This is a genomic window from Streptomyces sp. NBC_00385 (assembly GCF_035917155.1).
Lineage (GTDB): Bacteria > Actinomycetota > Actinomycetes > Streptomycetales > Streptomycetaceae > Streptomyces > Streptomyces poriferorum.
This window is the reverse complement of record NZ_CP107951.1, coordinates 3464939-3520928: the sequence shown is the minus strand read 5'-3', so window position 1 is coordinate 3520928 and position 55990 is coordinate 3464939. Positions and strand designations below refer to the sequence as shown.

Annotated in this window: 55 protein-coding genes (2 of these 55 cut by a window edge); 34 read left to right on the top strand and 21 right to left on the bottom strand. The window is 72.0% G+C overall.

The genetic code is table 11. The features are described from left to right. Together OG959_RS15505 and OG959_RS15500 are read right to left on the bottom strand one after the other, a co-directional pair. Positions 1-1765, bottom strand: partial view of an acetate--CoA ligase family protein gene (locus OG959_RS15505; RefSeq protein WP_326658822.1) — the 5' portion only. It extends 464 nt beyond the left edge of the window; 1765 of the gene's 2229 nt are visible here — the first part of the coding sequence; it begins with the start codon at positions 1763-1765; its stop codon lies beyond the left edge, outside the window. A gap of 335 nt (positions 1766-2100) precedes the next feature. Then, entirely contained in the window at positions 2101-3291 is a 1191-nt protein-coding gene (locus OG959_RS15500; protein WP_326658819.1) for a flavin-containing monooxygenase, read from the bottom strand. Between the two features lie 147 nt (positions 3292-3438). On the opposite strand from OG959_RS15500, the gene OG959_RS15495 reads away from it, so the two are divergent. From OG959_RS15495 to OG959_RS15480, 4 genes are all read left to right on the top strand, one after another. Continuing rightward, the gene (locus OG959_RS15495) at positions 3439-3891 is read left to right on the top strand and encodes a DoxX family protein (protein WP_326658817.1); all 453 of its coding nucleotides are present in this window, start codon (positions 3439-3441) and stop codon (positions 3889-3891) included. Beyond that, positions 3888-4304, top strand: a complete 417-nt coding sequence (locus OG959_RS15490; RefSeq protein ID WP_326658815.1) for a Zn-ribbon domain-containing OB-fold protein — start codon at positions 3888-3890, stop codon at positions 4302-4304. The genes OG959_RS15495 and OG959_RS15490 overlap by 4 nt, the downstream gene beginning before the upstream one ends. Positions 4305-4419: 115 nt before the next feature. Then, complete coding sequence (locus OG959_RS15485) at positions 4420-5187, top strand: SDR family NAD(P)-dependent oxidoreductase (RefSeq protein ID WP_326658813.1); 768 nt, start codon at positions 4420-4422, stop codon at positions 5185-5187. Positions 5188-5281: 94 nt separating this feature from the next. Further along, the gene (locus OG959_RS15480) at positions 5282-6064 is read left to right on the top strand and encodes a thioesterase family protein (protein ID WP_326658811.1); all 783 of its coding nucleotides are present in this window, start codon (positions 5282-5284) and stop codon (positions 6062-6064) included. 18 nt (positions 6065-6082) lie between these two features. Here OG959_RS15480 and OG959_RS15475 read toward each other — a convergent pair whose 3' ends face one another. The 6 genes from OG959_RS15475 to OG959_RS15450 all read right to left on the bottom strand — a co-directional run bounded on the left by OG959_RS15475 (position 6083) and on the right by OG959_RS15450 (position 15966). Then, positions 6083-6640: a DUF1707 SHOCT-like domain-containing protein gene (locus OG959_RS15475; protein WP_326658809.1), complete on the bottom strand. Its 558-nt coding sequence runs from the start codon at positions 6638-6640 to the stop codon at positions 6083-6085. A 94-nt stretch (positions 6641-6734) separates the two neighbouring features. Next, positions 6735-8867: an ATP-binding protein gene (locus OG959_RS15470; RefSeq protein WP_326658807.1), complete on the bottom strand. Its 2133-nt coding sequence runs from the start codon at positions 8865-8867 to the stop codon at positions 6735-6737. Next, positions 8864-9571 (bottom strand): DUF4255 domain-containing protein, encoded by a 708-nt coding sequence (locus OG959_RS15465; RefSeq protein WP_326658805.1) that lies wholly within the window; start codon positions 9569-9571, stop codon positions 8864-8866. The genes OG959_RS15470 and OG959_RS15465 overlap by 4 nt, the downstream gene beginning before the upstream one ends. Beyond that, positions 9568-12789 carry a hypothetical protein gene (locus tag OG959_RS15460; protein WP_326658803.1) on the bottom strand — a complete coding sequence of 1074 codons (3222 nt, stop codon included), beginning with the start codon at positions 12787-12789 and terminating at the stop codon, positions 9568-9570. Before OG959_RS15460 ends, OG959_RS15465 begins: the two co-directional genes overlap by 4 nt. A gap of 156 nt (positions 12790-12945) precedes the next feature. Continuing rightward, positions 12946-14847 carry an eCIS core domain-containing protein gene (locus OG959_RS38690; RefSeq protein WP_442805573.1) on the bottom strand — a complete coding sequence of 634 codons (1902 nt, stop codon included), beginning with the start codon at positions 14845-14847 and terminating at the stop codon, positions 12946-12948. Positions 14848-15234: 387 nt separating this feature from the next. Continuing rightward, on the bottom strand, positions 15235-15966 hold the full coding sequence (locus OG959_RS15450) for a helix-turn-helix transcriptional regulator (RefSeq protein WP_326658801.1): 732 nt from the start codon (positions 15964-15966) through the stop codon (positions 15235-15237). 250 nt (positions 15967-16216) lie between these two features. On the opposite strand from OG959_RS15450, the gene OG959_RS15445 reads away from it, so the two are divergent. The 14 genes from OG959_RS15445 to OG959_RS15380 all read left to right on the top strand — a co-directional run bounded on the left by OG959_RS15445 (position 16217) and on the right by OG959_RS15380 (position 31261). Continuing rightward, positions 16217-17521, top strand: a complete 1305-nt coding sequence (locus OG959_RS15445) for a COG1470 family protein (RefSeq protein WP_326666395.1) — start codon at positions 16217-16219, stop codon at positions 17519-17521. A 582-nt stretch (positions 17522-18103) separates the two neighbouring features. Next, positions 18104-19630: a phage tail sheath family protein gene (locus OG959_RS15440; RefSeq protein ID WP_326658799.1), complete on the top strand. Its 1527-nt coding sequence runs from the start codon at positions 18104-18106 to the stop codon at positions 19628-19630. A gap of 77 nt (positions 19631-19707) precedes the next feature. Beyond that, on the top strand, positions 19708-20148 hold the full coding sequence (locus OG959_RS15435) for a phage tail protein (RefSeq protein WP_124720830.1): 441 nt from the start codon (positions 19708-19710) through the stop codon (positions 20146-20148). Continuing rightward, complete coding sequence (locus OG959_RS15430; RefSeq protein WP_219574296.1) at positions 20145-20639, top strand: hypothetical protein; 495 nt, start codon at positions 20145-20147, stop codon at positions 20637-20639. The genes OG959_RS15435 and OG959_RS15430 overlap by 4 nt, the downstream gene beginning before the upstream one ends. Next, positions 20636-20794, top strand: a complete 159-nt coding sequence (locus OG959_RS15425) for a DUF6760 family protein (RefSeq protein ID WP_167535327.1) — start codon at positions 20636-20638, stop codon at positions 20792-20794. The genes OG959_RS15430 and OG959_RS15425 overlap by 4 nt, the downstream gene beginning before the upstream one ends. 4 nt (positions 20795-20798) lie before the next feature. Continuing rightward, positions 20799-23711 (top strand): hypothetical protein, encoded by a 2913-nt coding sequence (locus OG959_RS15420; protein WP_326658790.1) that lies wholly within the window; start codon positions 20799-20801, stop codon positions 23709-23711. Between the two features lie 105 nt (positions 23712-23816). Next, entirely contained in the window at positions 23817-24242 is a 426-nt protein-coding gene (locus OG959_RS15415) for a phage tail protein (protein ID WP_148017400.1), read from the top strand. A 103-nt stretch (positions 24243-24345) separates the two neighbouring features. Beyond that, positions 24346-25020, top strand: a complete 675-nt coding sequence (locus OG959_RS15410) for a CIS tube protein (RefSeq protein ID WP_442805743.1) — start codon at positions 24346-24348, stop codon at positions 25018-25020. Further along, a complete protein-coding gene (locus tag OG959_RS15405) occupies positions 25017-26792 on the top strand; it encodes a VgrG-related protein (RefSeq protein ID WP_306082882.1) in 1776 nt (591 codons plus the stop codon). The genes OG959_RS15410 and OG959_RS15405 overlap by 4 nt, the downstream gene beginning before the upstream one ends. A 55-nt stretch (positions 26793-26847) precedes the next feature. After that, positions 26848-27165 carry a PAAR domain-containing protein gene (locus OG959_RS15400; protein WP_326658782.1) on the top strand — a complete coding sequence of 106 codons (318 nt, stop codon included), beginning with the start codon at positions 26848-26850 and terminating at the stop codon, positions 27163-27165. Next, positions 27162-27599 (top strand): GPW/gp25 family protein, encoded by a 438-nt coding sequence (locus OG959_RS15395; RefSeq protein WP_326658780.1) that lies wholly within the window; start codon positions 27162-27164, stop codon positions 27597-27599. Before OG959_RS15400 ends, OG959_RS15395 begins: the two co-directional genes overlap by 4 nt. After that, a complete protein-coding gene (locus tag OG959_RS15390; protein WP_326658779.1) occupies positions 27599-29560 on the top strand; it encodes a putative baseplate assembly protein in 1962 nt (653 codons plus the stop codon). The genes OG959_RS15395 and OG959_RS15390 overlap by 1 nt, the downstream gene beginning before the upstream one ends. After that, the gene (locus OG959_RS15385) at positions 29557-30120 is read left to right on the top strand and encodes a phage tail protein (protein ID WP_326658777.1); all 564 of its coding nucleotides are present in this window, start codon (positions 29557-29559) and stop codon (positions 30118-30120) included. Before OG959_RS15390 ends, OG959_RS15385 begins: the two co-directional genes overlap by 4 nt. Position 30121: 1 nt before the next feature. Beyond that, entirely contained in the window at positions 30122-31261 is a 1140-nt protein-coding gene (locus OG959_RS15380) for an NADase-type glycan-binding domain-containing protein (RefSeq protein WP_326658775.1), read from the top strand. Between the two features lie 77 nt (positions 31262-31338). Here OG959_RS15380 and OG959_RS15375 read toward each other — a convergent pair whose 3' ends face one another. Continuing rightward, positions 31339-31917 (bottom strand): TetR/AcrR family transcriptional regulator, encoded by a 579-nt coding sequence (locus OG959_RS15375; RefSeq protein WP_326658773.1) that lies wholly within the window; start codon positions 31915-31917, stop codon positions 31339-31341. Between the two features lie 91 nt (positions 31918-32008). On the opposite strand from OG959_RS15375, the gene OG959_RS15370 reads away from it, so the two are divergent. Then, positions 32009-32455: a DUF1772 domain-containing protein gene (locus OG959_RS15370; RefSeq protein ID WP_326658771.1), complete on the top strand. Its 447-nt coding sequence runs from the start codon at positions 32009-32011 to the stop codon at positions 32453-32455. A gap of 57 nt (positions 32456-32512) precedes the next feature. Continuing rightward, positions 32513-32938 (top strand): DUF4267 domain-containing protein, encoded by a 426-nt coding sequence (locus OG959_RS15365; RefSeq protein ID WP_326658769.1) that lies wholly within the window; start codon positions 32513-32515, stop codon positions 32936-32938. 79 nt (positions 32939-33017) lie between these two features. Here OG959_RS15365 and OG959_RS15360 read toward each other — a convergent pair whose 3' ends face one another. Then, on the bottom strand, positions 33018-34190 hold the full coding sequence (locus OG959_RS15360) for a HEAT repeat domain-containing protein (protein ID WP_326658767.1): 1173 nt from the start codon (positions 34188-34190) through the stop codon (positions 33018-33020). 57 nt (positions 34191-34247) lie between these two features. Further along, positions 34248-34667, bottom strand: a complete 420-nt coding sequence (locus OG959_RS15355) for a hypothetical protein (protein ID WP_326658765.1) — start codon at positions 34665-34667, stop codon at positions 34248-34250. 84 nt (positions 34668-34751) lie between these two features. Between OG959_RS15355 and OG959_RS15350 the strand changes: the two genes are divergently transcribed. From OG959_RS15350 to OG959_RS15340, 3 genes are read left to right on the top strand one after another with little or no spacing between them, the layout of a single operon-like run. Beyond that, positions 34752-35567 carry a helix-turn-helix domain-containing protein gene (locus OG959_RS15350; protein WP_326658762.1) on the top strand — a complete coding sequence of 272 codons (816 nt, stop codon included), beginning with the start codon at positions 34752-34754 and terminating at the stop codon, positions 35565-35567. Beyond that, a complete protein-coding gene (locus tag OG959_RS15345) occupies positions 35564-35812 on the top strand; it encodes a DUF397 domain-containing protein (protein ID WP_326658760.1) in 249 nt (82 codons plus the stop codon). Before OG959_RS15350 ends, OG959_RS15345 begins: the two co-directional genes overlap by 4 nt. 47 nt (positions 35813-35859) lie before the next feature. Beyond that, positions 35860-36402 (top strand): GNAT family N-acetyltransferase, encoded by a 543-nt coding sequence (locus OG959_RS15340; protein ID WP_326658759.1) that lies wholly within the window; start codon positions 35860-35862, stop codon positions 36400-36402. Positions 36403-36461: 59 nt separating this feature from the next. Here the strand turns inward: OG959_RS15340 and OG959_RS15335 are convergent, their stop codons facing one another. Beyond that, the gene (locus OG959_RS15335) at positions 36462-37094 is read right to left on the bottom strand and encodes a TetR/AcrR family transcriptional regulator (RefSeq protein ID WP_326658757.1); all 633 of its coding nucleotides are present in this window, start codon (positions 37092-37094) and stop codon (positions 36462-36464) included. A 103-nt stretch (positions 37095-37197) separates the two neighbouring features. On the opposite strand from OG959_RS15335, the gene OG959_RS15330 reads away from it, so the two are divergent. Beyond that, positions 37198-38160: a zinc-binding dehydrogenase gene (locus tag OG959_RS15330; RefSeq protein WP_326658755.1), complete on the top strand. Its 963-nt coding sequence runs from the start codon at positions 37198-37200 to the stop codon at positions 38158-38160. A 66-nt stretch (positions 38161-38226) separates the two neighbouring features. Here OG959_RS15330 and pspAB read toward each other — a convergent pair whose 3' ends face one another. Both pspAB and htpX read right to left on the bottom strand, forming a co-directional pair. Next, a complete protein-coding gene (gene pspAB, locus OG959_RS15325) occupies positions 38227-38811 on the bottom strand; it encodes a PspA-associated protein PspAB (RefSeq protein ID WP_326658753.1) in 585 nt (194 codons plus the stop codon). A 15-nt stretch (positions 38812-38826) separates the two neighbouring features. Then, the gene (gene htpX / locus OG959_RS15320) at positions 38827-39738 is read right to left on the bottom strand and encodes a zinc metalloprotease HtpX (RefSeq protein ID WP_326658751.1); all 912 of its coding nucleotides are present in this window, start codon (positions 39736-39738) and stop codon (positions 38827-38829) included. Positions 39739-39905: 167 nt separating this feature from the next. On the opposite strand from htpX, the gene OG959_RS15315 reads away from it, so the two are divergent. After that, the gene (locus OG959_RS15315) at positions 39906-41108 is read left to right on the top strand and encodes a cytochrome P450 (RefSeq protein WP_326658748.1); all 1203 of its coding nucleotides are present in this window, start codon (positions 39906-39908) and stop codon (positions 41106-41108) included. A 38-nt stretch (positions 41109-41146) separates the two neighbouring features. Then, a complete protein-coding gene (locus OG959_RS15310) occupies positions 41147-41326 on the top strand; it encodes a ferredoxin (RefSeq protein WP_326666394.1) in 180 nt (59 codons plus the stop codon). Between the two features lie 30 nt (positions 41327-41356). On the opposite strand, the gene OG959_RS15305 is transcribed toward OG959_RS15310, so the two are convergent. After that, positions 41357-42034, bottom strand: a complete 678-nt coding sequence (locus tag OG959_RS15305) for a pyridoxine/pyridoxamine 5'-phosphate oxidase (RefSeq protein ID WP_326658746.1) — start codon at positions 42032-42034, stop codon at positions 41357-41359. A 170-nt stretch (positions 42035-42204) separates the two neighbouring features. On the opposite strand from OG959_RS15305, the gene OG959_RS15300 reads away from it, so the two are divergent. Both OG959_RS15300 and OG959_RS15295 read left to right on the top strand, forming a co-directional pair. Further along, entirely contained in the window at positions 42205-42483 is a 279-nt protein-coding gene (locus tag OG959_RS15300) for a type II toxin-antitoxin system Phd/YefM family antitoxin (protein WP_326658744.1), read from the top strand. Beyond that, a complete protein-coding gene (locus tag OG959_RS15295; RefSeq protein WP_326658742.1) occupies positions 42476-42880 on the top strand; it encodes a type II toxin-antitoxin system VapC family toxin in 405 nt (134 codons plus the stop codon). Before OG959_RS15300 ends, OG959_RS15295 begins: the two co-directional genes overlap by 8 nt. A 19-nt stretch (positions 42881-42899) precedes the next feature. Here OG959_RS15295 and OG959_RS15290 read toward each other — a convergent pair whose 3' ends face one another. Then, entirely contained in the window at positions 42900-44078 is a 1179-nt protein-coding gene (locus tag OG959_RS15290; protein WP_326658740.1) for a thiolase C-terminal domain-containing protein, read from the bottom strand. Between the two features lie 165 nt (positions 44079-44243). Between OG959_RS15290 and OG959_RS15285 the strand changes: the two genes are divergently transcribed. Together OG959_RS15285 and OG959_RS15280 are read left to right on the top strand one after the other, a co-directional pair. Beyond that, entirely contained in the window at positions 44244-45464 is a 1221-nt protein-coding gene (locus tag OG959_RS15285; RefSeq protein WP_326658738.1) for an acyl-CoA dehydrogenase family protein, read from the top strand. Continuing rightward, positions 45464-45997, top strand: coding sequence for a nitroreductase family deazaflavin-dependent oxidoreductase (locus OG959_RS15280; protein WP_326658736.1), 534 nt, complete (start codon positions 45464-45466; stop codon positions 45995-45997). The genes OG959_RS15285 and OG959_RS15280 overlap by 1 nt, the downstream gene beginning before the upstream one ends. 121 nt (positions 45998-46118) lie before the next feature. Here OG959_RS15280 and OG959_RS15275 read toward each other — a convergent pair whose 3' ends face one another. After that, entirely contained in the window at positions 46119-46766 is a 648-nt protein-coding gene (locus OG959_RS15275; RefSeq protein ID WP_148019260.1) for a TetR family transcriptional regulator, read from the bottom strand. Positions 46767-47092: 326 nt separating this feature from the next. Between OG959_RS15275 and OG959_RS15270 the strand changes: the two genes are divergently transcribed. Then, positions 47093-47890 (top strand): VOC family protein, encoded by a 798-nt coding sequence (locus OG959_RS15270; RefSeq protein WP_326658732.1) that lies wholly within the window; start codon positions 47093-47095, stop codon positions 47888-47890. A gap of 178 nt (positions 47891-48068) precedes the next feature. Further along, entirely contained in the window at positions 48069-50402 is a 2334-nt protein-coding gene (locus tag OG959_RS15265) for a serine/threonine-protein kinase (RefSeq protein ID WP_326666392.1), read from the top strand. 144 nt (positions 50403-50546) lie between these two features. Here OG959_RS15265 and OG959_RS15260 read toward each other — a convergent pair whose 3' ends face one another. Continuing rightward, a complete protein-coding gene (locus OG959_RS15260; RefSeq protein ID WP_326658730.1) occupies positions 50547-51302 on the bottom strand; it encodes a hypothetical protein in 756 nt (251 codons plus the stop codon). A gap of 246 nt (positions 51303-51548) precedes the next feature. Between OG959_RS15260 and OG959_RS15255 the strand changes: the two genes are divergently transcribed. After that, on the top strand, positions 51549-52103 hold the full coding sequence (locus OG959_RS15255) for a hypothetical protein (RefSeq protein WP_326658728.1): 555 nt from the start codon (positions 51549-51551) through the stop codon (positions 52101-52103). Positions 52104-52118: 15 nt separating this feature from the next. Here the strand turns inward: OG959_RS15255 and OG959_RS15250 are convergent, their stop codons facing one another. From OG959_RS15250 to OG959_RS15240, 3 genes are read right to left on the bottom strand one after another with little or no spacing between them, the layout of a single operon-like run. Then, the gene (locus tag OG959_RS15250; RefSeq protein WP_326658726.1) at positions 52119-52898 is read right to left on the bottom strand and encodes an enoyl-CoA hydratase/isomerase family protein; all 780 of its coding nucleotides are present in this window, start codon (positions 52896-52898) and stop codon (positions 52119-52121) included. 6 nt (positions 52899-52904) lie between these two features. Beyond that, complete coding sequence (locus OG959_RS15245; protein WP_326658724.1) at positions 52905-53348, bottom strand: Zn-ribbon domain-containing OB-fold protein; 444 nt, start codon at positions 53346-53348, stop codon at positions 52905-52907. A 13-nt stretch (positions 53349-53361) separates the two neighbouring features. Then, the gene (locus OG959_RS15240; protein ID WP_326658722.1) at positions 53362-54510 is read right to left on the bottom strand and encodes a lipid-transfer protein; all 1149 of its coding nucleotides are present in this window, start codon (positions 54508-54510) and stop codon (positions 53362-53364) included. 113 nt (positions 54511-54623) lie between these two features. Here OG959_RS15240 and OG959_RS15235 point away from each other — a divergent pair, with 113 nt between their 5' ends. Then, positions 54624-55990: the 5' portion of a FadD3 family acyl-CoA ligase gene (locus OG959_RS15235; RefSeq protein WP_326658720.1), read on the top strand. 193 nt of this gene lie beyond the right edge of the window; the window shows 1367 of its 1560 coding nt (coding positions 1-1367); it begins with the start codon at positions 54624-54626; its stop codon lies off the right edge, out of view.

The window sequence follows — 55990 nt, the reverse complement described above, 5'->3', positions numbered from 1 at the left end:
CGACCTTGACCAGGCCCAGCTCCGTCTTGTGCGCCAGCCTCGCGCCGGACGCCTTCATGACGACGGGGTAGCCGACGAGCCCCGCCGCCCGGACGGCCGCTGCGGCGCTCGTCACCAACTGCTCCCGGGGCACCCGGATTCCGTACGCGCGCAGCAGCTGCTTCGCCGCGTGCTCGCTCAGCTGGTGGCCCGGGCGCATCAGTGCCTGCGCCTTGCGGAAGGAGGGCGACGGGGTGCGCGGCGCCTCGTCGAAGGGGGAGCGGTAGGAGGCGGTGAACCGGTGGTGGTCCAGATAGGCCTTCACCGCGGTGATGCAGTTGCCGAACGTACGGAAGGTGGCGACGCGGGACGAGCCGAGCAGCGTCGTGCGGTAGGCCTCCTCGGTGCCGACCGGCGACCCCCAGATCACGCACACCAGCTTGTCCGTGGCCTCCGCCGCGTCCACCAGGTCCTGCGCGAGCCTGTCGCTCATCGGCGGGAAGGGGCCGGTGATCGGACAGATCAGCACCCCCACCTCGGGGTCGGCGAGGATCGCGTCGATGATCTTCCGGCCGCGCCAGTCGCCGACCGGGTGGCCGCCGTTGTCGACCGGGTTCGCCACGTTCAGGTAGGAGGGGATCCAGGTGTGGAGCTCGGCCTGCTTCGCCTCGGACAGGACCGGGATCGACAGACCGGCCTCCGTCGCCAGGTCCGAGAAGTGCGCGCCCGTGCCGCCCGAGATCGAATACACCACGACGCCGTCGGCGAGCGGCTTGCGGGCCCGGGCCAGGAGGGCCGCGGTGTCCTGGAGTTCGTCGAGACCGTCCACCCGGATCACGCCGAACTGCCGCATCGCCGCGTCGACGACCTGGTCGGCGCCGGTCAGCTTGCCGGTGTGTGACGCGGCCATCCTGGCACCCGTCTCCGTACGTCCCACCTTGACCGCCACCACCGGGACCCCGGCCCGTGCGGCCCGGTCCGCGGCGAGCAGGAAGGAGCGCCCGTCCTTGAGCCCTTCGACGTAGCAGGCGATGGCCCCGACCTCGGGGCGCTGCGAGAAGTACGCGATGAAGTCGGAGGTCTCCAGATCCGCCTCGTTGCCCGTGGGAGCCCAGTGCGAGAGCCGCACCCCCAGCTCCTGGAGCGTGTAGACGGGGCGTCCCTGGTGGCCGGACTGGGTGATCAGCGCGATCGCCGGCCCGTCCAGGTCGTCGCGGAACTCCTCGAACGCGTTGAGGTTGGTGTTCGGGCCGAGCAGGCGCAGCCCCGACCGCTCCACGGCGGCGGCCAGCCGGGCCTGTGCGGCGGCGCCCTCCGCGCCGGTCTCGGCGAATCCGGAGGCGAAGGCGACGGCGAACTTCACCTTGGCCTGGGCGAGTTCCTCGATGACCGGGAGCGGGTCGCCGACCAGCAGCACTGCCAAGTCCACCTGTTCCGGCAGATCGGCGACGGAGGGAGCGCAGGCCCGGCCGAAGACGGACTCGCGGGTGGGGTGCACCGGATACAGCCGTGCCCCGACCCGCTCGGCCCAGGCGATCAGCTGGCGGGTGATCCCGGTGTTGGGGCGCCCCTCGGTGTCGGACGCGCCGATGACGGCGACGGACTCCGGCCGGAAGAACCGGTCCAGATCCGGTACGGGCGCGTGCAGCGGGCGGCCGCTGACGTCGAGGTCGCCCTCCGCGGCGGCGGCCGCCATGCTGTGGACGGCGGCGTGCGGTTCCTCGCCGCAGGCCACCACCCTGGCGCGGAAGTCGGTGGTGAGGGTGCCGTGAGTCGATCCAAGCATCGTTCCGCCCACTCCTGCTCGAAAGTCCGTCGGCACGTGCGGTGCCCGGGCACAAAACTGACGCTCTGTCAGGTTACTGAACTGACGGCCCGTCAGGAATGGGTGTGCAGGGAAAGGTTGAAGGCGGTGGCCCGGGAAAGCCTGAGAGCGGTGGTCCGGGATCTTCCCCGGACCACCGCTCTCAACCCCGGGAGTGCCCCCATGGGCGTCAGGGCGCGGCGACGGCCTCATTTCGCGACGCGCTCGCCCGAGCGGCAGGGCGCGGTGACGACCTCTCTCGCGACGCGCTCGCCCGAGCGGACGGCGCCGTCCGTGCCCGGGAGGGGTGGGGCGGGTCAGACGGTGCGCGCCAGCCGCTTCGCGATCTTCTGGGCGTCCAGGGCCATTTCGCGGAACATGCCGCTGATGGGGTTGGTGAACCCGGTGAAGTACAGGCCGGGCGCCTGCTTCGGCGTACGGCCGCCGTGCGCCACCGGACGGCCCCGCGCGTCCAGCACCCCGAGATGGCCGACCAGCGGTTCCAGGGCCCGCAGATAGCCGGTCGCGGCGATCACCGTGTCCGGGGTGATCCGGGTCCCGTCCGCCAGTACCACCGCGTTCTTGTCGAACGACTCGACGGCCGCCACCGGCACCACCCGGCCGCCCTTCACCGCGTCGATCAGCCCCACGTCCTGGACCGGGATCGCCCCGTCCTTGACCCGGGAGTACAGGCCCGTATCCGGGCGGGGCAGCCCCTGTTCCGCGAGGTCGGGCACCGCGACGCGGGCCATCAGGCCGCCCGCCCGGTCGACGAGCGCGACGGGCAGCCGGCGCACCAGGATGCCGGTCGCCTGTGCGGGCCAGCCCGCCGTGGAGCGGCGCACGATGTGCGGAACGGTGCGCACCGCGAGCCGTACGCGGGACGCGCCGCCCTCCACCAGGTCGACGGCGATCTCCGCCCCCGTGTTGCCGACGCCCACGACGAGGACGTCCTGGCCCGCGTACGGGGCCGGGTTGCGGTACGCGGAGGCGTGCAGCAGCTCGCCCGTGAAGGTGTCCCGTCCGGGCCAGTCGGGGATCCGAGGGGTGTGGTTGTAGCCGGTGGCCACGACCACGGCCCGGCCGGTCAGTTCACGCCCGCCGGTGGCGGTCAGCCGCCATCCGGTGCCGTCGGCGGCCCGGTCGATACGGGAGACCTCGACGCCCGTCACCACTTCCAGCTCGTGGTGCTCGGCGTACTTCTCCAGGTAGCGCACCACGTCGTCCCGGGAGACCCAGCGGCCGAACCTGCGAGGCATGGGCAGTCCGGGCAGGGCGGACCAGCGCCGGGTGGTGTGCAGGTGCAGCCGGTCGTAGTGGCGCCGCCAGGACGCCCCGACGTCAGCGGACTTCTCCAGGACCACCGCACGGACCCCCTGCTCGCGCAGGGCCGCGGCGGCGGCGAGGCCGCCCGGACCACCGCCGATGACGTAGACCGGGCGGTCCTCGGTGATGTCGGTGGGGGCCGGGGTGCTGCTGCTACCGGCGGTAGCTGTGCTGTCGGACATGGTTCGGAGCGTAATCGCGCGCCCCCTTGATGGGTCTCGGTCAAGACCGGAATCGATTGCGAATTGATCACGGGTGCGCGCCTCTTGCGCGGGCCGCCGCCATCAGGTGAACTGACGTACCGTCAGATCTGGCGAACGGGAGGCCCCATGCGGACGATCTGGCTCGACGGAGCCCAGTGGCTCGCCGTGCTCCGAATAGGCCTCGGCCTGTGGTGGCTGGAGAGCTGGCGCCACAAGGACAGGAAGGGCTGGTTCGAACGCGGCACCGGCATCGCCTGGGCGTCGGACGTCGCGGGCAAGCACCGCTGGCCGGTGGTCCGGACCGGCTTCGAGAAGATCGTCGCGCCCCGGCCGAAGGCCATGGCGTACCTCGTCGTCTACGCGGAACTGGCCCTGGGGCTGGGCCTGGTGACCGGCCTCCTGACCCCGGTCGCGCTCGTCGCGGGGCTCCTGCTCAATCTGCTCTACCTGGTGCTGATGATCCACGACTGGGCCGAGCAGGGACAGAACGCGATGATGGCCCTCATCTCCCTCGTCGCCCTGTTCGCGATGTCCTGGCAGACCTGGTCCCTGGACCGGGCGTTCGGGCTCTTCCTGTGACGGGCGCGAGGCAGGCCCCCCGCTACGACCTCCCGGAACCCGACGCGTTCACCCGCCCCTACTGGGACGCCGCCGCCGAGGGGCACCTGCTGCTGCGGCACTGCCGCGCCTGCGACCGGGTGCACCACTACCCGCGCGAGTTCTGTCCGCACTGCTGGAGCGAGGAGGCCGACTGGGTGCGGGCGAGCGGCCGGGCCACGCTCTACACCTGGTCCGTCGTCCACCGCAACGACCTGCCGCCGTTCGGCATGCGCGTCCCGTACGTCGCCGCGGTCGTCGATCTCGCGGAGGGGCCGCGGATGATGACGGAGATCGTGGAGTGCGAGGAGAGCGCGCTCGCCATCGGGATGGAGCTGCGGGTGACGTTCCGGCGGGAGGAGGGGGCCGAGGCGGTGGCGGTCTTCCGGCCCTGAGCGGCGCGTGCGGGGACGGTGTCCCGTCCACCGGGACGGAGCCCCGCCCGGTCGGGCCGGACCGGTTTGGATGCGTACCACCGGTCCGGTTGCCCCGACTGCTGGGAGTACAGGCATGTCACTCGAAGGACGCGTCGCGATCGTCACCGGCGCCGGGGACGGGATCGGAGCCGCCGTGGCCCGGCGGCTCGCCGCCGAGGGCGCCCGGGTCGTGGTCGCGGAGCTGAACGAGGAGACCGGACGCGCCACGGCCGAACAGATCGGCGGCCGCTTCGTGCGCACCGACGTCAGCGACAAGGCGCAGGTCCTGGCGATGGTCGACACCGCCGTACGGGAACGGGGCACCGTCGACATCCTGGTCAACAACGCCTGGGGAGCGGGAGATGTCGGCCGGGTCGAGAACAAGACCGACGCGATGCTGGCCCGCGGCCTGGGCGTCGGCTTCTACGGGCCGCTCTGGGCGATGCAGGCGGCTTTTCCGCACATGAAGGCGCGGGGCTGGGGCCGGGTCATCAACATGTGCAGCCTCAACGGCGTGAACGCCCACATGGGAACCCTGGAGTACAACGCCGCCAAGGAGGCCCTGCGCACCCCGACCCGCACCGCTGCCCGTGAGTGGGCCCCCACCGGGGTCGTGGTCAACGCGATCTGCCCGGGCGCGAAGAGCGCGGCCTTCCGGCGGATGATGAGTGAGCACCCCGAACCGGAGGGGCAGGCCGACGCCACGAACCCCATGGGGCGGATCGGCGACCCCGACCAGGACATCGCCCCGGTGGCGGCGTTCCTCGCGGGTGAGGGCGCCCGCTATGTGACCGGCAATACGCTCTTCGTCGACGGCGGGTCACACATCAACGGAGTCGCGTGGGCCCCGGACCTGCCGTGACCGGCCTTCGCGGACAGGACCCGGGCGGAGGCCGGCATCCGTGCGGTGGCACGCTGGTGTTCTTGATCCGCACAGCCGCGAGGGACAACACCGCATGAGCACCGGCAGCTACTACGAGCGCATCGACGAGCACTCCTTCAAGCCCACCACCCACGCGAGCGGCGCGTGGAGCACGGACGAAGTGCACTTCAGCCCACTCGGTGGCCTCATCACCCACGCCATCGACCGGCATCTGGCCGACCGGCCGGGCGAGCCGCTCCTGCTGTCACGGATCAGCTTCGACATCCTGGGCCGGCTCGCGCTCGACGCGTGCGAGATCCGGGTCGAGACCATCCGGCCCGGCCGCACCATCGAGCTGGTCGAAGCCGTCGCCCTCATCGGAGACCGTCCCGTCGTACGCGCCAGGGCCTGGTGCCTCGCCACCGGCGACACCGGCGCCGTCGCCGGTGGCGAGGCCGACCGGCTGACCCCTCCCGAAGCGCTCGCTCCCTGGCCCATGGGCGAGCTCTGGCCGGGCGGCTACATCGCCTCGCTCGACGTCCGCCCGCTCGGGCCGCCTCTGCCGGGCCGTACGACGGCCTGGATCTCCACGTCGCTCGCCCTCGTCGCGGGCGAACCCGTCAGTCCGCTCGCGTCCTACGTGGCGCTCGTCGACACCGCCAACGGCATCGCGGTACGCGAGCAGCCCACCGCCTGGATGTTCCCGAACGTCGACCTGACCATCCACCTGCACCGCCGGCCGGCGGGCGACTGGACCGGGCTCGACACCACGGTCGTCTTCGGCCCCACCGGCCAGGGCATCACCAGCACCGTCCTGCACGACATCAACGGACCCGTCGGCCGGGCCGAGCAGATCCTTACCGTCCGGCCCGTGTAGCGCGGCGCGCGGCAGGACTCAGCGCGACAGTTCCTTGCGCTGCCTGCGGCGTTCGCGGAGGTTGGGGTGGCGGATCTGGACCCTGCCCATGCCGCAGCTGCCCGTGATCCGCAGTATCGGCCTGCCGGGCAGGTGCGTGCCCGAGGTCTTGTTCTTCAGGCGGCCGAACGAGAGATCCACCGCGTCCGTGTCCGCCTTCCAGCCCACCGGGACCACGAGCACCACCCTGGCCACCCCCGCGATCACGTCCACCTCGATCTCGCTCAGCCGGCACTCGGCCTGGCTGAAGTCGAGGCGTACGCCGCCCAGGCCGCCGTGAGCGATGATCCGCGGCGGCACCTTCCAGCGGCCGGTCCGCTCCGCGCCCTGGACGCCGCCCTTCACGGTCAGCGGCTCGCCCGGTTCGGGCTCGGCCGGTCCCAGGTCGTCGGTGAGCGGTACGAGTTCGCCGCGGGTCTTCGCCGCGAGGGCCAGCCCGAGCCGGGAGTCCAGCTCCTCAAGATCGATGCGTCCCTCGGCCGCCGCCTCCCGCAGCTGTTCCACGACCGCTTCGCGGTCGGCGTCGGAGGCGCGCATACGGCCGGCGGACCGGGCGGGTTCTGCAGTCGTGGAGCAGATGATACGGACGGCGGTACGGGAGTCCAGCGCTCCGGACCGGCTGCCCGGCCGGTCAGTCCGCCCGCCGGGCGCGGTCCAGCCACGGGCCGAACTCGCTGTCCAGCACCAGCCGTCCGAGCTTGCGGTACTCGGCGAGGACCGCCGAGACCAGCTGATCCGTGTCCAGGGGCCGGCCCGACTCCGCGGCCTGGTAGGCGGCGGTGACCGCGCAGGCGCGGATGGATCCGCCCGTCAGCTCGAAACGCTCCGCACAGGTCCGCAGGTCGAGGTCCGGGGCGCGGGGGATCTCCGTGCCCAGGCAGCGCTCCCACAGGGCGAGGCGCTGCTCCCCGTCCGGTACGGGGAAGTCGGCGACCACGTCGAGGCGGCGGGTGAAGGCCTCGTCGAGGTTGGCCCGCAGATTGGTGGTGAGTACGGCGATGCCGTCGAAGGACTCGATCCGCTGGAGGAGGTAGGCCGACTCCACGTTGGCGTGCCGGTCCTGGGCGTCCTTGACCTGCGAGCGCTTCCCGAAGACGGCGTCCGCCTCGTCGAACAGCAGCACCGCGTTGACGTCGGACGCCTCGACGAAGATCCGCTCCAGGTTCTTCTCCGTCTCACCGATGTACTTGTCCACCACGGAGGACAGGTCCACGACGTAGAGCTCCATGCCCAGATCGGCCGCGACCACCTCCGCCGACATGGTCTTGCCCGTCCCGGACTCGCCGGCGAACAGTGCGACGATGCCCCGGCCCCGGCCGCCGCCCGGCCGCATCCGCCACCGGCCGAGCACCTGCTCGCGGTGGCGTGCGCGCAGCGCCAGGTCGGACAGCTGGCGGCGGGTCGACGGGGGCAGGACGAGGTCGTCCCAGCCGACCGTGGGCTCGATGCGGCGGGCGAGCCGTGCCAGACCCGCCCCGTTCTGGGCCCGGACGGCGGTGCGCAGGTCCCGGGCCTCCACCGGGCGCCCCTCCAGACCGGCCAGCCGGGAGGCGACGGTGGCGGCCCTGCGGATCTGACCGGAGTCGAGCCGGTAGGCGCGGGTGGCGTCGACGAGGCGCGCGTCGGCCGCCGCGGTGCCCGCGGCGAGGCCTGCCGGGGCACCGGCTCCGGTGAGTGCCAGGCGCCACCGCCGTGCCGCGTCCGCCGGGTCCGGGGGTGGGACCGGAACCGTCACCGGGCTCTCGGCGGCCCACAACGGGTCCCAGTGCTTCTTCCCGTACACGATCAGCGGGGATCCGCCGCCGACCGCCTCGCAGAGCCCGTCGATCAGGGCGGCGCCCTTGGGCTGCTCGGGGGCGAGCGTCTCCAGCGGCCCGAGGACGAGACCGCCGCCGGTCAGCCGGGCCTCGGTCGCCAGGATCCGCACCGCTCGCAACGGCTCGGGGACGGCGGCCAGCGCGGCGGCGTCCACCACCAGCGGGCGGAGCCCGGCCGCGAGGAGCGCGTCCGCCGCGAGCCGGCCGGGGTCGCCGCCGCGGTCCAGCAGATGCACCAGGCCGCTGCCGGTGCCCAGCGCCGCCGCGACCCGCAGCGTCGTCGGACACGGGTCCGGCTCCTCCTGCGGCCCGGCGACGCGGACGAGACCGTGCAGCCTGCCGTCCACCGTGTCGTCGCCGAGCAGATGGGCGGTGACCCGGTCCGGTACGTGCAACACACGGGAAAGTAGCGAGCGTTCGGGCTCCAGTACCTCCACCAGGCCGGACGCGACCAGTGGGGCGGACGGGGCGAAGCGGAAGCGGCCGGGGCCCGCGGCGGGCAGTCCGCAGAGTTCGAGGGCCAGGCCGGTCGTCGCGCGCCGCCGGGTGAGGTCGTCGTTGAGATAGCCGTAGAGCCGCTCGAACCGCGCGTCGATGTCCGGGGCCATCGCGACCAGCAGCAGATCGAGGTCCGGCGCGACCAGGCCGAACCTCTGCGCGAGGGCCGCGATCCGGCCCCCGGCCGGGGAGTCCGGCGCGGCGCCGGGGCCGTACACCGGGACGGGGAGGAACGCGTCGCGGGAGTCCAGGATCCGCTTGGCCGCCTCCGGGGTCAGATACTGCCCCCGGTACGGGTCGTTCGGTTCCGGGTCGGTCTCCTGGCGCAGCGCGACCGCGTGCCGTACCCGTCGCTCGATGTCACCCAGCCGTGCCCAGAGCTCCTCGATGTCCGCCGGCGGGCTGCCGCCCGGCTCCCGGACGGCCGGCGCCCGATACGCCGTGGTCACCGGGCCGGACCTCCTCGCCTGCGGCGTCCCGGCGGGAGCTGCCGTTCACGTTCCGCGGCGAAGCCCTGCCCGCGGGGCTCGGACGCCCCGTCGTAGCGCAGCCGCCGCCCCGGCTCCGTGGCCGCACCGTCCGCCTCGGGCACCGTCCGTACCAGCAGGCCCTCGGTGACCGGCGGCCCCGCGGCCACCACCTCCCCGCCCAGCGGCGCCCACACCCGCAGGTCGATCGCTGCCTTGAGCTCCCCGCCGAGCGCGGACCAGACGTCCACGGTGGAGGGCCGGTCGCCGGAGCCCGCCGAAGCCGCCTCCATCTCCACCGTCATCCCGAGTGCGGCGAGACTGCCCGTCAGCATCCGGGCGGGCAGCACGTCCGTACGGATCAGGCAGCGCAACACCTCGGAGAGCAGCCGGTGTTCGTCCTGCGGGCGGTTGGTCCACGCGGTCAGCAGATAGGTCAGCTCGAACCAGCGCGGCGGGGTCCGCCGCCCCGTGACCACGCCCTCGTCGTCGTACTCCTCGCTCGTTCCGGTACGGCGGCGGGTGGCGTCCTCGCGGATTCCGTAGAGGAAGACGCTGACCGTGGGGGCGTTGCGCCGCGCGGACCAGTCCTTCGTCGGGGCGTCGAAGACCAGGTCCACGCCGCTCTCCTGGAGACCGGCGTCGACCAGCAACAGCCGCAGCCCTTCGTCGACTTCGTGGATCACCTGCGCCCCACCTCGTCCGGGGGCGCGATGGTGCCGCCGACCACCAGGAAGTCGGTGGTGACCGGGCTGAACCCGGGACCCGACGCGGTGATGGTGCGCGGCCCCGTCCGGTCCTTCACCAGGATCAGCAACTGCGCGATGAAGGTGCCGTCACCGACCGGACGGGCCGGCGGCGCGGTCGCGGTGATCCCGGGCTTCCAGGTGAGCTTCACCGGAACGCCGGGCGGGAAGTCCTTGCCGCGCACGGACGTGACGAACCCCGGCTTGCCCACCTCGGGCACCGAGACGATGCGCGGCTGGAGGATGCGCAGCGGGATCCGGGAGACGTTGTCACCGCGGTCGGCGTCGGTTCCGGTCGTGGTCAGCGTCCCCGTGACGTCGGTCCGCAGCGCCCGGTCCGGGGCGAGCACCACCCGCAGGACGGTCGAGGCGCCCGGCGCCAGGTCGCCAAGCGCGCACACCCCGCCCGCGCAGCCGGCCGGAAGGGTCGCCACCGGAATCCCGGCGGGCAGCCCGAGGCGGAGCCGCAGGCCGGTGGCGAGCGCGTTCTTCCCGTTGCGCACGGTGTACGTCACCACGACCCGCCCGCCGACGTATCCGGGGCTGGGCTGGGCCCGCACGGCGACGCCGGGGCCCGCCTCGGGTTCGGGCGGCAGCGGGACGGGCGGCTGCGCGGACGGCGCCGGAGCCGGTGACGGAGGAGCGGTGTGGGGCGGGGCGGGCGTGGGCGCCGAGGGGGTCGGGTCCGGCAGCTCGGGCACGTTGCGGACCCGGACGTCCGTCCCGGTGGCGTTGTCCGTGGGGTTCTGATCGACGACGGCTCCGGTGACGGACCAGCCGATCCGCCAGGGCCCCGTCGTCACGCCGGTCAGCTTCGCGGTGACCTTCACCTTGCCGCCGGGCGCGAGCACGCCGAGATCACAGCTCGGCAGCTTGTCGGCGGCGCAGGTACCGGCGGGGGTGGTGAGCTCCTCCAGGCGTACGCCCGGCGGGGTGTCGGCGACGAACGTGGTGCCGGGGGACGGGGCCGGACCGCGGTTGGTGACGGTGACCGTCAACGACACCGAGGAACCGGCCTCGACGGAAGGGGCGACGGGCAGTGCGGTCAGGGTCAGGTCGACCGACTGCTGGAAGGCGGGCTCCTTCTGGCGGCCCGGGAGCGTTGCAGTAAGCGGGGTCAACGTGCCGGTGGCGAGGTCGAGTTCGGACAGCTGCTCGGGGGAGTTCGGCGCGATGTCCCGGCGGTGGCTCAGCACCAGCCGCCCGGCGTCCGGCGACCAGGCCACGTCACGCGGCTGGTAGGGCCCGGTCGCCGTGACGTCCGGGATCTGCTCGCCGCACGCGGCGGGGTCGTCGCGCCGGTCGGACGGCAGCACGACCCGGCAGCCGGTGCCGTCGGGCGAGGTGACGACGACGCTCGCACGGTGGTTGATCTGGTCGGCGCGGTCCTTGCGGTTGAAGGCGATGGACCTGCCGTCGGGGGAGAACGCGGGGCTGTCGTCGATCACCTTGCACTCGCCGGGGCAGCCGGTGACGCTGAGGTCCCGCTGCTGGTCGAGGTCCTTCACCAGGGCGGTCCAGACGTGCTTGATGCCGCCGAGGCCCCGGATCACGTGGTTACGCGTGAAGGCGAGGGTGGTGCCGTCCGAGGACCAGGCGGGCTGGGCGTCCTGGCCGGCCACCTCCCCCGCGGGCGGGACCACCTTGCCGATGATCTTCTGCGTGGCGACATCGGCGACCAGCACCTGGCTGGGGCCCGCCGCGTCTCCGACGCCTCCCGGAGAGGTCCGGACGAACGCCATCTTCGTACCGTCCGGCGAGAAGGAGGGGTCGGTGTCCCAGTCCCCGACGCCCCGCCCGTCCAGGTTCATGACCTCCTCGTTCGTCCCGTCGGTGCCGGCCAGCCAGATCCGCTGGACCCGCACGCCGCCGACGTCTCCGAAGCGGGTCACGGCGATGTTCCGGCCGTTCGGCGTGTAGGTCTGCCGCTCGGTCCAGGGGTCGTAGCCCTGCGAGGGGTGGAACAGCGGATCGTCGGCGGGGTCGTCACTGGTGTTGGTGAGGGCCTTCGGGTCCTCGCGCAGCACGTCGAGCCGGAGGTCCCGGGGGTCCGAGCCGTCCTGCCGCATGTCCTGGAGCGTGACGAGGGCAGGATCCACGGTGGTCCTGCGGGTCACGATCACCGTCGGGATGCCCGCCTGTACGAGCACGGCCGGGGACTCCACCTTCCGGTCCTCGGAGAGTTCCATCGCCGGTACGGGGTCGTCGAGGGAGCCGGCCCGGTACACGTGGTCGTAGACGGAGCAGCCGCAGTCCGTGTTGGGGCTGAGGAAGACCAGACCGTTGCCGTCGGGCAGCCAGGCGGCCGAACGGGTGCCCCAGCCGGCGAAGGCGCCGGTCAGCAGCGGGCGTTCGGTGCCCTGGCCGGTGGTGATCCGTAGCCGGTTGCCGGTGTCGGTGTCCGACTCGGGCTCCTGGTGCAGGGTGTACACGAGGAGTTCCCGGTGGGAGCCGTCGTTCACCGGGTTCCACTCCGGCTCGCTCGCGTCGCCCTCCGCCGGGTCGCTGACACAGGTCACCGCCCCACCGGACAGGTCCCGTTCGTAGATCTGCGTGCCCCGCTCCGGGCCGCCGTCGCTCGCGTACGCGATGTGGGTGCCGTCCGGGGAGAGCGTCGGGTGGGTCTCGTTCGCGGGCGAGTCCGTCAGCCGCTGGGGATCGGAGGAGCCGTCGACGCCGACCGACCACAGGTCACGCTGAGCCGGCTTCGCCGCTCCCGGTGCGGGCGAGTCGAACACCACGGTCCGCCCGTCGGCGGAGAGTTCGGGGTGTGCGGCGTCATAGCCGGTGGTGAGCCGGAGTACGGAGCCGCCCGCCCCGCGCACGTACACCTGGGGTTTCGCCTCGTCGCGCAGGCTCGTGAAGACCAGCGCGCCGCCGCGCCCGAACGCGTCCTGGTCGTAGTGGGCGGCACCGGAGCCGAACAGGTCCGCGCTGGTCGTCTCGGAGGAACGCTGCCCGAGACTGCGATGCCCGGTACCGGCGAAGGCGATCCGTCCGGTGTCCGCGGGCGCCGCCGCCTCGGAGGCGGCGGCCGCCGGCGTCGCACCCTGCGGTACGGACACGGAACCCGCCACCAGCAGCGGGGCCAGCAACACCACGACACCGCTCAGCCGGCGCAGCCGGGTACGGCGTGCCGGGCCAGCAGGACCGCCCACGGTCCACCTCACAGTCTGGTCGATGGTTCTCCAGTACGAGCATCGTGTGCGCGGGGGACGGCGGACAGGGGCCGGAGTACCCGGGGTGGGGGAAGACCTGGTGCCCTTTGCGGCTGCCCGCGGCCGACCGGTGGCCCAGGTCCGACGGGACGGCTCTCAGCCGTGCACCTGGTGCAGGCGGTCCTGTTGGTCGGCTTTGACGTCGTCGCGGACGCCTTGGAGCAGGTTGCCGATGTGCCTGAGATCGTCGAGCAGCTGTTCGTAGCTGTTCTGTGCCTGGATGTCGCGGAACTCGACGCGGCGGTGCGCTTCTGTTGCGGCGTTCATGTGTTCCAGGTTTACGGCCTGGTAGTGCAACCGATCCTCGGGGTGGTCCGCAACCTTTTCCCGAAGATTCGGAGTGGCTTGCGCGTGCAGTGGGAGAGTGACCATGTGGTCCTGCAGTTGTCGAATCGCTCCCGGCAAGTCTATGTTGCCGGCCAGTGCATTCGTCAGGATGACGCGAAGGAGATCATCGACTTCCCGCACATGGCGAGCGGAATCAGGGAGGTCGCCGGTCCATGGCGCGTTTACCACGTCCTTTTCTCGCGGGGCGGCAGCGAATCGGTCCACCCAGGAACCCCAGTTCTCTTCCCAGTTCCGCATCGACTGCACGAAGAGTTCGACACTCCCGCCGAACGTTGATGTGCTGTCGATGGAAATGTGTCCACCGCCGCCGGCAATGCTCTGGTCCACGCGCAGGCCGCAGGATTCAGCAAGGGTGAATATGTGATTGCGCACGATGGATTTCACGTGAGGAGCGTCCAGGCCGCTGACGGAGGTCGGGTCGGTCCGCGTCTCGAGGCAGGCGTCATCCATCGTGATCTCCCACCACCACTGGGTGGACCCGTTGGTGTAGGTGAATCGCTTTGCGTCCTGCTCTTTTACGGTGGTGTCGGTTACGTTCAGTGTGAACCCCTGCGGCACACGAGCGTTCTGCACCAGTCTGGTCCACGCGGCCATCTTGCTTTTCGCGTAGGTGATCGCGGACCTGGCCCTGGCGTCAGCCTTTCCGGTGAGTCCACTGATGTCGACGCGTAGGGGATTGCCTCCCACCGTCCCGTTGAGTGTGCTGTCCGTGAACGTGAACTCGGTGCCGACGACGCTTCCCGGCATGGGCAAGTCCGAGCCCGGCGCCTCGCCGACCTTGGCCGCCGTCGCGCACTCCTGCTCCATGATGTTCAGATTCCGAACCAGCGTGTTCAGTGATGCTGCGAGCCCATCCACGGTGACGTCCACATTGCTTCCGGCGTCCATATTCTTATGGATTCCATGGATCCTTGCCCAGGAGTTCAGTATGCCGAGTCGTTTGAGGATTCTGCCCGCTTCCTTATCGGGGACACTCTCGTCCGATTCGAGTTCGAGCACCATCCGCGCGTACCGGGTGAAGATGTCCAGTTTGTTGGCCCTGGTGTATTCCAGTGCGCTCTGCGTCCACTCGGCGGTGGCGTTTTCTTCGGGCGCCATGAACCGCTGGACCGCGGTTCCTCCGGCCTGTGCCGCAGTCGCGGGGGAGGAGTCGCTCCCGGTCGGGGACGGCCCGATGACCGAGCGGGACATTGCGCGGTGCGCGTTGGCCTCGGCTTCACGTTCGAACGTGTCGGACGGGTCCGAGAGCTTCAGCCCGTCGCCGTTGTCCGTACCGGTGACGGGGCCCCGGCGTTGCTGGATGACGTGGGTCAGTTCGTGGGCGAGGGTGTGCATGTCGTTGCCGCCGTCGCCGATGACGACGTGGCTGCCGCTGGTGTAGGCGCGGGCGCCGACTTCGGCGGCGGAGGCGCGGGCGGTGCTGTCGTCGTGGATGCGGACATCGGTGAAGTCCGCGCCCAGCCGGGCCTCCATCTCTTGGCGCAGCGGCGCCTCCAGTGGACGTCCGCTGCCGCTCAGTACGTCGTGGACGGCTGAGCGCTGCACGGCGGGCTGTTCCTGGGCAGAAGAGCGGTCGGCGAGTTGCAGCATGCGCAGGACTGCGGCGTTGCCTACTGTGCGCTGGAGCGCGAGGGCTTCGGCCCGGTCCACAGGGGCGGGTGTGCGCGGTGCCGTGGACCGGGTTTCGGCGGCCCGACCAGGGCGGCGTTCATGCTGCGACAACTGGATGCCTTTCAACGGGCGGACACCGATACAAGACCTGCTCGTCGTGTCGGCCGACAAGGTTCACCGGGGCAGATTCCGGGCACAGATCCCGTCCGGCCGGCCATCGCGACGATTGCTCGCGGAGCGGACGCGAGGTCGCGGAGCGACTCCACCTGCGCAGCCGCTACGCACCTGATCCGAAGAACAACCGCAGGCCGGTTCGGCGGCCCGCCCCGGAGCACCGCGGGGGCAACGGCCGTTGCCCCCGCGGGCCCTTCGCCGCAGGATCCCGCGGGGGCAGCCCCCGGCGTGAGCCCGGCGCGTCTCAGCACCTCAGATGAGGCCGTGCCGCATGGCGTAGCCGACCGCGTGGGCCCGGTTGCGCAGTTCCAGCCGAGCCGCCACCTCGTGGAGAACGTTCTTGACGGTCCGTTCGGAGTACGAGGTCTTCTGCGCGATCTCCGCCGTGCCGTAGCCCTCCGACACCAGCCTGATCATCTCCGCCTCCCGCGCCGTGAGGGTGGAGAGCGACAGGCCCCGGGGGTCCAGGACCGTACGGTGGAGGCTGCTGACGTGGTCGAGGAGCTTCCCGAGCAGGTCGCCCGGCAGCACTCCTTCACCCTTCGCGATCGCCGTGACCAGATGGACGAGACGGTCCTGGTCGGCCTCGCCACGTCTCAGCACGGCGGCGACGCCGTACTCGATCAGGGTCTGCAGCGCCCCCGTCTCGAAGAAGCCGACGACGAGCCCGGTGCGGGTGGCGGTGTTGCGCTGGAGGCGGTGCAGGAGCTGGACGGTGGGCTCGTTCACCATGTCCACCACTACTAAGGAGACCTGTGCCCGGTCGGCCTCCTCTTCCGGTATCAGCTCTATCTCCGGCCGCATGCGCAACTGGTGCACCATGCCGGTCTGCAGGATCAGGTCCTCCGCGTACACGGCCACGGAGACCCGGCCCCCCGGCGACGCCGGCTGCGTGCCCTCCGTGCGTTGCTCCGGCACGGAGGGGCCGCGGCTGCGGCCGCCCCCCGTCACGGCCGGCGTCACATCTTTCGTGATCATGGTCATGTGCTCGTCTTCCTCAGCTACTTCCGCAGGTTCCCCGATAGGTGGTTGCGCCGGTTTCCGGTAAGTCGGATGTCGTGCACGTTCCTCCCGGCCCCGGACAGGGAGACCTGGCGCGCGGTGAGGGTGCGAGGAGACGGCGCGGGTGTTCCGCCGGGGCACCGGACCTGCCCGCACGTTGCCCTCCCGCCTCTGCTGCGGGGATGGGGGCGCGGCCTAACGTCGCATCGTGACCACATCTGCCGAATTCGACATATCCACGGTGACGGTGTCGCCGGGCGCCGAAGCGACGACCGCCCTGACCGTGCGCAACGACGGCGACATCGTCGAGGCGTACACCCTCGAAGTGGTCGGCGACTGTGCGGCGTGGGCCACGGTCGAACCGGCGCGGGTCTCCCTCTACCCGGGCACCTCCGAGACCGTGACGGTGCGGCTCGCGCCACCCCGTTCCCATGAGGTCACGGCGGGCGAAGTACCCCTGGGCGTACGCGTCCTGCCGGCGGAGCACCCCGAATCGGTGGCCGTTCCCGAGGCGACGGTGGTGGTCGAGCCGTTCGCCGAACTGCGGACGAGGCTGGAGCCCGGCCGGCGCAGGGGCTGGCTGGGTGCCCGGTTCCGGGCCTCGGTGCAGAACCGTGGGAACGCTCCCGTGGACGTCGTGTTCACCGGGAAGCAGGAGGGGGAGGAGCTTCGTCTCGCCTTCACGCCGGAGCGCCTGAGCCTGAAGCCGGGCGAGTCCGCCGAGTCGGGCCTGCGGGTGCGGGCCCGGAAGCTGATCTGGTTCGGCGCCCCCGCCACCTGGCCGTTCGAGGTCCGGGTGGCCGAGGGCGAGGGTGCGGAGGCGGAGGCCGACCGGCCCGGACGCCCGGAACCCCTGCCCGGTGAGTTCGCGCAACTTCCGCTGCTGCCCAAGTGGTTGCTGATCGTCCTGGCGGCCCTGCTCGCGCTGCTGGTGGCGTGGTTCGCGCTGGTACGCCCCGCCGTCCGCAGCACCGCGAAGGAGGCGGGGGCCGCGGCGGCCCAGGAGGAGAACAAGGAGCGGCCGCAGGGCGGTGCGGCGACCGGTGGCACCACGGGCGGCGGCGACCCGGCCGGCGGGCAGGGCCAGAAGCAGGGGGAGAGCGCCGGAACGGGGACGGACGGTACCGGCGGTGCCGGTACGGGCGGTTCGGGTTCGACGGGCGGCGGCGGGGTGAACACCCAGCAGAGCTCCCAGACCATCGACGTGCAGACGGATGCCGGAGCCGAGCGGGACGGGACCTATCCGGTTCCGCAGGGAAAGGTCTTCGGCGTCACCGACATCGTGGTGGCGAACTTCCAGGGAGACGAAGGGGTGCTGACCATCTCCTTCGGCGAGCGGAAGATCACCACCATTGCTCTGGAGACGTTCCGCAACCAGGACTATCACTGGGTCACCCCCATTCGGATACAACAGAATGACAAGGTCACCGTTTCCGTGACCTGTTCCAAACCCGGGACTCCGGCGACCGGTAAGCAGGCCTCCAAGTGCCACCAAGTACTCAATGTCAGTGGTGTGCTGAGCGATTTCGCGCCGTAGGAACGATAGCGCCGGATTCCTGCCCTTCCGTTCCGGGAGCGTGAACAAACAGGGTCCCTGCCAGCGGAAACCTCCACATGGCGGCGCGCCGGGGTGTGGCCCTGAACACACCCCTCCGGATCGGGAACCAAAGGGAACGGGCGGGCCGTGGCCGGTCGTTGACGGTCTTCCACAGCTGATTCCCGGCCCCTTGCCGAGGGTGGCGTCCGCTCGAACCGCGGACACCCCTGCTCACCGGAGCGGATCAGGATCGCGAGGGGCCCGACCGGCCGTGGGAATCCGGCCGGTTCGGTCCCTTCGGTCATTAGTTTCTGGCTGAAACTAACCCTCGTGGCGCGGGCTCGGGCACAGGGATTCCGAGCGAAATATTTCGGTCGCGGAATGCGAGAAGGACCTCCCTCGGCCTCCCTGGCCTCCGCGGGCCTCCCCGGGTCTGCCGGGCCTCCGCGGGCCTCCCCGGGCGTCCGGGGTGCCCGGGAAGGCAGTCGCCCTGCCCCGGGGCCAGGACTTTGAGGCCTACATCCCGCAGACACCCCGGGCAAGACTGAACAAGCGAACGACTGACCACCCGAAGGAGCGAGCATGCCGTCGTACCTCACCCCAGGTGTATACGTGGAGGAGGTGCAGTCCGGAGCACGGCCCATCGAGGGAGTCGGCACCGCGGTCGCCGCCTTCGTCGGGTTCGCGGAGACGGGCCCCTTCCACCGGCCGACGCTGGTGACGAGCTGGGACCAGTACGTATCGGCCTTCGGCACCTTCACGCCCGACACCTACCTGACGCTCGCCGTCCACGGCTACTTCAGCAACGGCGGCGGCGCGGCGTACATCGTCCGCATCGGCGGCCCGTCCGAGGACGCACCGCAGGGTTCCGCGCCCGCGGCGGCCCCGCCCGTCGCCCTCGGCGGCTTCCTGGTCTCCGCCCGCCCGGGCGCCGGTGAGGGCCTGTCCATCGAGGTCGCCGACCCCGAGGGCGAGAACCCTCCGGAGGACCGGTTCCGGCTGCTGGTGCGCCAGGGCGGCAAGGTCGCGGAGACGTACGACACCTCCGTACGCAAGAACGTCAAGGGCTATCTCGTCACCCAGGCCCGGCAGTCCAAGCTCGTCGAGGTCACCGAACAGCCCGGTGCGGCGCAGACCCGCCCCGAGAACCAGAGCCTCTCGCTCTCGCCCGCCGCCCCGGCCGCGGGCGGTACCGTCCGGACCGGTCCGAGTGAGTACGTGGGCGACGCGTCGGCCCGCACGGGCATCGCGGCCCTTGAGGCGATCGACGAGATCACCATGGTCGCCGTCCCGGACCTGATGAGCGCCCACCGCCGCGGCGACATCGACGACGAGGGCGTCAGGGCCGTGCAGTTGGCCGTCATCGCGCACTGCGAGCAGATGGGCGACCGGGTCGCCGTCCTGGACACCCCGCCGGGGATGAACGCCCAGCGCGTCCGCACCTGGCGCAACGACGACGCCGGATACGACTCGCGCTACGCGACCGTGTACTACCCCTGGCTCAAGGTCCTCGACCCGGCCACCGGCCAGCAGACCCTGATCCCGCCGAGCGGCCACGTCGCCGGTGTCTGGGCCCGCAGCGACGGCGAGCGCGGGGTGCACAAGGCGCCCGCCAACGAGGTCATCCGCGGGGCGCTGGACCTGGAACTCCGCCTGAGCAAGGGCGAGCAGGACCTGCTCAACCCGATCGGCGTCAACTGCGTCCGCGCCTTCCCCGGGCGGGGCATCCGCATCTGGGGCGCCCGCACGCTCTCGTCCGACCCCGCCTGGCGCTACCTCAACGTGCGCCGGCTCTTCAACTACCTGGAGGAGTCCATCCTCCTGGGCACCCAGTGGGTCGTCTTCGAGCCGAACGACGACCGCCTCTGGTCGAGCATCCGGCGCAACGTCACCGCCTTCCTCACCGAGGAATGGCGCCGGGGCGCGCTCTTCGGCCGGACGGCGGAGGAGGCCTTCTACGTCAAGTGCGACCGGGACAACAACCCGCAGGAGTCCATCGACCTCGGCCAGGTCGTGTGCGAGATCGGCGTCGCCCCGGTGAAGCCCGCGGAGTTCGTGATCTTCCGCCTCGCGCAGTTCTCGGACAGCACCAGCCTCGTCGACGAGTGACCCGCCCTCGACGAGTGCCCCGTCCTCGTCGAGGACCGACCCCCGCAGGCAACGAACAGAACAGGTGACACACAGCCATGGCAGAGGGCGATGCTCTTTCCACCCACGTCTTCGGCGTGCAGCTCGGCGGCTATCTCGTGGAGTCGATCCAGGAGATCAGCGGGCTGACCGTCGAGGAAGAAGTCGTCGAGGTCCGCCAGGTGACCGCCGAGGGCAAGCAGATCATCCGCAAGCAGCCCGGTGCGCGCCAGGCCGGCGAGGTGACGATCACCCGCGGGCTCGACAAGAGCAGCGAGTTCACCAAGTGGATCAAGGAGACGCTCAACAACGGAGCCGTCGACACCGCACGTCAGAACCTCACCATCGAGATCAAGGACTCGAAGGGTGAGACCGTCCGCCGCATCCAGCTGATGCAGGGCTGGGCCAGCAAGTGGGAGGGCCCCTCGCTGAAGGCCGGCGAGTCCAGCGCGGCGACGGAGACGGTCACCATCACCTTCGAGGAGATCGTGGTCGAATGAGGCGCAGGACCGTTTCCGGCGGCGGCCTCGACGAGGTCCTCGACAGCCTCGCCGCCGCCGCGCCCGCCCCGCGCGAGGAGGCTCCGACGCCTCCTCCCGCCCGGGAGCGGGACCGTCAGGACCTGCGTACGGAGTTCGAGTTCGAGCTCCCGCGCGGTTACGTCGACGACGAGGGCCAGGTGCACCGGAGCGGGTCGATGCGGCTTGCCACGGCCCGGGACGAGCTGCGCCCGCAGATCGACCTGCGGGTCAAGGAGAACCCCGCGTACCTGAGCGTGGTGCTGCTCAGCCAGGTCATCACCCGGCTCGGCACCGTCACCGACGTGCACGCCGGGGTGGTCGAGCGGATGTACGCCACCGACGTGGCGTTCCTCCAGGACTTCTACCGCCGCATCAACAGCGAGGGCCACACCCACGCCGCGGTGACGTGCCCGCTGTGCCACGGGTCGTTCGAGGTGGACCTCTCGGGTGAACGCCTGGGGGAATCGTGACGTACGCGCCTTCCCGGCTGCGGGAGGAGCTCGCGTACATCGCCTACCACTTCCACTGGCAGCGTGAGGACATCCTCGACCTCACCCACGGTGAGCGGCAGGAGTGGGTGAGGGAGATAGCGCGGATCAACACCCGCGTCAACGAGAGCGGGTGAGGGCGTGGAGTTCAGGGACTGGTTCCGCCGAGGAGACCGGCGGCAGGCCGCCGCCCCCGTCCCCGGGGCGTCCGGCGACGACACTCCGGCCGCGGGGCCGGAGCTGCCGGAGGAGGACGTCCGGCCGGTGAGCCGGGAGGCGGACTGGGACGGCGGCTGGCGGCGGGTCGCGCCGCCGGCCGTGACTGTTGCCCGGTCCTCGATCGGGGTGAGCGACGGACTGCGTTTCAGGTCCCGGCTCGCCTCGTGGCAGAACATCGCGTACGGAGGCGAGCTCGGCCATGCCGTCCTGCCGTCCGCACCGGTGGGCCTCATCCACGGTGTCACTCGGCCGGGCACCGCCCGCCCCACCACCGACGGAACACCCCTGCTCCTGCGCGCCGCCGCCGTCCGGACGGAGCCGGAGCCGGAGCTGTCGCCCGGACAGGCCGCGTCGTCCGTCGCCCCGGGCCGGGCGTCCGACGCCGGGCGGCGGGGCGGGCAGCCTGGTGCCGGCACCGGATCCGGTGCCGGTCCGCGTGGCGCGACCGTCCGGGCCGGGTCGGATCCGGCGCCCGTGGTCCGGGCTCCGGCGGCTTCCGTGGCCGATGTCCAGCGGTCGGCCGCTCCGGTGACCCGGGCGGCCTCGGACGACACCGCACCCGCCACCGTCACGCGGCCCGCCCCGGTCCGCCCGCGCCGCACCGCGCCGGCTCTGATCGTCGCCCGCCGGCCGGTGGCGGCTCCGCGTCGTCTCGCGGCCTTCGTGACGCCAGGAACCACCGTGCCGTCCAGCCCTGTTGGCCCGACGGCCGGACCCGGTGAGACGAGCGGCCCGGCTGAACGAACGGCCGGACCCGGTGCGACGGGAACCCACCGCCCGGATGCCGGGGAGCGCCTGCCCGCTGCCGCCCCGCCGGAACGCGCCCCGGACCTGGCGTCTGCCGCGCATCCCGTACGGCCTGCCCTGGGCAAGCCCCTGCGGGAACTGCCCACGCATGCGGCCCCCTTCGCCCTGCCCGGCAGGGACGGGAGCGAGTCCCCGGGCCCAGCGGCACCGCAAGGCCCTGCCCTGCCCGTGGTCCAGCGGCAGGCGGAGGGAACGGCCACGCCCGTGACCGCTTCCCCCGCTCCGGCGGCGCCCTCGGCGGAGCGGCCCCGGCAGTCGGCTGAACGCCGGTCGGCCCAGCGTCAGTCGGCTGAACGCCCGGTTGCTGAACGCCGACGCCCGACGCCCGGGACGGCCCCGACTCCGGGGGCGGCCCCGACCTCCGGGACGGCCCCGGAGTCCGGACCCTCCGCCACCCGGGCCGGCACCCCCGCTCCTCCCGGCCCCGCGCCCTCGGTCCAGCCCGCCCCCGCGCCCCGACCGCAGGCGCCCGCGCCCGGGGGCCCGGGCTCGCAGGCCCGTACCCGGGGCGGACTCGGCGCGCCCCTCTCCTCGCTCCCGCCGACCGCCGGCCCCGTGCCCGGCGCCCCGCTGCTGGGCGACCCCCGCCGGACGCGGCCCGGAACCACGGGCCCGCTGCCGGGCGGAGGATCGACGGGGCTGCCGCAGACGCCCGCGACCGCCTCGCCCCCGCCCGCCGGAATGCCCCTGCGCGCACCGGCCCAGCCCGGCGCCGGACCGGCATCGACCGCCCCGCAGCCTGCAGCGGTCCAACGTGCCGTGGACACCGCCCGCACACCTTCGGCCACCTCCCCCGCGGCCTCGGGCGGCCCTGCCCGTACGGCCACGAGCACCACCTCTACGTCCGCGAGCAACGCCACTCCTCCCGTCCCCACTCCGGTTCGCGTCCGGCGGATCGGCCCGCGAGGCCAACAAGGGCAGGCGCCGGGGCCGGCCACCGGGGGAGGCCACGCAGCGGTCGCGGTCCAGCGCTCGCGCGCCCTGCTCGCCCGGCGGACCCTGACCGTGAGCACCGGAGCGGCGGAGGGTTTCTCGGCCCCCGTGCCGGCCACCACCAGCCGGCCCGTCGTGGCGGCGACCTGGCGGCGGGACGCCCAGCGGCGGGACCCGGACGGGCCACCGTCGTCGTCATCGGAAGGCCCCGGCGCGCAGACGCGGGCGCGACAGGCCACCCAGGTGCGACAGGCCACCCAGACAACCCAGGCATCGACCCAAGCTACCCAGCCAACGAACCGAGCAGCTCAGGCATCGAGCCGAGCAGCTCAGGCAACCCGGGCAGCAACCCGGGCCACCCCGGCCGCCCGCGCCACCCTCCAGCGATCCGCACCCGTCGCCCCGCGAGGCACCGCACCGGCCGTGCGCCGAGTCACCCGCGCACCCCAAGCACCGCCCCCGGCAACGCAGTCCACTTCACCGACCCCACCGGCTTCACGCACTCCACGAACCCCGCCCGCCTCGCCCACCCCGCCCGCCGCACCCCCCGTCCCGGTGGTGCGCCCGCACCCGCCCGGGTCAGTCCGGCCCGGGGGCGCCGTGCCGGTGCAGCGGCTCCAGCTGCCGGTGGTACCCGAGACCGGAGCACCCGCCGTCGGACCGGCTCCGCCGGACGACGCCCCGACCGCCGCACCGCAGGCGCTCACCGTGCGTGCCTCCCGGCCCGTCCCGGCCCGTCCCGGCCCGGCCCAGGGTGGCGGCGGCCCGGGAAGTCCCGCGCCCCGGAGCCCCGCCGCCGGCAACCGCGCCACGGGCTCCCAGGCCCAGGCGGTCCAGCGGGCGGTGGCCGAGGCGGGGCTCTCCGGAGTGCCCGTGCGGGTGGTCCAGGCGAAGAGCGCCCGTACCCCCGCCGCATCCGCGGACGCCCCCGCGGCCGGACCGAACGCCCCCCGTACGCCACAGCCGAACGAGGCAGCCGGCGTGGACATCGAGGAGCTCGCCCGCCGGCTGCTCGACCCGGTCAGCAGGCTGCTCCGGGCCGACCTGCGCAGAGGACGGGAACGCTCCGGACGGCCGTACGACGGCCGCCGCTGACACCACCGGCCCGCACGCCCCGCAACTCCCCGCAACTCCCCGCCCGACCCGCCCGACCCGCACGACCCGCCACCCCACGGACCGCAGAGAAGAAGAGAAGCGCACATGACGGACAACATCTTCGCGACGAGCGTGTTCTTCAAGCTCGCCATCGGGGGAAGCGACCTGGGTGCCTTCCACACCTGCTCGGGGCTGGGCGCCGAGGTCGAGCTGGAGCAGTACGCCGAGGGCGGCAACAACGGTTTCACCTGGCAGCTGCCGGGGCGGATCACCTGGACCAACATCACGCTGACCCGCCCCGTCACCGCCGACACGCTGAAGATCGCGCGCTGGCTGAACGAGACGACCCAGCGGGTGGAGCGCAAGGACGGGGAGATCGTCGCGCTCCGGCCGGACCTCAGCCGCATCATCAGCTGGCAGATCCAGGGCATCGTGCCCGTGCGCTGGCAGGGGCCGTCCTTCGACCCGTCCAGTTCCGAGGCGGCGATCGAGACCCTGGAGATCGCGCACGAGGGCCTGGTGCCGTCCTGATGGCCCGGGCCCGCAACCGAGTTGACGACGGAGACGCGCAGGAAGGAGGAACACCGTGGCCGCAGCCGCCCGCACGAGCCGTGCCCGTGCCCAGCTGACCATCATGGAGCCGCCGACGGACGTGGGCGCCAAACCGTCCGGCACCCTCGCCCGGCTCACGCTGCAGTTCAATCCGGCGACGCTCTCCCTGTCCAAGAGCACCGAGTGGCGGCGCACCCCCTCCCGGACGGCAGGGGAGTCCGCGCTGCCCGAATTCGTGGGCAGCGGGCCCCGGTCGCTGTCCCTGGACGTCTTCCTGGACGCCACCGCCACCCACGACAACTCGGTGGAGAAGGCCGTGGAGCAGCTGATGACCGCCTGCGTGCCCACCCCGAGCAGCCTGGGCCGCAAGAAGCCGTCGAGCCCCTGGGTGCGGTTCGACTGGGGGACGTCGAAGACGACGTCGTTCGACGGGGTGCTCTCCAGCCTCTCCGTCTCGTACACGCTGTTCGACGTCGACGGGAAGCCGCTGCGCGCCACCTGCTCCCTGTCGATCGAGGAGGCGAGCGTCGACCCGGCCGGGCAGAACCCCACGTCCGGATCGAAGGAGGCACGCCGTACCCACCGGGTCGTCGCCGGTGACAGCCTGCCGCTGCTCGCCTGGCGCGAATACGGCGACGCCACCGCGTGGCGCACGATCGCCGAGGCGAACGACATCGACGACCCCATGCAGCTGGCCCCGGGCACGGAACTCCTCGTGCCCGGACTGGAAGACCACACCTCGGAGGGCGCCCGGTGAGCCCCGCACCCGCCCGTTCCTTCGCCGCCGACCCGATCGTCGAGGCGCCCGCCGAGCTTCCCGCGGCCTGGGCCGCCCAGCTGGTGAGCTGCGCGGTCGACGAGAACGTCGGCCTTCCGGACACCGCCGTACTGACGTACCGGGATCCGTACCACACGCTGCTCACCGCCACCGGAATCACCATCGGCACCCCGTTGAAGATCTCCGTGGTCACGGTCCAGGAGCGGGCCCGCGAGCGGCTGTTCACCGGTGAGGTGACCGCGCTCGAACTCGACAGCGACACCACGGGCTCCTTCACCGTCGTCCGGGCCTTCTCCAAGGCCCACCGGCTCCAGCGCGGGCGGAAGGTGGTGGCCTTCCGCAACATGAAGGCCGCCGACATCGTCCGCAAGGTCGCCGCCGGTGCCGGACTCACCTGCGGGAAGGTCGAGGCGGCGCCCGTGATGTACAAGCAGCTGACGCAGCCCAACATCTCGGACTGGGACTTCCTCCAGTACCTGGCGGGCGAGAGCGGCGCGCACGTACGGGTGGACGAGAAGGGCCTGCTGCAGTTCGTGAAGCCGAAGCCGGCGGCGTCGGCGCCTTCGCCCGCCACGTCCGCCACCAAGCATCCGATGGTCCTGGAGTACGGGCGCAACCTGCTGGCCCTGCGGGCCGTGCTGACCGGTGCGGACGGGGCGGACAGCGTCGAGGTGCGCGGCTGGGACGTGGAGACGAAGACCCGCCTCGTGGCACGCCAGCCGTCCGTCCGCTCCACCACGGTCGTCCCCGGGCTGAGCCCGTCCGCCGCGGCCGGCGCGTTCGGCCCGAAGGCCCGGATGACGGTCGCCGACACCCCGTACCGGACCCAGGCCGAGGCCGGCGCGGTGGCCGGTGCGGTGGCTGCACGGGTCAGCTCCGGCTTCGGGGAGATCGAGGCGGTCGCCGAAGGGAACCCCCGGCTGCGGGCCGGTGAACCCGTCACCCTCGGCAACGTCGGACCCGCCTTCGCCGGCCGCTACACGGCGACCGCGTCCCACCACGTCCTCGACCCGCACGGCGGCTACCGCACGACCGTACTGGTCAGCGCATCCCCCGACCGCTCCCTGACCGGACTCACCGGCGGCGGCGAAGCGCCCCCGCGCGGCCCCCGCATTCCGGGCCTCGCGATCGGCGTCGTCACCGACATCCGCGAGGGCAGGGGCAAGGGCGAACGCGGCTCGGTCCGGCTGAAGTTCCCCTGGCTCGACGACACCTATGTGTCCGACTGGGTCCGTACGGTGCAGTGGGGCGGCCAGGGCGGCGGCGGGGTCTTCAGCCCCGAGGTCAACGACGAGGTACTGGTCGGCTTCGAACAGGGCCTGCTGGACAGCCCCTATGTGCTGGGCGGCCTCTACAACGGCGTCGACAAGCCGTCGCCGCACGACGTGCCGCTCGTCGACCCGACCAGCGGCAAGGTCAACCGCCGCTCCCTCGTATCCCGTTCGGGCAACCGGATCGAACTGCTCGACGCCCCGCGCGGCCCGTCCGGAGTACGGCTGGCCACCGGCGACAAGCAGCTGGAGGTCACCCTGGACGAGCGGAAGGGCGAGATCGCGCTGAAGGTGTTCGCCCGCGGCACCTCCCGGGTGCTGAGCTCCCTGTCCCTGGGCCGGTCGGGCATCACGCTCGACGCCGGTACGGGGAACGTGGAGGTGAAGGGGGCCTCGGTGACCATCAACGGCAAGACCGGGGTCACCGTGGACGGCGGACTGCTCGCCGTCCTCAAGGCCAGGCTCATCCGGATCAACTGACACCCGAACCCGCCACCGGGACCAACTCCCCGGCCCAGCAAGGAGAACAGCAGCCATGCCCCCCGCAGCCCGCTCGGGCGACCCCACCGTCCACGGCGGCGTCATCGGCACCCCGCCACCGGGTGCGGTCGCCGTCGCCACCGTGCTGATCGGCGGCAGGCCGGCCGCCGTCACCGGCAGCCTCCACGTGTGCGTCATCCCTCCGCACGCCCTGCTCGGACCGGGGAACGTCGTCATGCCGAACCCGGCCGCCGTGGTCGGTGGCGCGGTCCTGATCGGCGGACTCCCGGCCGCCCGTATGGGCGACACCACCAGCTGCGGCGCCAAGATCGTCATGGGTGCGCCGAACGTCCTGATCGGAGGCCCAGTATGAGCGGGGCCGGATTCGTCGGCCGCGGCTGGGGCTTCCCGCTGCGGGTCGGCGCCACGGGCGGCATCGGCATGGTCGAGCGGGACCAGGAGATCGAGGAGGCCATCGGCCTGGTGCTCGGCACCGCGCCGGGGGAGCGGCCGATGCGCCCCGAGTTCGGCTGCGGCATCCACGACTACGTCTTCGCGCCCGGCGACGGCGCCACCGCGGGCCGCATCGCGCACGAGGTGCGTACGTCACTGGAGCGCTGGGAACCACGCATCGAGGTCAGGGACGTGGTGGTCGCCTTCGACACCGTCGACGAGGGAACCCTCTACATCGACGTGCACTACACCGTGCGGTCCACCAACGACCTGCGCAACCTCGTCTTCCCCTTCTACACGATCCCGTCCTCCGGCAGTCCCGAGGCGAGTGCAGAAGAACCGGAGGCGCGCTGATGTCCCTGCCTTCCCCCAACCTGGACGACCGCCGCTTCCAGCAACTCGTCGACGAGGCCAAGCGGTACGTCCAGCAGCGCTCTCCCGAATGGACCGACCACAACGTGTCGGACCCCGGGGTCACGCTCATCGAGACGTTCGCGTACATGGTCGACCAGTTGCTCTACCGGCTGAACCGGGTGCCGGACCGGAACTACTCCGCCTTCCTCGACCTGCTGGGCGTCCAGCTGTTCCCGCCGACGGTGGCCCGTGCCGACGTCGACTTCTGGCTGTCCGCCCCGCAGCCGGACACCATACGGCTCCCGGCCGGTACGGAGGTCGCCACCGCCCGCGGTGAGACGGAGGAGGCGGTGGTCTTCTCGACCACCGACGACCTGGCGATCGTGCCGAGTTCGCTGACCAGGCTGGTCACCGCCCCCGCGTCCGGGGACCAGACCGACCGCACCGCGCCGCTCGGCGCGGGCAAGGACATCCCCTGCTTCCAGTCCCGCCCGGAACCGGGCGACGCCCTGCTGTTCGGGCTGCCCACCGCCGTGCCCCGGTGCATCGTCGCCGTACGCCTGGACAGCCGGGTGGAGGGCGTCGGCGTCGACCCCCGGCAGCCGCCGCTGGTGTGGGAGGCGTGGGACGGGGCCCGCTGGGTGCCCTGCGAGACCGGGACGGACAGCACCGGCGGGCTCAACAGGCCCGGCGAGATCACCGTGTTCGTCCCCGCCGGGCACACGGCCTCGGTGACGGCCGGGATCAGGGCGGGCTGGCTGCGCTGCCGGGTCACCGCGCCCGAACCGGGGCAGCCGTTCTACTCCGAGTCGCCGACGATCCGGGAGGCCGAGGTCTTCACCGTCGGCGGCACCACCGGCGTCGAACACGCGGAGACCGTCCTCGACGTCCCGCTCGGCACCTCCGAAGGGGTCGCCGGCCAGACGTTCTCCGTACGCAGGGTGCCGCTCCTGCTGGACGGCGAACCACCCTTCGTCCAGGTGTCCTCCGCCGACGGCTGGCAGACCTGGACACCGGTGGAGCACTTCGGGGCCTCGTCGCCGGAGGACCGGCACGTACAGATCGACGCCGTCACCGGCCGGTTCGCCTTCCCGCCGGAGGTCCGCGAGGCCGACGGCACGATGCGCGGCTACGGGGCGGTGCCCCCCAAGGGCGCCCAGCTCCGCGTCCCGCGCTACCGGACGGGTGGCGGGGCGGCGGGCAACGTGGCCCGCGGCGCCATCCGGGTCCTGCGCAGCTCGGTGCCGTACGTCGCCGGCGTCGCCAACCGGGAGGCGGCCCGCGGCGGGGTCGACGGCGAGAGCGTCGAGAACGCCAAGGTGCGCGCGCCCCACATCCTCCGGGTCCAGGAGCGGGCGGTCACGGCCGAGGACTACGAGGTCATCGCCCGCGAGGCCGCGCGCTCGCTGCGCAGGGTCCGCTGTCTGCCCGCCGTCGCGGGCGAGGGCGGCGCGGTGCGGGTCCTGGTGGTGCCCGACGCGGTCCCCGACGACGGCGGCCGGCTGCGGTTCGAGCAGCTGATCCCGCCGGACTCGGTGCTGGCGGCGGTCTCCGGGCGGCTCGACGAACGGCGCCTGGTCGGCACCCGGCTGATCGTGGAACCGCCCGCCTACGTGGGCGTCACCGTGGTCGCCGAACTGGTCGCGGACGCGGGTGAGGTGGACCGCGTCCGGGCGGAGGCCCTGGACGCGCTGTTCCGCCACATCGACCCGCTGCGGGGCGGCACGGACGGGACGGGCTGGCCGTTCGGCAGGCCCGTGCAGTACGGCGAGGTCTTCGCCGTCCTGCAGAGCGTGCCCGGAGTCCGACTCGTCGACGAGGTACGGCTGTTCCCCGCAGACCCGCTCACCGGACGCCGGGGAGCGGCCGCGGACCGCATCGACGTCGCCGAGAACGCCCTCGTCTTCTCCCATCAGCACCAGGTCGTCGTCACGGCCACCGGTCCCGGCGGGCGCTCATGACCAGGGCCTCGGTCCCCGGACTCCCCAGCCGCTACCCGATCGGCGGGCTGCTGCCCGCCCTGTACGCGGACGACGACCTCGCCCAGCGCTTCACGGCGGGCCTGGACACGGTCCTGGCCCCCGTCCTCTCCACCCTGGACAACCTCCCGGCCTACTTCGACCCCGCGCTGACCCCGGACGACTTCCTGCCCTGGCTGTCGTCCTGGGTCGGCGCCGACCTCGACCCGGCCTGGCCGGTGGACCTGCGCCGGGCCGTCGTCACCCGCGCCGTCGAGCTCCACCGGTGGCGCGGAACCCGCCGCGGCCTCGCCGAACACCTCCGGCTCTGCTTCGGCGTGGAGGCCGACATCCACGACGGGGGCGGCGCCGCGTGGTCGTCGGTCTCGGGGGGCCAACTCCCTCCCGCCCCGACCGGGGAACTGCTGGTACGGGTCCGGGCTCCGGACGGGCGGCCCGTGGACGCGGCCCGCGTGCTGGCCGTGGCCCAGGCCTCGTGCCCCGCTCACCTCACCTGCCGGGTGGAGATCCTGCCGGGCACACCGCACGAGACAGGAGACTGACGTGACACGCTCGTGCCCGGCGTGCGGGGCCGCCAACGAAGAGGACGAGGACTTCTGCGGAAGCTGCGGGACGTACCTGGGCGGGTCGTCCTCGCGGCGCGCCCGGACACCGGAGCCGGTTCCGGAGGCCGACGCGCCCGCGCCGGAACCCGATGTGACGCCCCCGGCCCCGCGCCCCGCGCCGACGCCTGCCGTCGCCCCGCCCCCGCCCGTACCGGTCGTACCGCCCGCCCCGGTCGCGGAGGAGCCGCCCCCTTCGGCACCCGAGGTCACGCCCGAGCCCGCACCCGTCCCCGTACGACCGGCACCACCGGCTCCGGCCCCGGTACGGCCGGGACGGCCGGTCGAGCCCGTGGCGGACGAGCCGGTGATGGCCGTGCAGCCCGGCGTACCGATCGCCCAGCGCCCCGTCGTCCGACCGGTCGTGGCCAACGAGGAGCCGGACGGCACGCCGTGCCCGTCGTGCGGGGCATCCAACCGCCCGGGGCGGAAGTTCTGCCGCCGCTGCGCGACGCCGCTGAACCCGGGCGAGCGGGAGGAGCCGCTGCCCTGGTGGCGCACCAGGTGGCCGTTCGACCGCAGGGTCCGGGCCGGCTCGGGGCGGCTGCTGCGGGGGAGTCTGATCGCTCTGCTGATCGCCGGCCTCCTGGTCGCGGGCTTCCTGCTCGTACCGGCCGGGCGTTACGTCGTCGAGGACGTACGGGACAAGCTCGGCGGCACGGGGGAGATCAGCCCCACCGACGTCGCGGCGAGCGCGGCCGCCCCCGGGCACGCGGCGAAGCTGGCCGTGGACGGAGTGACGAACACCTACTGGGGTGCCCCGAAGACGGGCGCCGCGCTGACGGCCGAGTTCGCCAAGCCGTTCCGGCTGGTCGGCGTCACGGTCCACACCGGGGTGTCGACGAAGGCCGAGGCGTTCCGGCAGGGCGCCAGGCCGACACAGGCGGATCTCCGTATCAGGACGAAGGACGGCAAGATCCACGAGAAGGCCTGGACACTCACCGACAAGCCGGGTGAACAGACGGTACGGACGGGCATCAGCGACGTCGTCTCCATCGAGTTCATCGTGAGGGAGGCGGCAGGTCAGGAGAGCGGGCGGCCGATCGCACTCGGGGAGATCGAGTACTTCAAGCGCACCTAGGTGCACTGACCTGACCCGCGCCGCAGGCACGTAGTCGGGGCCCTCGGGCGCCGACTACGTGCCTGCGGCGCCGTGTGTCAGACGATGGCGAGCCGGTCCACCAACAGCTCCACCCGCGGCCCGGCGTCCTCGGGCAGCAGGCGGCCCGCTCGGGTCAGGGTCGCCAGGCCGTGCAGTGCCGCCCAGAACACCTCGGTGAACAGTGCCGGGTGCACGCCGTCGCCGGCGGCCTCGGCGAGGCATTCGAGCAGGGCGGCGAAGGCGTCCTTCAGCGGCTCGGGGGTGTCCTCACGCGCGTACGCCAGGCCGCCGTCGAGCTGGAACAAGGCGTCGTAGACGGCCGGGTTGTGCTCGGCGAAGTCGAGGTAGGTGCGGGCGAGGGCGGCGACCCGCTCGCGCGGGCTGTTCGCTGCGGAGGTCGCGGCCCGTACCGCCGCGGCCATTTCAGTGGCGCCTTCCAGGGCGACGGCGCCGATGATCTCGCGCTTGCCCCGGAAGTGGCTGTAGAGGACGGGCTGGCTGTATTCGATGCGCTCGGCGAGCCGGCGGGTGGTGACTGCGTCCCAGCCCTGCTGCTCGGCGAGTTCGCGGGCTGTCACCACGATGAGGCGCTCGCGCTCCGCCCGTTCGCGCTCCTTGCGTTCCTTAACCGACATGACTCGATTCTAGCACCGCTAGACAATCGAGCGTTCGTAGCGCTAGCGTTGCCTCATCACCTAGCAACGCTAGTTCACGGAGGGGATCGTCATGCTCAGCACACTCGAGGTCGTCACCACTGTCGTCGTCGGCCTGATGGTGGGGGTGGAGTTCTCCGTCGCCTTCATCATGAGCCGCATCCTGGACGCGCTTCCCGAGGACAGCCGCCAGCTCGGCCACTCCCACGGCGGCCGGATGCTCGGCGCCCTGATGCCGTTCTGGTACATAGGCTCGGTCGTCCTCAGTGCGATCTGGGCCGTCGCCGGATGGCACCACGACGGCGCGGGCCTGGTCGTCACCGCCGCCGGACTGCTGATCGTCAGCGTGGTCATGTCGATCCTGCTGCTCGTCCCGATCAACAACCTGGGCAAGACCTGGACCCCCGAGAACCGGCCGGCCGACTGGAAGGAGCAGCTGCACCGCTGGAACCGGTACCACTACATCCGCGTCGCCGTCATCGTCGCCGCGTTCACCCTGCTGGTCGTCGCCCTCGTCTGATACCGCCGATGCCCACGACGCCCACCGAGCCGACGACGAATCGCAGGGAGAAGAGCAATGTCACTGAGGAAGATCAACACCGTCCTGGCCGCCGCTTTCATCCTCTTCATCCTCTGGTTCGGGACGGAGTTCATCCTGAGCCCGGAGACCACGGCGCCCGGCTTCGGCCTGCCGAGCTGGCCGCCCGGTGACGGCGGTGGCTTCCTGGTGGTCAAGGGAGTCCGCGACGTCGTCATGGCCCTGGTCCTGGGCGTCCTGCTGGTGACGGGCCATCGCCGGGCGCTGGGCTGGGTGCTGCTCGTGGAGGCCCTCGCCGCGTACGGCGACATGGCCAACGTGCTGGCCCACCACGGCTCCGTGGCCACCGCGCTCGGCGTCCACTGCCTGACCGCGACACTGATGGTGGTCAACGGCCTGCTGATCATGCGCGAGACCCGCAACGTCGCTGCTGCCCCGGCAACGACCGCCCCGCAGCCTGCCTGAGGCGCGTATCGGTCCGTGACCAAATCCGTGTGTTTCGCCCCTGACCGCCCCCACCACCGGTGGGCCCCGGATGGCCGGTTCAGCCGCCGTGGCGCTGCTTGTAGCGCCACGGCGCATCCAGCAGCCAGGTGTCCTCCCACTCCGCCCGGTCGACCGGGCCGATCAGGCGGGCGCCCTCCAGGCAGCGGGGGTCGTCAGCGTCGGCGAGGCCGCTGACGGCCTTGATGCGGACCAACTGGTCGTCCTCGTCCAGGAATCCGGCCAGGATGTCGGCGACTGCGGGGCTACGGCCCTCGAACAAGTAGAGGATCTCGCACACGTGGGCGCGGACGCGCGCGTCCGGGTCGCGAGCCAGCGCGGCGAGCGCGTCCAACGCCTCGGGGTGGGTGTACGCGTATCGCGTTCTGCCCAGCATCGTCGGCACCTGGACGCGCACCCTCGGGTCCGGGTGCGTGCGGAGGGCCAGCCCCAGCTCTTCGATCTCCGGTTCGTCGTCGTCGACGGAGTTGAGCCCCCTCAGTACCGGCACGAGCACCGCCGGGTCCGTCTCCTCGGTGGCCCACGGCAGGAGAACGTCCACGGCCCGCCGCTCCCAAGGCCATTTCTCCGAGGTAGCGGGATGCTCGACGATGAGGAAGCACCACATGAGGTACGCAGCGAACTGCCGACGCAGGGGATCAGGGTCGGAGCGCAGCGCCAGGGCCGCTTCCCAGGCCTCCACGTCGGACCGCTTCGCGAGCGCGACGGTTGCTTCCCACCAGTCGGCGTGTTCCGCGTCGGCGCGGGCGAGTGCCCGGGCGAACAGTTCGTCGAACGACCGGCGGAACCCCAACTCCGCTTCCAGGCGGGTGAGGACGGCGGAATGGCCGTCGCACACACGCATCCCGCCGAGCGTGATCACGTGGTACTCGCTGAGGTCGAAATCGTCGACGAACCTACGGCTTTCGACCGGGCCCGACGCGCCGGTCGCGAGGCGAAGCCCGGTTTCGGCGCCGGTCTCGTACCAGTGCCGAGCGCAGGAGAGGAGGGCTGTCCGCTCCTCCTTCGTGAGCCGGCCCTCCGCATGCCTGAGCAGGGCGACGGTCACGCCGGCGTTGCCGGAGGCCACGGCCCGCAGCAGCGGTGTGCTCCCGTCGGGCAGCGGCCGGAGCGGATCGGCGCCGGCGTCCAGCAGAGCATTCGCCCTGCGCCCGTCGAACGCGGCGACGGCGAGGCACAGGGCGTCCGTCGTCTCCGGATCGGCCTCCGTCATTGCCTTCCTCCCGCCCCCTCGGTCGTCCCCGGTGGGCAGCGTAGTCGGCAGAGCCGATCAGGAGAGGAACCGGACCTCCTCGGGCACGAGTTGAGCCGTCACCACGCCGTGCAGCAGCTCCGCGTCCACGAAGTCCCCGACCTCGGGCGGCCCGCACCGCCAGCTCAGCGGGTACGTGTTGCCGTGCGCGGCCGGGACCCCCACGTACTGGTCACGGGCAGCGGGCCCGAAGCACTTCGCGCCGGGCGGCCAGTCGAAGTCCTGGCTGGCGCCGGGTTCGAGCACGAAGTACGTCCACCGCCCTCCCGCGACCTCCCGCACGACGGGCCCCGGATCGCCGTCCGTGAGGGTGGCGAGGTGGTGCAGTACCGCCTCACCCCGTACACCGCGCAACCGGATTGCGTCGAAGTGGATGCCGGTCAGGTGGAGTTGGAGCCCCGAGGCGGGTACCCATTCGGGGTGCTTCTTCTGCGTCATGGCCACGAGCATTCCGGTGACTGCGTAGCGTGACCAGGAGGACACGATCCACATCGGGGCGATGTGGGGAGGGTGGTGTGGGCTGTGGGGACGAGTAGCGAGACGACACACGGGCGGCGGCTGGTGGGGGAGCTCATCCGCATCCACCGGGTGCGGGCCGGGCTCACACAGAAGGAGGCGGCGGAGCAGCTGCTGATCTCGGAGTCGCTGATGGGCGCGGTCGAGCGGGCGGAGCGCATCCCGTCGCGCGACCTGCTGATCGACACGGATCGGGTGTTCGGGGCGGGCGGGGCGCTGAAGGCGTGCTGCGAGCTGGTGGACGAGGAGAAGTACTCGCCGAAGTTTCTGGACTGGGCGAAGCTGGAGCGGACTGCGCGCGTCATCAGTGCATACGAGACGATGCTGATCCCGGGCCTGCTCCAGACGGAGGGTTACGCGTATGCCCTGCACCGGTCGCGCGTACCGGCGTACTCCGAGGACGAGATTGCCCGGCACGTCGGAGCGAGGTTGGAGCGGCAGACGGTGCTGTCGCGCACGCCGCCGCCCCGTATCGGGTACGTCATCGAGGAGTCGGTCCTGGACCGGACGCTCGGTGGCCCCGAGGTGCTGAAGGAGCAACTGCGGCACGTGCTCGACTGTGTGGAGCGGTTCAACCACCTGACGGTGCAGGTGATGCCGTCGGCTCAGCACGCGCATGCGGGGTTGATGGGGCCGATGAAGTTGATGGCCACGGGAGAAGGCCGCAGTCTGCTGTACGTGGAGGCTCACGGCGGCGATAGGTTGATCGCGAAGCCGGAGCAAGTCAGCGACATGTTCGACCTCTTCGGCATTCTGCGGGCCCAGGCGCTCAACCCCTGGAAATCCGCGGAGATCATCGAGACGAAGGTGAGGCAACTGTGAGTCACGGGCCCGAACTGACCTGGTTCAAGTCCAGCTACAGCGGCAACGAGGGCGGCGAGTGCATCGAAGTCGCCTACGACTGGCACAAGTCCAGCTACAGCCTCAACGAGGACAGCTTCTGCGTAGAGGTAGCCACCTGCCCCCACACCGTCCACGTCCGCGACTCCAAGGTCGCCGACGGCCCCACCTTCGCCGTCGCCCCCGCCGCCTGGACCGCGTTCCTGGGCCACGCCGCGAACGCCTAGGGATTATCCGCTTGCCGCCCGCCGACCCGGTCGGTTAGGAAGCTTGCATGCTAAGCGGCGACAAGGTCGGGCTCAGGGCCCGGCACGAGGACGACATCCCCATTCTGCGGGCCGAGCTCTACAACGACGTGGTCAACGCCTCGCGGGCCGATGGCGGGCCGTGGCGGCCGATGGCGCCCGACTCGAAGGACCCGCGGCTCGTGGGCGACGACGAGGATCAGGCGTGCGTCCCGTTCTCCGTCGTGGAGTTGGGCGAGGGCACCCTGGTCGGCACCGCGACGCTGTGGGGCATCGACAATCACAACCGGTCCGCGCATATCGGCCTCAGCCTGCGGCCCTCCGCTCGCGGCAAGGGCTACGGCACCGACGCGGTGGCGGTCCTGTGCCAGTACGGATTCGTCGTACGCGGCCTGCACCGGCTGCAGATAGAGACGCTGCCGGACAACGCCGCGATGCTGGCCTCCGCCGAGCGCAACGGCTTCGTCCGCGAGGGTGTGCTGCGCTCGGCGGCCTGGGTGATGGGCGAGTTCCTCGACGAGGTGCTGCTCGGGCTGCTGGCACAGGACTGGAAACCGACTCCGAAGGGCTGAGGGTGGCCCGGGGCGGGCCCTGGCCCTGGCCCTCGTTGGAGGGCACGGCCCACTCGCCGTCAGACGCTGTTGTCCGGCGCAGCGGCTGTCAGTCGTGCCGCCGGTGGTAGCGGTGTGTGCTGAGGTGAGGCTTCGAACGCCTGGATCGCCAGCGCTGCGAAGCGTCGGGAGGCCATGACCTGGGTGTCGGCCGATCTGGTGTGGATCCCCTTGTTGGCCATGAGGACGAGAATCAGGTCGTCCAGGACGAAGTCCGGCCGCAGGCGTCCGGCGTCCTTGGCCCGCTGGGCCAGTCCGGCGACCGCTTTCACCGTGTACTCACGGCCCCCGGCATCCGGCGCCCCCGGGAAGGCCGCCATGAAGGCTTCGCTGAAACCCCGGTTCCGCGCGTGCAGTTCACAGATCTTCTCGATCACCAGGCAGAGGCCACGCCACGGATCGGGATCGGCGCACCCGTCGTCGACGATGGTGCGACATGCGCGCAACTGGTCCGCGAAGGCTTCGGTGGCCAGCACCTGCTTGGTCGGGAAGTGACGGTACAAGGTGGCAGGTCCGACCCCCGCGCGCCGCGCGATCTCCCGCATCGGCACGTCCAGGCCGTCGGCGGAGAACAGTGCCCGGGCCGCGTCGAGGATGCGCTCGCGGTTGTCCAGCGCGTCGGAACGCAGCGTGTGAGGCAAACCGTCGCTCATGCTCTCACTTTACCTAAACGGACGGGGGCGTCCGTTAGCGTCCAGGGCCTGGCAGCGCACCGAGACCATCGGGGTGCACAGCACCGGGACCAGGGAGACGACAGTGAAGGCCATCGCGATCAAGACGTTCGGAGGTCCTGAAGGCCTGGCCGTTGTCGACCTGCCGGATCCCGCACCCGCTGCCGGACAGGTGGTGATCGAGGCCGAGGCCGTGGGCGTCGGGGGAGTCGACGTGGTGATCCGGAGCGGGGCCCTGGCCGCCTACGGCTTCAAGGAGGGCCACATCCCGGGCGGCGAGGTGGCGGGCACCGTGACCGCGGTCGGTGACGGCGTCGACGCCTCGTGGATCGGCCGGCGGGTGTGGGGCTTCACGGGAACCGGCGGAGGCTACGTCGAACAGGCCCTCGCGCCGGTCGAGGAGATCGTTCCCCTGCCCGCGAACCTGTCCGCGGTCGATGCGGTGACACTCGGCAGTTCCGGCGTGGTGGCCCACTTCGGGCTCCGCCACGCCCACTTCGCTCCCGGAGAGACGGTCCTGGTGCGTGGTGCGGCCGGCAGCATCGGGATCATGGCGGTGCAGCTCGCCGCTCGCGGCGGCGCCGCCGCGGTGGCGGTCACCACGTCCTCGGCCGGGCGCGGTGAGCGGCTGCGACGTCTCGGCGCGACGCACGTCCTGGACCGCTCCGGCGAAGGAGGGGAACCAGCACCCGCAGGCTACGACGTCATCATCGACGTGGTGGCCGGCCAGGACATGCCGTCGTTCTTCGACCGGCTCAACCCGAACGGGCGCATGGTGGCCGTGGGCGCTGTCGCGGGCCAGCCGCCGGCGGACTTCGGCACGAAGATCATGGCGGCGTTCCAGAAGTCGATGTCCTTCGCCGCTTTCAGCGCGGCCACCGTCACCGGAGCCGACCGGCGTGCTGTGCGGAGCGAACAGTTCGCCGCAGCGGGCCGCGGCGAGATCGCCACCGTGGTGCACGAGGTGCTGCCCCTGGACGCAGCCGTGCCGGCGCACCGGAGGATGGACGCGGGCGAGGTCTTCGGGAGGATCGTGCTGACGCCGTAGGCGAAGGCGAGGCCCCGGCCCTCACAACCCCGGCCCTCACAACCCCGGCCCTCACAACCCCGGCCCTCACAACCCCGGCGCCCCCCACACCGGGAACCACCGCCCCAGGTCCTTCTCCACCCGAAGGTCGTCCCCCAGGGCGGCCCGGACCTGCAACTCCAGCTGGTTGTCCCGCTTCTCGCCGCCGCCCGGCACCGGGGCGAACGGGTAGAACGTGCCGCGCTTGTAGAGGTAGACCAGCGCCAGCGAGCGCCCCTCCGCATCCCGGAAGCCGATCAGCGAGCACAGCAGCTGCGGGCCGAAGCCGCCGTCCTGGAGGAGGGTGTTGACCGCGTGCAGGTCGTTGACCAGCGCGGCGAGGTCGTCGGGCGGCTGCCGGGCGAGCAGCCAGGTGTAGCCGTACGAGTCCCGGCTGAACTCCACCGGGATGCCGCCGCGCCCGGTGTCCGCGTCGAGCAGCTCCCGTACGTCCTGCTGGATACGGGCGAAGCCGGCGCCCTCCACACCGGCGAAGCACACCGAGCCGAGGCCGGTCGGGACGAAGCCCGTGGCCGCCTGGAGGGTCAGTGCGGCGGACGGGACGGCGAAGAGCTGGTCGAGGTCGGGGCGGACCGGCTTGCTCCGGCCCAGGATGGTGTCGAGCAGACCCACGGGCGTACTCCTCGGTCAGGGGCGGGACAGGTCGGCGGAGATGCGGGCCAGCTGGTCCAGGCGCTGCTCCAGGGTCGGGTGCGAGGAGAGCAGCCGGCTCAGGCTCTCCTTGGAGGAGAAGGCGGGGACGAAGTAGAAGGCGTTGTACGGCTCCGCCTTCCGCAGGTCCTGCGTCGGGATGCGGGCCATCTGCCCGCTGACCTTGGTGAGGGCGGAGGCGAGGGCGGAGGGTCTGCCGGTGAGCAGCGCGGCCGTGCGGTCGGCGGAGAGTTCGCGGTAGCGCGACAGCAGCCGGGTGAGGAGGAAGCTCAGGGCGTAGACCACGGCGCTGACCAGGGGGATCAGCATGATCGCGATGCCCATGGGGTCGTTGCTGCGGCTGTTGCGGGAGAAGCCGCCCCAGAGCGCGACGCGGGTGATCATGCCCGCGAGGACGCCCAGGAACGAGGCGATCGTCATGACGGCGACATCGCGGTGCGCGACGTGCGACATCTCGTGGGCGAGGACGCCCTCCAGCTCCTCCGGTTCCAGCCGTCGCAGCAGGCCCGTCGTGGCGCAGACGAGGGCGCTCTTCTCGCTGCGGCCGGTGGCGAAGGCGTTCGGTACGTCGCTCTCGGCGATGGCGACCCGGGGCTTGGGCATGTCGGCGAGCGCACAGATCCGGTCGATCGCTCCGTGCAGCTCCGGCGCCTGCTCGGGGGTGACCTCGCGGGCGCCCATGCTGAAGGCCGCGATGCGGTCGCTGAACCAGAACTGGGCGACGAACATGCCCCCGGTGATGATCAGGATGATCGGCCAGGCGCCGCGCATCACGGCCAGCAGGACGCCGACCAGGACCACGTACAGCAGGCCGATCAGGAACATGGTGGTGACCATGCGTGTGGTCAGACCGCGGTCGGGGGCGTACCGGCTACGGGTTTTGGTCATGGGTGACCTCCAGTCCTCACCTGCCTCCATGGTGCTCCTCGATGGCCGAAAGTGGATGCGTCCGCTCCGGTCGGGGCATTTGGCCGAACAGGACCTACCTGTTTAGGTGCCTGGGGCATCTAGTGGTGGTGATCGGTACGTCACCCCCTCTCCTTGCGAGGCCCGCCGTGACACAGGCACAGACAGAGACCGTCGTCTTCCCGCAGGACCGCACCTGTCCCTACCACCCGCCGACCGGCTATCCGAGCACGGGCCGCGGCCAGCAGTCCGTGTCCCGTGTGCGGCTCTTCGACGGCCGTACGGTGTGGCTGGTGACCGGGCACGCCGAGGCGCGCGCCCTGCTGGTGGACCCGAGGCTGTCCTCCGACCGGGAGAATCCCGCGTTCCCGTTCTTCGCCCGGCGGCTGGCGGCCACCACCCAGCGGCGCGTCGAACTGCTCGGCCTCGACGATCCGGAGCACAACGTGCAGCGCCGGATGCTGATCCCGAGCTTCACGGTCAGGCGGGCGGCGGCGCTGCGGCCGGGCATCCAGGAGATCGTCGACCGGCTGCTCGACGCGATGGCCGAGCAGGGCCCGCCGGCCGAGCTGGTCGAAGCCTTCGCGCTGCCCGTGCCCTCCATGGTCATCTGTGCGCTGCTGGGCGTGCCCTACGCGGACCACGAGTTCTTCGAGGCGCAGTCCCGCAAGCTGCTGCGCGGCCCCGCGGGCTCCGATGTCGAGGCGGCGCGGGACGCTCTGAGTACGTACTTCCGCGCACTGATCGAGCGGAAGCGCCGGGATCCGGGCGACGGGCTGCTCGACGAGCTCATCGCCAAGCAGCTGGAGACCGGGGCGGTGGATCTGGAGGAGCTGGTGCGACTGGCCCAGATCCTGCTCGTGGCCGGTCACGAGACGACCGCGAACATGATCTCGCTCGGCACCCTCACCCTGCTCCAGCACCCGGACCAGCTGGCCCGGCTGCGTGACGGGGGCGACGGGGTCCCGGCCGCCGTCGAGGAGCTGCTCCGCTTCCTGTCCATCGCCGACGGGCTCTCCCGGGTGGCCGTCGAGGACATCGAGGTGGGCGGGGTGACCCTGCGGGCCGGGGACGGTGTCCTGCTGTCCACGGCGGTGATCAACCGGGACGGGGCCGCCTATCCGTCGCCGGACGAGCTGGACCTCGGCCGGGGGGCGCGGAACCACGTCGCCTTCGGATTCGGCATCCACCAGTGCCTGGGCCAGAACCTCGCGCGGGCCGAGCTGGAGATCGCCCTGCCCGCGCTCTTCGGCCGGCTGCCCGGTCTGCGGCTCGCGGTGCCGGCCGAGGAGATCCCGTTCAAACCGGGGGACACGGTCCAGGGGCTCATCGAACTGCCCGTGACCTGGTGACCGGGACCCGAGCGGAAGGACGGACGGACATGACGGCCATGCGGATCGATATCGACAGGGACGTGTGCATCGGCGCCGGGCAGTGCGCGCTCGCCGCGCCCAAGGTGTTCACGCAGGACGACGACGGGCTCAGCGAGCTCCTGGCGGAGGCCGAGCCCGGGCCCATGGTCGCCGAGGCGGCCCGCGCCTGCCCCGTCCAGGCCATCACGATCACCTGACGCGGCGCGGCGGCACATTGCGGCGGGTGGTCAGGGCCAGAGCAGCTCCCGCTCCCAGCCCGTACCGTCCCGGCGGTAGCGCAGCCGTACGTGCCGCCGCCGGGCGTCGCCCTGGAAGAACTCGACCTCGCGCGGCTCGACCACGTACCGCGTCCAGCTCGCCACCTCCGCCTCCGGCTTCTCCTGTGCCCGCTGCCAGGCGGCGTCCGAGGCCCGGTCGAGTTCCCCCGTCGAGCCCAGCACCTCGCTCTGCCGCCCCACCAGCGCCGAGGCGAGCGCCCCGGTCGAGCGGGCGTGGAGGTCGGCGCTGCTCTCGGCGGGGGAGCAGGTGGTGACGGGTCCCCGGACTCGTACCTGCCGGCCCTGCGCGGGCCAGTAGAAGCCAAGCGCGGCGTACGGGCGGGCGGCGAGCTCGCGGCCCTTCGCGCTGGTGGCGTGCGTGGCGAAGTGCCAGCCGCGCGCGTCGGCGTCGTGCAGCATCAGCGTGCGTACGTCGGGCAGGCCCTCCGCGTCGGCCGTCGCCAGCGTCATCGTGTGCGGCTCGGCCTGCCCGGCCGCGACCGCCTCCGCGAACCAGGCGTGGAAGAGGGGGAGCGGGGCGGGGGGCGCCGTGGCCGGGTCGAAGGCGGGAAGCTCGATGTCCCAGACGCGCTGGGAGTGGAGCAGGTCGAGGAAGGCGCGCTGTCCGGAGGCAGATCCATCAGTCATCCGCCCATTCCATCCGGTGAGGGAGTTGAGAGCGAAGTGGGCGCGGCGGAGGCGGCCGGGCAGGGCCGGATGCGTGGGCGAGTGCTCACATCGCTTTCAACTCCGATCGAAGGATCGCGCTCAGCGGCGATGCTGTAGCGCGGTGAGACACGGGGGGCTACGCTGTGGTTATGAAGACCATTACGCAGCGGGAGTTCCGGAATCGGTCCGCGGACGTCATGAATGCTGTGGAGGAGGGCGAGATCTTCCACATCACACGTAACGGGATAGAGGTCGCGGAACTTCGGCCCCTCACTCGCAAACGGAGCCTGAGCGCGGAGGAGCTGGTGGCCCGGCACCGGCGGCTTCCCCGTGTGGACGGTGCGCTGATGCGTCGCGAGGCGGACGAGCTGTTCGGCGACGAGGACCGGGCCGGGGACGACGACCCATGGGAGCGTACGCGTGGCTGAGCGCTATCGCGCGGGGGTCCTCGACACCTGCACGTACATCGACCTCGACCTGTTGCGCGCCGAGGATCTGCCCGCCTTCCCGGCGCTCACCGCTGTGACGATGGCTGAATTGCAGCAAGGCGTGGCGATGGCCAGGGATCCGGCCGGGAGGGCGGCGCGCATGGAGAAGCTGGGAGCCGCCGTGGCTGATTTCGAACCGCTTCCCTTCGACGGGGACGCGGCTGCTCGTTACGGAAGCATGGTGTCCCTCGTCGTTGCGGCAGGCCGTAACCCCCGGCCTCGGCGCATGGACCTGATGATCGCTTCCATCGCTTCGGTCAGAGGGCTGCCGCTCTTCACTCGCAACGCGGACGACTTCAAAGGGCTGGAGGACGTGCTCACCGTCGTGGCCGTGTGAGCCCGCGCCGGAGGCGGTCTCACCCCCGCCCCAGCACCACCGTCCCCGACGAGCAGAACCAGCCGCCCGTCCCCGACGCCACCGCCAGTTCCGGCAGCCGGCCCCCCGCCTTGCGCACCTGGCGGGCCCCCGCCTCGCCGCGCAGCTGGCGTACCGCCTCCACCAGCAGGAACAGTCCGCGCATTCCGGGGTGGCAGGCGGACAGGCCGCCGCCGTCCGTGTTGACCGGGAGCTCGCCGGTGAGGCCCGTGCGGCCCTTCTCCACGAACGGCCCGCCCTCGCCCTTCGCGCAGAAGCCCAGGTCCTCCAGCGTCACCAGCGTCATATAGGTGAACGCGTCGTAGATCTCCGCCAGATCGATGTCCGCGGGCCGCACGCCCGCCCGCTCGAAGGCGAGGCGGCCGGACACGGCGGCGGGCGAGACCGTGAAGTCGTCCCACTCCGACATGGTGGAGTGCGAGACGTGCTCGCCGGTGCCGAGGATCCAGACGGGGGCCTTCGCCGTGTCCGGTACGTACTCCTCGGCCGCCAGCAGCACCGCGCAGCCGCCGTCGCTGCGGATGCAGCAGTGCAGCTTCGTGAAGGGGTCGGCGATCATCGGGCCCGACAGCACCTCGTCGACCGTGACCGGGGTGCGGAACATCGCGTCCGGGTTGGCCGCCGCGTTCGCCCGGGCCTGCACCGCCACCTCGGCGAGCTGCTCCAGCGTGGTGCCGTACTCGTGCATGTGGCGGCGGGCGGCCATCGCGTACTTGGCGATCAGCGAGTGCCCGTACGGCACCTCGAACTGGAGCGGGCCGCGGGCCCCGAAGGAGAGGTTGGACGTACGGCGGCCCGCCTTGATGTCGGCCCGGGCCGTCGACCCGTACACCAGCAGGACGGCGTTGGCACGCCCTGCCGCGATGGCGTCCGCCGCGTGGGCCGCCATGACCTCCCAGGTCGAGCCGCCGACCGAGGTGGAGTCCACCCAGGTGGGTTTCAGCCCCAGGTACTCGGCGACCTCGACCGGGGCGAGCGTGCCGAGGCCCGCGGAGGCGAAGCCGTCGACGACCGACCGGTCAAGGCCCGAGTCGGCGAGCGCCCGGCGGGCGGCCTGGGCATGCAGGGCGTACGGAGTGGCCGTGTCGACGCGTCCGCAGTCGGCGAGGGATATGCCGACGACAGCGACCTTGCGGCGGGAAGAGGGCGTGGCAGGCATGAATCTGACGGTACATCAGGTTTGGGGAATGTGAACCGCCGTTCCGTGCGCGGATCCTGTGGCGCCTGTCGCTCTGCGAGACTCTGGGAATCTCGCTGCTTCACCCCTAGCATGACGGCCCGTCAGATCGGAGGCCGTCGGCCTCCGAGGAGAAGGAGCCCGCCGATGGATGCCGCCTTCACCGCGGAACAGGACGAGATCCGCCGCACCCTGCGCGACCTGCTCGCCGAACGCGACGTAGGGACAGCCGCACCGACACCGGACGGGTACGACACCGCACTGTGGCACCGGCTCTCCCGGGAGCTCGGGCTGCCCGGACTCGCCCTCCCGAAGGAGTACGGGGGCGGGGGCCGCGGCCCGGCCGAGCTCGCCGTCGCCCTGGAGGAGGCCGGCCGGGCCCTGCTGCCGTCCCCGCTGCTCGCCACCGCCGTACTCGCCGCCCCCCTGATCCTCGCCCTCGGCACCGACGAGCAGCGCACCGCCCTGCTGCCGTCCCTCGCTTCGGGCGGGCTCACCGCGGCCCTGGCCGTCCCCGGCGGCTCGCTCTCCACCGCGCTCGGCCTCACCGGCGATCTCACCGGCGGCGCCTGGGCGGGCGGCGGACGGGCGGGCGGTGTGCAGGCCCGGCCGGCCGGCGGGGACGGCGGGTGGCGGCTGTACGGGGAGGCCGCCCAGGTGCTGGACGGGCACAGTGCCGGACTGCTCCTGGTCGCCGCGCACACGGGCGGCTTTCCGCGCAGCCGCACCCTGTTGTTCCTGGTCAGGACCGACGGGCCACAGCCGCCCGCCGGTCTCGTCCGCACCCGGCAGACCTCGCTCGACGTCACCCGGCCGCTCGCCCGGATCGAGCTGCGCGACACCGAGGCCGAACTCCTCGGCGCCGACGACTCCGTGGAAGCGATCTCAGCGCTCGCGGCCACCGGGCGCACGGCGGCGGTCGCACTCGCCGCCGAGGCGGCCGGGGCCGCGGCCGGCGCGCTGGAACGGACGCTCGACTACGTCGGGGAGCGGGAGAAGTCCGGCAGAGCGGTCGGTTCCTTCCAGGCCGTGAAGCTCCGCCTGGCGGACCTGTACGTACGCGTGCGCTCGGCCCGCTCCGCCGCGTACTACGCGGCCTGGGACCCGGAATCCGGCGGTCTCGCGCTCGCCCAGGCGCTGGAAGCGCTGCGGATCACCACCGCCGAGGCCGTGCAGCTGCACGGCGGCATCGGCTTCACCTGGGAGGACGAGGCGCGGCTGTACTTCAACCGGGCCGCGTCCGACGAGCTGCTCCTCGGCCCGGTGCACCGGCTCCGCGACCATGCGGCCGAGCGGGCCGGACTGTTCGGGCAGGAGCGGGCCGACGGCCCGGCGGGGCGCGGGCCGGCCGGTCAGGTGGCGGTCTGATGCCGCCCGGGGTCCGGCTCGTCCAGAAGGTGTCCTCGACCCGGGTCTTCGCGCGGATCGCCCCGCACGTCGTGCCCGCCATGGACCGCACCGTGCACCGGCTCACCCGGGGCCGGGTACTGCTCAGCGCACAGATGCTGCCGGGGGTGGTGCTGACGGTGCCGGGGGCGCGCAGCGGGCAGCTCAGGACGACCCCGCTGGCCTGCATGCCGCAGCCGGGTGACGGCGGTCCGGGCAACTGGATCCTGGTCGGCAGCAACTTCGGCCGTCCGGGTCATCCCGCCTGGACGGCGAATCTGCTGGCGCATCCCGAGGCGGCCGTCATCAACTGGAAGGGCCGCGACATTCCCGTACGGGCACGGCTGCTGGCCGGGGAGGAACGGGCCGGGGTGTGGGAGGCGGCGCTGAAGTTCTGGCCGCCCTATGCCGCGTACCAGGCCCGGATCGACCGGGAGATCCGGCTGTTCCGGCTGGATGCGGCGGATCCGGTGGACGCGGCGGAGCCGGTGGAGGGGCGCGACGGTCCGGCGTGATGTTCCGAGGGGTCCGGGAACGCCGACGGCGGACCACATGCGTGGTCCGCCGTCGGTGAGACAGGACCTGGGGCGCCCGGGATCACCGCGCGTCACCCAGTACGGGGTTCCGGCGCGGGCGCTACTTCGTCGGCTTCTTGCCGGTGATGCCCAGATGCACCAACAGCGCGAGGTTCGGCTTGAGTTCGGCCTGCTTGACGCCCCAGGTGGTGAAGCCCTTCTGGTGCGAGGCGACGGCGGCCAGCATCGCGACCAGGGAGCCCGCCATCGCAGCGGCGCTGACGTCCTTGTCGACCTTGCCCTTGGCCTGGAGCTCCTTGACCGAGTCCGTAAGGGAGTTGGTGACGGAGTTCAGGATCTTCATGCGGATCTTGTAGAACCGCTTGTCGCCCTCGGCGGCACCGAGGTCGACCACGCGCAGAATGGCATCGTTGCGCCGCCAGAAGTCGAGGAATCCCTCGACGAGTTCTTCGGCTGCCTGCCATCCGGATTTTCCGACCCAGGAGCGTCCGGCGACCAGTTCGGTCAGTCCGGCGCCCTCCTTGGCCATCTCCTCGGCGATTTCGAGGACGGCGCCCTCGACGTCGGGGAAGTACTGGTAGAAGGTTGCGGGTGAAGTCCCCGCCTTCCGGGCGACGTCGATGACTTTGACGTCCCGGTACGGCGAGGAGCTGAGCATCTCGCTGAGGCAGTCGAGCAGCTTCTGCCGCGTCGCCTGTCCTCGCCGACCGGCCACGCGGCCGTCGACGGTGCGTACTTGTCCTGTCATGCCGTCAGCTTACCGACGGGTGATCGGAGCGCGATTCGGCCGACTGCAAATGGGGAGTGCGGCAGGTGCGGTGGGGGGAGTGGGTGGATTTCGGGGGATGCGCCCCAGGGGCGCTCCGCTGGTTCCCCACAGTCTGATTAGTGTTATCAACAGCCTGTGGACAACTTCGGTGGATAACTTTCCGTGACGAGGGCGCGCGTGACGTGCGCATCGAAAATATGTTCGCACCGGAGGGGCTGGGGCGCGGCGGGGCCGGTGCGCGGCTACGTTGGGTGTGACGAGCGTCACCACGGATGAGTGTCGTCGCGACGGAAGGATCCGGGCCCATGGCCGCATTCGCGCAGTCCGCCCCGTGCTGGGTGGATGTGCAGCTCCCCGACCTCGAAGCGGGCAAGCGCTTCTACGGTGAGCTCTTCGGCTGGACCTTCCGGGCGGGCGACGGCCCGTACGCCGACGCCCTCAGCGGCGGCGCTCTCGTGGCCGCCCTCGCCGCCAAGCAGGACGGCCGGATGCCGACGGCCTGGGGCGTCTACTTCGCCACCGACGACATCACCGCCTCCGTCGCCCGGATCCGCGAGAACGGCGGCCAGGTGATCACCGACCCGGTCCGGGCCGGCCGGTCCGGGGTGCTCGCCCAGGCCGCCGACCCCGGCGGGGCGGTGTTCGGCCTCTGGCAGGCGGGCGAGCGCAAGGGCTTCCAGAAGCAGAACGAGCCCGGTTCCTTCTGCTGGACCGAGGTCTACACCCGGCAGAAGGACCGGGTCGACGCCTTCTACGAGGAGGTCTTCGGCTTCCGCTCCGCGGATATCGACGAGCCCGGCGTCGACCCGGGCACCGCGGAGTCCGGCGTGGACTACCGGATGTGGTCCCCGCCCGGCACCGAACCGGGGCCGGACACCGCGGTCGGCGGGCGCAGCGTCATCACGGACGGCCTCCCCGCCGAGATGCCCAGCCACTTCCTCAGCTACTTCACCGTGGCCGACTGCGACGCGTCGGCCGAGACGGTCGTACGGCTCGGCGGGAGGGTCTCCGAACCGCCCTTCGACATCCCGTACGGGCGGATGGCGGTCCTCCAGGACGACCAGGGCGCCGTGTTCGCCGTACTTCAGGAACCCGTGTCCTGAAACAGACGGAACGGTACGGGACACCCCGATCCGCCCCCGGGTTCGCAACCGGCGCCCCGGCCAGGAAGAATCGGGGTGCGCACCGCCGGGTGGTGCCCACTGATGAGACGCTGCACACGGCGGGTTTTTCGCGGACCTCTCCTCACGGAGGTCCGTACGGGGAGGTGGCAGGCAAGTGGTGGAGCAGCTGACGCAGCACGACCCGAGGCGGATCGGCCCGTTCGAGGTGCTGGGACGGCTCGGGGCCGGCGGCATGGGGCTGGTCTATCTCGCCCGCTCGGCGTCCGGCCGGCGGGTGGCGATCAAGACGGTCCGTACGGAACTGGCCGAGGACCAGCTGTTCCGGGTCCGCTTCACGCGCGAGGTGGAGGCCGCCCGCGCCGTCAGCGGTTTCTACACGGCCGCCGTGGTCGACGCGGACCCGCGCGCCGCGGTGCCCTGGCTCGCCACCGCCTACGTGCCCGCGCCGTCGCTCGAAGAGATAGTGAATGAGTGCGGTCCCATGCCGACCCAGGCCGTGCGCTGGCTGGCGGCGGGTATCGCGGAGGCCCTGCAGTCCATCCACGGGGCGAAGCTCGTCCACCGCGACATGAAGCCGTCCAACGTGCTCGTCGTCGAGGACGGCCCCCGGGTGATCGACTTCGGGATCGCCTCCGGTGTCTCCAACACCCGGCTCACCATGACGAACGTCGCCGTGGGCACTCCGGCGTACATGTCGCCCGAGCAGGCGCGTGACTCGCGCAGCGTCACCGGCGCGAGCGATATCTTCTCCCTCGGCTCGACCCTCGTCTTCGCCGCGACCGGCCATGCCCCGTTCCACGGGGCCAACCCGGTCGAGACGGTCTTCATGCTGCTGCGCGAGGGCCCGGACGTGACCGGTCTGCCCGACGATCTGCGGTCGCTGATCGAGTCGTGCATGCAGATGGACGCGTCGATGCGGCCCACCCCCGCCGAACTGCAGTCCCAGCTCTCCCCGCATCTCTTCGCCTCCGGCAGCGACGACAGCGGCACGGCCTCGGCCTGGCTGCCTGCCTCCGCCACCGCGATGATCGAACAGCGCCGCGGCGGCGGACGCGCGGTCGCCGTCCCGCCCGCACCCGTTGCGCCCGCGCCCGTTCCTCCCGCACCCGTGGCGCCGCCCGCGCAGCAGCCGGCCCACGTGTCCGACGGCGGCCCGGTGCGGCTGTCCGGCGTGCAGGTGCCGATCGGTCCGGGCCCGCGCGCCCAGGACGTACGCGGCTCTGCGGCCACCGCAGAGGCCGGTCCGGCGACCGGCTGGGTGCGACCGCCCGCCGGGGTGAACGGAGCGGTCACCGCTCCGACCGCCCCCGTACCCGCTCCGGCGCAGGCGCCCGACAGCGCGCCCGCGGCCCCGGGGCGCTGGCGGCCCTGGCGGTTCCGGATGTCGAACGACGTGTGGGGGACACCGGTCGTCATCGGCGACCTGCTGTACGTCACCTCCTTCGAGGTGCACGCGCTGGACACCGGCAACGGGCGGCGCCAGTTCAAGACCCGTGACGTGGCCTGGGCGATGGCCGTGGACGGCGGCAGCATCCTCGCCTCCGACGGTCCGTCCCTCTACGCGCTGGACGCGGCGACCGGCGCCGAGCGGTGGCGGCTGCAGTCCGACGCGTGGGTGTACTCCCTGAAGGCCGAACGCGGCACGGTCGTCACCGGTACGCGGGGCGGCGGCGTCCAGGCGTGGGAGGCGTCCACGGGCGAACGGCTCTGGGAGATCCACGGCGCGCAGACGGACTTCGAGACGGCGGAGGCCGGACCGGCGCTGCACGACGGCACGGTCTACCTCTGGCAGGACGCCCGGCTGCGGGCCGTCGACGCCCGCACCGGCACCGAGCGCTGGTCCTACCCGGTCGGCGACGCGGCCTCCTGCGGCGGCGTGCCCGTCCGGGTGACCCCGGCGCCGGACGGCTACGTGTACGTCTCGGCGGGGACCCGGGTCCTCGCCGTGGACATCGCCTCCGGCCGTGTGCGCTGGCACTTCGAGTCCCCGGCCGTCTTCCTCTCCCCGCCCGCCTTCGCCCCCGGCCCGGCCGTCACCGGCGGCGGGGTGTACCTCGCGGACTACCTCGGTACGGTGTACGCGCTGGACGCCTCGACCGGCAAGGACCGCTGGCGCATCGCCACGGAGTCCCGCCAGTCCATCGAGCCGGTGCTGGTGGTGGCGGGCAACGTGCACGTCGGCAGCGGCAGCGCGCTGTACACGCTTGACGCGGTCACGGGCACCCCGAAGTGGAGGTTCGCCGCGGGCGGCGAGGTGGTGGGCGCACCGGTCGTCGCCGACGGCCGCGTCCACTTCGGCTCGGCGGACCATGTGCTCTACACCCTGGACGCGGTGGGCGGCCAGCTTCGCTGGAAGCTGGCCACGGGCGGCGAGATCACGGGTTCGCCGGTGGCGCAGGGCGGGGTGGTCTATGCGTGCAGCAAGGACCGCTGCGTGTACGCGCTGGATGCGCTGAAGGGCACGGGCACGGGAAACAGGGCCCGCGCGTAGCCCTTGGCGGCCCCCCCCCAGCCCATCCGGCGTTTGAGGACGGAACCGGGGATGTGGTGGGCGGTGCACAAGGGGTCCGGGGGCGCCCGGTGGCCGCTCCGTCCTCAAACGCCGGACGGGCTTGAGGGGGTGGCCGCTCCGTCCTCAATCGCCGGACGGGCTTGAGAGGGTTGCCGCTTCGACCTCAATCGCCGGACGGGCCCCGTTTTCGGGCCGGTCCTGGACCGGGTACGTCGCGGTCGGCTCCGTATCGGGGTCACGCGGGGCGCCGGGGGGCGGCCCCGGCGGCGGCCCGGTCCGCGGTCCGGACGACGGACCCGGCCCCGGCCCCACGTACGGGTCCACCTCCGGCTCGGGCCACGGACTCGTCTGCACCGACGGCCCCGGCTCCCGCGTAGGCGGCCACGTGTCGGGGTCCGCCGACCCCGGCGCCGCGTACGGCTGCTCGCGGTGGTCAGGACGGCCGGCGAGACCGCGGTCGCGCCCCCGCCCGCGCCCGGACATCAGCGCCGCACCCAGCAGAAGCAGCACACCGCCACCGGCCGCGCCCGCCACTCCCAGCTGCAGTCCGGAACCGTCACCCGCAACCGTCAGGCTGCCCGCCGCCTGCCCCTGGCGCACCATCCACAACACCGTGAACCCGAGCACCAGCACACCCGCGAGCGCGACCAGCGGCCGGAATCGGAGCACCACGCCCACGACCGCCAGGACCGCGGCGAAGAGGAAGGGCAGCAGGATCGAGCCGAGCACGCCGGGGTGGGCCGCGGTGACACCGGTGAACAGGTCGTCGACGCCGTAGTACCGCCCGAGGCGGCCGTCGTACCAGTCACGGAAGGGGCTCAGCACGGCGGCCGCCGCTCCAAGGAGAGCGACGATCGAGCCGAGGACGTTACGGATCATGTCCGGTACCTCCCGCGGGCGGGAGACGCGCGCCGGCCGGCGACGCCGATCCTCACCGCTCTCGACTCGACGCTACGCCGGAGGCATGACCCACGCCACCAGACGGACGATGACAGGACCGTGACAGGGCCATGACCGGACTGCCGGTCGGGCCCCGCCATGCTGTGCGCTACGGTGTCGCGCGGCCGTCCGGCAACGGGGCCGGCACGCAGCACAGACGAAGGACAACACAAGGGGGACGTACCGATGGTGCGGCAACACGTGAAGCTGACCGTGGTCCTGGTCGCGGTGGTACTCGCGCTCACCGGCTTCTCCAGCTCCAGCAGCGGCGGCAAGGGCGGCAGCAAGAGCAGGAGCGGGAAGAGCAAGTCGAGCAGCAGCAGCGGCGGCGGGTGCTCCAGCTCGAAGAAGAGCAACGGCACGTACCACGACACCGACTCCGACTACGACGATGACGACTACAGCTCGTCGAGCGGCTCCTCGGGTTCCACGAACGTGACCCCCACCGCCACGGCCACGGATGCCCCGCAGGCGTACGTCTTCCGCTGTGCGACCCCCCGCAAGGGCAAGTTCAAGGCCGTCACCACCTCCATCGTGCGCATCACGGCGAACGCGGCGGGAACCCACACCTACGAGATAGACGTGAACCTCCTCGACGCGGTCGGCAGCACCGTCGACACGGGTGAGGCGACCGTGGAGGCGGAGGGCGGCGAGACGAAGAACGTCTCCGTCCGGATGGACCACCCGAGCAGGATCTCCCGGGTGAAGAAGTGCTCGGTCACCGCCGAGCTCAGCTACTGACGCTCCACCCCGTCCTCACCGCAGCCGGAACGTACCGCCACCCCCGCCCCGCCCCCTGAACAGCTCCGCCTGCTGCTCCGGCGCCAGGCTCCCGAGCGCGAGCAGGTGCGGGGCGTGGGCGAAGGCCTGGGCCCGGGCCGCCTCCTTGGCGGACCAGAGCGCGCGTACCGTCCCCTGGACCCCGCCCGACGGGTACGAGGCGATGACGGCCGCCGCCCGCAGCGCCGCCTCCACCGCGCCGCCGGGCGGGGTCACCTCGCTGACCAGCCCGGTCTCGTACGCACGACGGGCACAGACCCGTTCCGCCGTGCCCATCAGGGACATCCGGGCCACCTCGCCGAACGGCATCCGCTGCGCCATGGCGATCGCCTCGTACGCGCTGACCATGCCGTACGTGGTGTGCGGGTCGAAGAACGTCGCCTCCTCGGACGCGATGACGAACTCCGCCTCGCCCAGCAGGTAGAAGGCCCCGCCGCAGGCCATCCCCTCCACGGCCGCGATCACCGGCTTCCACAGGTCGTTGGCCTTCGGCCCGATCGTGAGCAGCGGATCGTCGATCGTGTACGGGGACGAGGGCTGCGGGACGTTCACACCGCGGTCGATCCCGGTACAGAAGGCACGCCCTCCCGCCCCCGTGATCACGACGGCCCGCACCTCGTCGTCGAACCGGAACGCCCGCCAGGCGGCGGTGAGTTCGGCGGCCGTCGCGAGATCGATCGCGTTGTGTTTCTCGGGCCGGTCCAGGGTGAGCAGAGCCACCCCGGTCTCCTTGTCCGTCTCCGTGCGGAGCGCCATCTCAGGTCACCGCTCCAGCGTCCAGCGGACCAGGGGCGGCGCGTCGGGGGAGACGGGGCAGAAGACCGCCTTCACCGCCGCCCCGATCCGCAGCCGCGCCGGATCGACGGAGTTCAGCGGGGCTTCGGGCCCGCTGACCACGTTCCCGACCAGCCGGATCTCCGGGGCGTCGGCCAGTTCGACGATCACGGCGTTGTACGGGGCCTGGGCGGCGTACGCGGGCAGCAGCGGCGGATGCGGCAGCACGTACGACCAGATGCGGCCGCGTCCGCTCATCACCCGCCACTCGCTGTCGAAGGACTGGCAGTGCGGGCAGCACGGCCGGGGCGGGAAGCGGAGCCGTCCGCAGTCCTCGGCGGCGCACGCCTGGACGCGCAGTTCGCCGCGGGCCGCGTACTCCCAGAAGGGCGCGCCGTCCTCGTCGACGACGGGCAGCAGCAGTCCATCCATTGCGGTCAGCTCCTCAGTTCCTCAGCAGTACGGCGGACGTCGGGACACCCTCCCCGGCGGTGACCAGGCAGGTCGAGGCGTCCGGGACCTGGGCGGTGGAGATGCCGCGCAGCTGCTTCACGCCCTCGTTGATGAGGTTGAAGCCGTGCACGTATCCCTCGCTGAGCCCGCCGCCGCCCGTGTTGATCGGCAGCCGCCCGCCGCTCTCCAGCGCCCCGCCCTCGGTGAACGCGGCACCCTCGCCGCGCCCGCAGAACCCGTAGCCCTCCAGGGAGAGCGGGATGAGCGGCGTGAACGCGTCGTAGATCTGCGCCACATCGACATCCTCCGGCCCGAAGTCGGCCTGCTTCCAGAGCTGTCGGGCCGCCGTCCAGGCGGGGCCGGTGAGCGGGTCGTCGTTCCAGTAGTTGACCATCCCGTGGTGCTGGGCGGGCAGCCCCTGGGCGACGGAGTGGAGGTAGACGGGCTTCTGCCGGCAGTCGCGGGCGCGTTCGGCGGAGACGATGACGCAGGCCAGGGCGCCGTCCGTCTCCAGGCAGTTGTCGAAGAGGCAGAGCGGTTCGCTGATCCAGCGCGAGGTCATGTACATCTCGCGGGTCAGCGGGCGCTCGTACATCACGGCGGCCGGGTTCTGGTTGGCCCGGTTGCGGCAGGCGAGCGCGACGTTGAAGAGGTGGTCGCGGGTCGCCCCGTACTCGTGCATGTACCGCCGGGCCAGCATCCCGATCTCGTCGGCGGGGCGCAGCAGCCCGTACGGGCGGGTCCACTGCGCGGGGGTGGGCAGCTGCACGGCGGTGTTCTTCCAGGGCCGCGGCCCCGACCCGCGCTTCCGTGACCGCCAGGCGACCCCGACGCTCGCCTGCCCCGTGGCGACCGCAGCCGCCAGATGCGCGAGGGTCGCGCAGGAACCACCACCCCCGTACCCGACCTTGCTGAAGAAGGTGACGTCACCGGCCCCGATCGCCTTGGCGACCTCGACCTCGTCGGTCTCCTCCATCGTGTACGAGGCGAACGCGTCCACCTCCGACGCGGCGATGCCCGCGTCGTCGAGCGCCGCGACGATCGCCCGGCACGCCAGGGTCTTCTCGGACTCGGGCAGGTGTTTCGCGAACTCCGTCTGCCCGATACCGGCTATCGCTGCCTTGTCCTTGAGCGTCGCCACCCGCCACCTCCGAGGCCGTCATGACTGCTGACAGCGGAGGAGGCTACAGCTAATCTGACGGATAGTCAGCTACGAGGCTGCTACTGCGTTCTGGTTCGGCGGGAGGGCACGAGATGCGCGGCGACGAGGAATGGTCCACCGTCCCGAACCTGGTACGGGCGGCGGTGAGACGGTACGGGGAGCGGGAGGCGGTCGTCGAGGGCCGCACCCGGATCACGTACGCGGAACTCGGAGAACGCGTGGAGCGGGCCGCCGCCGCGTGCATGGCCTCCGGCGTGGAGCGGGGGGACCGGGTCGCGGTCTGGGCGCCGAACACGCTGGACTGGATCGTCTCCGCACTGGGCGCGGTGACCGCGGGCGCGGTCCTGGTCCCGCTCAACACCCGCTTCAAGGGCACGGAGGCGGCGTACGTCCTGGAGCGGAGCCGCGCGAAGCTGCTCTTCGTCACGGGCACCTTCCTCGGTACGTCGTACGTGGCGTCCCTGCGCCGGTCCGAGATCGAACTCCCGCACCTGGAGCGGGTGGTGGTACTGGCCGACACCGCCCCCGAGGCCGACGACTACATGACCTGGAAGGACTTCCTGGCGTCGGGGGAGCGGATATCCGCCGAGCAGGTACGCGCACGGGCCGACGCCGTCCCCGCGTCCGCGCCCTCCGACATCATCTACACCTCGGGCACGACGGGCCGCCCCAAGGGCGCGGTCATCAGCCACGCCCAGACCCTGCGCTGCTACGCGATCTGGAGCGAGCTGGCCGGGCTGCGCGAGGGTGACCGCTATCTGATCGTGAACCCGTTCTTCCACACCTTCGGCTACAAGGCGGGCATCATCGCGTGCCTGATGCGGGGCGCGACGATGATCCCGCAGCCGGTCTTCAACGTGGACACGGTCCTCGCCAACATCGCCGCCGAACGCATCTCGGTCCTGCCCGGCCCGCCCACGCTCCACCAGTCCCTCCTGGACCACCCGGCCCGTGCGAGCCATGATCTGTCCGCGCTCCGCCTGGTGGTGACGGGCGCGGCCGTCGTCCCCCTCCAACTGGTCGAACGGCTCCGCTCGGAACTGCACATCGCCACGGTCCTGACCGCCTACGGCCTCTCCGAGGCGAGCGGCATCGTCACGATGTGCCGCCGCGGCGACCCGGCGGAGGTGATCGCCTCCACCTCGGGCCGGGCGATCCCCGACACGGAACTCCGCGTCCTGGCCGCCCCCGGCACCCCCGGCGAGATCCTGGTGCGCGGCTTCCACGTGATGAGCGGCTACTTCGAGGACCCGGAGACCACGGCCGCCACGATCACCTCGGACGGCTGGCTGCACACGGGCGACGTGGGCATCCTCGACGAGGCCGGCAACCTGCGGATCACGGACCGGATCAAGGACATGTTCATCGTCGGCGGCTTCAACGCCTACCCCGCGGAGATCGAACAGCTCCTGGGCCTGCACCCGGACGTCGCCGACGTCGCGGTGATCGGCGTCCCCGA

Excerpts from the sequence above, each read along its gene's own strand:
- OG959_RS15365 (WP_326658769.1), top strand. The coding sequence starts at position 32,513 with ATGTCACTGAGGAAGATCAACACCGTCCTGGCCGCCGCTTTCATCCTC.
- OG959_RS15430 (WP_219574296.1), top strand. The coding sequence starts at position 20,145 with ATGAGGCGCAGGACCGTTTCCGGCGGCGGCCTCGACGAGGTCCTCGAC.
- OG959_RS15440 (WP_326658799.1), top strand. The coding sequence starts at position 18,104 with ATGCCGTCGTACCTCACCCCAGGTGTATACGTGGAGGAGGTGCAGTCC.
- OG959_RS15275 (WP_148019260.1), bottom strand. The coding sequence starts at position 46,766 with ATGACAGGACAAGTACGCACCGTCGACGGCCGCGTGGCCGGTCGGCGA.
- OG959_RS15300 (WP_326658744.1), top strand. The coding sequence starts at position 42,205 with ATGAAGACCATTACGCAGCGGGAGTTCCGGAATCGGTCCGCGGACGTC.
- OG959_RS15305 (WP_326658746.1), bottom strand. The coding sequence starts at position 42,034 with ATGACTGATGGATCTGCCTCCGGACAGCGCGCCTTCCTCGACCTGCTC.
- OG959_RS15355 (WP_326658765.1), bottom strand. The coding sequence starts at position 34,667 with ATGACGCAGAAGAAGCACCCCGAATGGGTACCCGCCTCGGGGCTCCAA.
- OG959_RS15375 (WP_326658773.1), bottom strand. The coding sequence starts at position 31,917 with ATGTCGGTTAAGGAACGCAAGGAGCGCGAACGGGCGGAGCGCGAGCGC.
- OG959_RS15255 (WP_326658728.1), top strand. The coding sequence starts at position 51,549 with ATGGTGCGGCAACACGTGAAGCTGACCGTGGTCCTGGTCGCGGTGGTA.
- htpX (WP_326658751.1), bottom strand. The coding sequence starts at position 39,738 with ATGACCAAAACCCGTAGCCGGTACGCCCCCGACCGCGGTCTGACCACA.
- OG959_RS15245 (WP_326658724.1), bottom strand. The coding sequence starts at position 53,348 with ATGGATGGACTGCTGCTGCCCGTCGTCGACGAGGACGGCGCGCCCTTC.
- OG959_RS15310 (WP_326666394.1), top strand. The coding sequence starts at position 41,147 with ATGCGGATCGATATCGACAGGGACGTGTGCATCGGCGCCGGGCAGTGC.
- OG959_RS15390 (WP_326658779.1), top strand. The coding sequence starts at position 27,599 with ATGTCCCTGCCTTCCCCCAACCTGGACGACCGCCGCTTCCAGCAACTC.
- OG959_RS15280 (WP_326658736.1), top strand. The coding sequence starts at position 45,464 with ATGCCGCCCGGGGTCCGGCTCGTCCAGAAGGTGTCCTCGACCCGGGTC.
- OG959_RS15395 (WP_326658780.1), top strand. The coding sequence starts at position 27,162 with ATGAGCGGGGCCGGATTCGTCGGCCGCGGCTGGGGCTTCCCGCTGCGG.
- OG959_RS15260 (WP_326658730.1), bottom strand. The coding sequence starts at position 51,302 with ATGATCCGTAACGTCCTCGGCTCGATCGTCGCTCTCCTTGGAGCGGCG.
- OG959_RS15270 (WP_326658732.1), top strand. The coding sequence starts at position 47,093 with ATGGCCGCATTCGCGCAGTCCGCCCCGTGCTGGGTGGATGTGCAGCTC.
- OG959_RS15475 (WP_326658809.1), bottom strand. The coding sequence starts at position 6,640 with ATGCGCGCCTCCGACGCCGACCGCGAAGCGGTCGTGGAACAGCTGCGG.
- OG959_RS15435 (WP_124720830.1), top strand. The coding sequence starts at position 19,708 with ATGGCAGAGGGCGATGCTCTTTCCACCCACGTCTTCGGCGTGCAGCTC.
- OG959_RS15415 (WP_148017400.1), top strand. The coding sequence starts at position 23,817 with ATGACGGACAACATCTTCGCGACGAGCGTGTTCTTCAAGCTCGCCATC.
- OG959_RS15250 (WP_326658726.1), bottom strand. The coding sequence starts at position 52,898 with ATGGCGCTCCGCACGGAGACGGACAAGGAGACCGGGGTGGCTCTGCTC.
- OG959_RS15500 (WP_326658819.1), bottom strand. The coding sequence starts at position 3,291 with ATGTCCGACAGCACAGCTACCGCCGGTAGCAGCAGCACCCCGGCCCCC.
- OG959_RS15285 (WP_326658738.1), top strand. The coding sequence starts at position 44,244 with ATGGATGCCGCCTTCACCGCGGAACAGGACGAGATCCGCCGCACCCTG.
- OG959_RS15290 (WP_326658740.1), bottom strand. The coding sequence starts at position 44,078 with ATGCCTGCCACGCCCTCTTCCCGCCGCAAGGTCGCTGTCGTCGGCATA.
- OG959_RS15360 (WP_326658767.1), bottom strand. The coding sequence starts at position 34,190 with ATGACGGAGGCCGATCCGGAGACGACGGACGCCCTGTGCCTCGCCGTC.
- OG959_RS15450 (WP_326658801.1), bottom strand. The coding sequence starts at position 15,966 with ATGACCATGATCACGAAAGATGTGACGCCGGCCGTGACGGGGGGCGGC.
- OG959_RS15485 (WP_326658813.1), top strand. The coding sequence starts at position 4,420 with ATGTCACTCGAAGGACGCGTCGCGATCGTCACCGGCGCCGGGGACGGG.
- OG959_RS15335 (WP_326658757.1), bottom strand. The coding sequence starts at position 37,094 with ATGAGCGACGGTTTGCCTCACACGCTGCGTTCCGACGCGCTGGACAAC.
- OG959_RS15480 (WP_326658811.1), top strand. The coding sequence starts at position 5,282 with ATGAGCACCGGCAGCTACTACGAGCGCATCGACGAGCACTCCTTCAAG.
- OG959_RS15400 (WP_326658782.1), top strand. The coding sequence starts at position 26,848 with ATGCCCCCCGCAGCCCGCTCGGGCGACCCCACCGTCCACGGCGGCGTC.
- OG959_RS15410 (WP_442805743.1), top strand. The coding sequence starts at position 24,346 with ATGGAGCCGCCGACGGACGTGGGCGCCAAACCGTCCGGCACCCTCGCC.
- OG959_RS15495 (WP_326658817.1), top strand. The coding sequence starts at position 3,439 with ATGCGGACGATCTGGCTCGACGGAGCCCAGTGGCTCGCCGTGCTCCGA.
- OG959_RS15370 (WP_326658771.1), top strand. The coding sequence starts at position 32,009 with ATGCTCAGCACACTCGAGGTCGTCACCACTGTCGTCGTCGGCCTGATG.
- OG959_RS15385 (WP_326658777.1), top strand. The coding sequence starts at position 29,557 with ATGACCAGGGCCTCGGTCCCCGGACTCCCCAGCCGCTACCCGATCGGC.
- OG959_RS15340 (WP_326658759.1), top strand. The coding sequence starts at position 35,860 with ATGCTAAGCGGCGACAAGGTCGGGCTCAGGGCCCGGCACGAGGACGAC.